This is a genomic window from Arthrobacter cryoconiti, from assembly GCF_020905375.1.
In the GTDB taxonomy this organism is placed as follows: domain Bacteria; phylum Actinomycetota; class Actinomycetes; order Actinomycetales; family Micrococcaceae; genus Specibacter; species Specibacter cryoconiti.
The window spans coordinates 114,161-164,213 of sequence record NZ_JAJJBU010000004.1 but is presented as its reverse complement, the minus strand read 5'-3'; the positions used below and the strand labels follow the sequence as shown (position 1 = coordinate 164,213).

Sequence of the window (50,053 nt, the reverse complement as noted above, 5' to 3'; positions counted from 1 at the left end):
CCAGCCACTGAAACCCACTGGGGCGCCCCCCCCACCTCGGGGGGGCCCGCCACTTTCGTTATCTGCGTTCCTCAGCGGGGCTCAGTGCTCCGCGTCTTCCGCCGCAGCCTTCTTGGCATTCTTTTCGGCGTCCTTCTCGGCACGGAGTGCCTCCGACTCGTGCTGCTCTTCGGCCTTCTCCTGATGGATGACCTCCGCCAAGAGCTTCTCCATTTCCTTGGCGACGCCGGCCGCGGACGCTGGGTTCTGACCGGTTACCAACCGCTCGTCGACCACCACCATTTCTTCAAAGACGTCGGCAAAAACGTGGGTCGCGCCCAGTCCTTCGAGACGGTCCGCCAGGGAGAACGGGATGACCTTGTCTTTTCCGGCGGCAACTTCTTCATCGTTGGTGAAGGCCGCCACCCTCCTGCCGTTGACGAGGTGAATTCCATTCTCCAATTCCACGTTCAACAAGCCAGCTGGACCGTGACAGACAGCGCCAACCACACCACCGGAGTTGTAGATGCTGGCCACCAGCTTCTGCAGCCCTTCGCTATCCGGGAAGTCCCACATGGTGCCGTGGCCTCCCACGAGGAAGACGGCGTCGTACTGCTGCGGATCTATGACGTCAACGCGAGCGGTGTTATAGAGGCCAGCGCGCGTGGCCTCGTCCTGCGTAAAAGCAACCTGGATTGGGTCTTCCGTGTCCACGGGGTCGTGCGGCGGTTGGCCGCCCTGGATGGACGCGAAGTCAACGAAATGCCCAGAGTCCTTGAAGACCTTCCAAGGATGCGCGGCCTCACCTACGTTGTAGCCGGTCGCTTCTTTCGTATCTTCGATCTCGGACACGCTGGTCAGTACCATGAGGATTTTCTTCATGAAATGCTCCTTTCGTCCACTTCCTACCCTAGGCGGTTGGCTGGCAGGCTGACTAGCCCATCCATAAATCTGCCAACCCTATCCACGACGCCGCGGATCAAGAAGCTTTTGCTGGCGCGGAAATTAGCGGCCTCCATTGGCAACAGCCGCGGATACTTTATCCGGCACCAATTTGGACAGGGCCACCATGACGCTATAGCGGCGGGAGGGAATGGATACGGACTTTCCTGCCGCGGAATCAGCCAAAGCTTCGCGAACTACCTGGTCCGGGTTCAGCCACATCCACTTCGGACCCCGCGCCTTGGCGACTCCCATGCGCTCGTGGAATTCTGTGTGCACAAAGCCGGGGCAGACCGCGGTAACGTTGACTCCGCGCGGCCCGTACCGCAGGTTCGCGAAGCGGCTGAAGCTGATACCCCAGGCTTTGGCCGCCCCATAGGACCCTCGCGGGATGAACCCGGCTACGCTCGCCACGTTGATGATGCGCCCGTCCCCGTTTGCCAGCATGGGCTCCAGTGCGGCATGCATCAGCTCCATCGGTGTACGCACAAGAATCTGCAGGAGATCGCTCTCCTCTTGCGCAGAGTTTTCCTCAAAGGGTTTTGCCATTCCATATCCGGCGTTGTTGACCAGCATTGAAACCGGCCGTGCGCGGTCCGAAAGCCTGGCACATACGGAAGCGACGCCGTCGTCCGTCAAGAGGTCTGCTGGCAGCAACTCAACCTTGACACCAAAGTCTTGACGCAGGCGGGCGGCCTTGGCCTCCAACCTGCCAGCGTCACGTGCCACCAAAATGAGATCGTGGTGCGAGCGTGCCAACTGCTGCGCAAACTCAGCTCCCAGCCCAGAGGAAGCCCCCGTAATCAAAACAGGCCCGCTCTTCATCTAGACCACTTCCGTTGGAAAGTCGCAGTACTGCTGGTAAAGCTCCCGGTGCTTGGCCGCAAAGTGCGCCACGTAGGAGCAGTCAGGGATGATCCGCTTTCCGGAAGCCACGACGTCGTCAAGGGCGTAGCGCACCAGCACCGACGCCAGGGCACGCCCCTCGAAGCCGTCCTGCGTCTGTGTGTGGACAAGGTTGATATGCCCCGGCAGCTCACGAAATTCCACGACCGCCGCCAACTCCGTGCCGACATGGAGTTCGTACCGGTGCCGGGCATCGTTGCGTGAAGGCGTAACGTCGGCGTCGAAGGCATCAGTGCTTGCAGCTGTGTTCTCACTCATAAGCCGAGCTTTGCACAAAGCGCCGATGCTGACAACAAGCTGTTAGATTGCCGCTCCGCCTTGCCACAACGCCGTAAATGGCGCTGCCGACACCACACGGTTTTTGATACCTTGGGTGACGAAAGCCTTCGCAGTCCGGGCCGCCTGAAGCGGCGTCGCACCCTTGGCGAGCTCCGCCGTGACGGCAGCCGCCAGCGAGCAACCAGCCCCGGATACGGCTACTTCGCCCACCTTCGGAGCAGAAAGCACTTCAAGGTTCTCCCCATCAAAGAAGACATCGACAGCGTCCGGCCCGGCCAACCTCACCCCTCCCTTAGCGAGCACCACTGCACCGCTAATTTCGTGGATCTTGCGTGCCGCGGCCTTGAGGTCTTCAACGGTGTTGATAGTGATGCCTGAGAGTGATTCCGCCTCGAAATGGTTGGGTGTGACAAAAGTTGCCAGCGGCAGGATTTGGGTTTTCAGCGCCTGATCAGTATCCAGGGCATGGCCTGGCTCCTGGCCTTTGCAGATCAGAACGGGGTCAAGCACCACATTCCTAAACGCTGCCTTTTTCAGTGCTGCCTCCACCGTGGAGATGGTGGCAGGACTTCCGAGCATGCCGATCTTCACGCTCTGGAGTGTCTGAGGCGCTGAAGAATGCGCTCCATAAGCGGCGATCGTAGCTTCAAGCTGATCAGCGATCACCTGCTGATCCACGGGCACGAAGCGGTGATTCCAGTTGTCCTTGGGGTCAAAGGAGACAATGCAGGTCAGGTTCACGATCCCAAAGACCCCCAGTTCCTGAAACGTCTTCAGATCAGCTTGGGCACCGGCACCGCCGGTCGCTTCGGAGCCGGCAATGGTCAGGGCAAGTGCGGGGGAGTTGGAAGTCATGCTTCCATTTTGCCATCCGCAGCGGACCGCGACTACTTCAGCGTTCATTGCCGTACGCTGAGGCGGACACCAGAGCCGGGGCCCGATTCTTCACAAATATTGAGTCATCAAGAGCATCCACCGACGTCTTCCCGACAAAGCCCATGGCACCTTTCAGTTCATCGCGAAAGATCGTGAAGGCACGCTCCACAGCAGGTTCTCCGCCGGAGGCAAGAGCGTAGGCAAATGGACGGCCGGCAAGTGCTGCTCGCGCACCTAGAGCCACAGCCTTCGCGATATCGTGACCGCGTCGGATCCCTCCGTCAAGATAAACTTCGGATCTCCCATCAACTGCTTTAACAATGGACGGCAGGACATCAATTGTTGCTGGCTGTGAATCGAATTGACGGCCTCCGTGGTTGGATACGAATACCCCATCGGCTCCCTCATCGACTGCACGAGCCGCATCCTCGGCATCCATGATTCCCTTGATCACCAGCTTCCCTGTCCACTCCGAGCGAAGCTTCGCGAACTGTTCCCACGTGGCTGACGTGTTCTTATTTTCCGCCATCCAACTATTCATCTCATTCATCCGCAGTGGACGGCCGTCGATGTCGTAGTTTCCGTACGTCATCTTCCTGCCCGTCAACCAACGCCATAGCCATCCCGGGTGTGTTGCCGCATCAAAATAGTCAGCAACGGGGGGACGCGGAGGCATGGATAACCCATGGTGAAGATCCCGTTCTCTTTTGCTCGACGAGCCGACGTCGCCGGCTACAACAAGAGTTTCCACTCCGGCAGACCTCGCCCGATTTACGTATTTTCGCGTTTCTTCCGGGTCTTTCCAGAACGCGATCTGGGCCCACAAGTTATTTGGTGCTGCCTTGGCTACTTCTTCTAGTGAACAGCCAGCCCACGCACTATGGATAAAGATTGATCCCGCCTTAACAGCTGCGCGAGCAACAGCAGGGTCCGATCCTGGATGAAATATGGTGAGCATGCCCATGGGTGAGACCATGAGTGGCAGATCCAAAGAGTGTCCAAGAACGCTCGTTGCTGTGCTGATCGCCGATACGTCCACAAGGGAACGTTGGCGCAGCATCAACGACTTGAGTTGGCGCTCGTTGGCTCGCATAGTGGTTTCGTCCAGGGCACCGCCCTCTAAATAGTCGGAGATCATTTTAGGTAGGTGCTTGCGTGATGCCAACCTGTAATCTTCAAGGCTGACAATCCATTTGTCTCTCATTTTTTCTGCTCCAATACCGAATACGAGGTGCTAAAGGACTTTCGCCAAGAATTGTTTGGTTCGATCATGCGCAGGTGAATTGAGGACGGTACGCGGGTTTCCATGCTCGATCACCAAGCCTTCATCCATGAAGATCAGATGGTCACCAACTTCACGGGCGAATCCCATTTCATGAGTCACGACAACCATTGTCATTCCCGCATCGGCTAGGCCTCGCATGACATCGAGGACTTCACCGACCAATTCCGGGTCCAGCGCTGAGGTCGGTTCGTCAAAGAGCATCAACCTTGGTTCCATCGCCAAAGCACGGGCAATGGCAACGCGCTGCTGCTGTCCACCAGAAAGTGCCGCCGGATAGGTTTGAGCCTTACTGACCAGGCCAACTCGATCTAGCAAGGTGAGCGCCCGTTTCCGTACGATCGCCCGGTTTTCCTTTTTCACCCGGATGGGCGCCTCGCAGATATTCTCCAAGACCGTCATGTGCGGAAACAGGTTGAAGCTCTGAAATACCATGCCGATATTTTCGCGAGAACGAGCAGACTCCACGTTGGATTGCGCTTCCACCCGCCCATTTTTAAGCTTCACTCCCACTGGCTCCCCCGCGACGATTATGTATCCGCCGTCCAGTGATTCCAGCTGATTTATACAGCGTAGGAAAGTTGATTTTCCGGATCCTGACGGGCCGATGATGCAGGTAACCTCGCCCCGTCGGATCGTTAGATCGATTCCTTTCAGAACATGAAGGGTACCGAAGTTCTTAATGACGCCGCGCGCCTCGACAACTACGTCAGTCATGGTTGCTCCCCTGGTGTCAGTGTTTGCGAGCGAGCCTTGGTCATGAAACGGGTAAGAATGCTCTTCTTTTGCTGCTTGCCGGAGCCCCGGTTGTAGTGCCGTTCAATGTAGTACTGGCCCAAGCTAAGGACGCTGGTCACCAGCAGGTACCAGAGGCTCGCTGCAATCAAGAGCGGAATGGTCTTGAAATTCGCACTGTAAACCAGCTGAGCCGAGTACAGCAGTTCCGGGAAAGCGAGCACGCTAACAAGGGACGTCGTTTTGAGCATCGAGATGGTTTGGTTACCGGTTGGCGGAATAATGACCTTCATTGCCTGCGGCAAGACGATCCTCCACAATATGGTCAGGCGCCGCATTCCAAGGGCCTTGGCCGCCTCAGTTTGGCCACGATTTACGCTTAGTAGTCCGGCCCGGACAATCTCCGACATGTAGGCACCCTCGTTCAAGCCCAGACCCAGGATCGCGGCAAGGAACGGAGTGATGAGGACATTGGCATCAACAGAGAAAAATTCCGGCCCAAAAGGTATGCCCAGAGAAATACGTGGGTAGATCGCCGCAATGAAGCCCCAAAAAAGAAGCTGCACGAAGACGGGAACTCCACGGAAAAACCAGACGAAGAATGAAGCGACACCAGCAATGACGAAGTTCGGGGCCAGTCTGGCCAACGCCAAGATGATACCTACGAGGATTCCAACGACCATGGAAATTGCTGTTAGTTCCAGCGTGCGTATCAGTCCGCTAAATAGGCGCTCGGAAGCAAACCAGCCAAAAACCACATCCCATTCGAAGCGTGGATTTGTCACGAGGGAGTACGCCACCATGAAAATGACAAAAAGTACTATGCCCGCTGTAAGCCATTGCAGGCCGTGACGGCGATGGGGCCGGCCCAAAAGAAGCGTACGGTCAATTCCGTCACCGCTAGCAACGTCGGAGCTCGATTCGTTGGTAGTAGCACTCATATCGGTTCTACTGTGCCTTGTTGAATGCGAAGTCCGTGATCGCGCCGCTACCTACGCCCCATTTATCGAGGATCGCCCGATATACACCTGACTTCACGAGGGACTCCATGGCGAGCTCGATGGCGGGCTCAAGGCCTGCGCCCTTCTTGAATCCGATGCTGACAGGGGACACGTCCTTCTCCCCAAGCACCTCAATTTTTCCGCCTTGTTTCACCGCATAGGCGAGTGTGGGTCCGTCGATATATACGGCATCAATTCGACCGGCCGTCAGGGCCAGGTTCGGGGCCTGCATATCCGGGTAGGTCATGGCTTGGATTGCTTCCTTGCCAGCAGCCGTGCAGGCTTCCGAGAGCGCAGGAAGCCGCTTCAGATCCTGGAATGACCCTTTGAGTACGCCGACCCTTTTGCCGCAGAGGTTCGCAATGGCAAGACCCTCTGGATTTCCCGGAGCGACACCGATCCCGCTTCCTGACTGGTAGTAATCAACAAAGTCGAGCACCTTGAGGCGTTCAGTCGATGGCGACATCTGCGAGATTGCAAGATCAAACTTGCCCGCCGCGATACCCGGGATGATCGCGTCAAACGTGCCACTGGATATCTTGGTGGTCAAACCAAGTGCCTGCCCGAGCGCGACGGCGATTTCCGGATCAACGCCAATCGTCGTCGTACCATCAGCGGCCATAAAGTGCAGAGGAGGCGAGCTCTGACTCATCGTGATGACCAGAGTCCCCTTCTCACGCACCGCTTGCGGAAGCGCATCTGCGGCGGCCTTGTCCACCTGTGCGCTCGGAATGGAGTCAGCCGATTTAGTGGCAGCGGGGGCAGCGGAAGTCTCGGGGTTTGAACAACCTGAAAGAGCAATGCTCGCGAGTGAAATAGCGGCAAGGGAAATGAATATACTTCGGAACTTATTCTTTACCATCTGAGCACCTTTGCTGAAAGTAAATAGCTATGCGAGGACGTAATCGAACACCCCTGAAGACCTCGTGGCAACGGCGGTATAGGCCGTAGATGCAGCCGCAGACGCCTGGTTGGGCGCTACTTCATTCGAGAGCAACTGTGATCCAGATCATGTAGGGTGATCTACATCATGCATCGTACATGATGCACGATAGCTGAACAAGGCCCCTCTATCAAGAAGAAATAGGGGCTGATCTGGAAATTACAAACGCACTTAGCGGTTGATATCGCAGCGCGTAAAATGGCAAGAAAATCACTTGGTAAGAAGAAAGTCACATAGGATTTCGAAATGAATGCCACTGCATCTGGACCAGAGGTCCACCCGATGAGGAATCGGAAAATGTTGGCGGATCACGTTTTTGAAGCAATTCTTACATTGCTTCTGGATGACGGAATTCCAACAGGTTCAGCATTGAGCATCGATGGGCTCGCCAAGCGTTTCGATGTGTCTTCAACCCCCGTCAGAGAAGCCCTCGCTCGGCTAGAAGCCACCGGGATGATCAGACGTGAAGCACTCCGTGGCTACAAGGTTGCACCCGCACCCACCTCGTCGGACATCGACGCTCTCCTAGCTACCCGCCAAGTACTCGAGCCGGCCATCACCTTTCTAGCGAGTCAAATAGCGAGCCCAGAACTGGTGGTTGACCTCGAGAAGTTCAATCGGGAGCTGGACACATCCCGACTCGGCGGTGAAACGTTCTCCGGGTATCGCTCCTATTGGAAAGCGGATGAATTATTCCACCGCCGCATCGCGGAGGGTGCCGGTAACGAGTTCTTGCTCCGGGCCTACAATTCCGTCGAAGGGCATATCCAGCGATTTAGGCTTCTGGTACACAACGACATGAGCGGCGCGCATACCGTAAAAGAGCATCAAGCCATCATCAATGCCCTACGCGCCAACGACGCCGCTGGCGCCAGAGACGCCATGAGCGAACATATTGACGGCATAAAGTTACGTTCTGCAAAATTGGCGATCTTCTCCGGTCCGCAGAGAACGGAACCGTAACTGTCTTGAGCTAGCTAACCGTTAGCGAATTAGCGGGTCCAAACCTAAGACCGTGAACACAAAAATCCCCGCCTCCGAGATACGAAGACGGGGATTCTAGATCGGTGGGCCCTGCGGGGCTCGAACCCGCGACCCACGGATTAAAAGTCCATTGCTCTACCAACTGAGCTAAAGGCCCAACCTAGCGACACCCTTTCAATGAAAAGTTGTCGGTTTTTAGACTACCCCACGGCATGCGTTGTGGCGCAATTTACGCCAGGACTTCCCCTACATACAGGGCTCTAGGACTCCCAATGTTCCTCTCGATGCCACCTCAATGCCTCACAGCACGCGCCCAGTGTTCCGGCGTCGAACTTTCAATTCGCTAGTACTCGCCCACCCACTCGACCGCGCCCGGACGCAGGGGTAGGGTCGTCTCATGACCCAAGGACCAGCATCCAGCGTTCCCCGCCCGCACAAGCCGCTCCCTTTCGCGCCAGCGGACTTTGAGCCTTTCACTGGCGGAACTGACCCCGCCCGTGTTTCCGAGGCGGCGCACCTCGCTGCTCGGGCCCTGGTCAGCGGCGGCCGCGAAAGCAACGATCCAGCCATCACTAAACGCTTAGTGAAACTTGCGGATCGGCAGGGCCTTGAGGCCATCGCAGAAATGTGGGCTGCGAGCCCCGCCCGTTCCTTGCCCGGCGCTTTATGGCGGCTGTATGCACTGCGCGCGGCAACCCTCCAGGACCCGGAAGGCATCAGCATTTTCTTCCGCGCCGGTCAGCATCGCGCTCAGGTAGCAAACGCGGTAGCGGGCGTGGCCGAGCCTCCGGGAGCCGAAGAAATCACCACGATGGCGGATGCCATTCTCTCCGGCGCGTTCGACGGCGACTTTGACGTAGCCCTTGAACGTTCCGCTGCATTTTGCCGCGTGGTGGCTTTGGGCCAAGCCTCCGTAGCGCAGGACCGTATGGTTGCTCATCCAGAACACGCCTCAGAATTGAACAACAAGGCACATAAATTGGTCCGTACAGCAGAGGACCTCGAGGGTGCTGCGGTATCTTGGCGCAACGGGGAACTGGACTAAAAGGCGGATATTTACTCGTTCAGTGGGCCGCCCCGGTTGACACCGGGACCGCAACGTAGAACACTGAAAGCGGTGTCGAACCGTGGAACCCCCGGGCTCCATTTTATAGCCGCTTCGAGCGGCCCAGTGCCGAGAGGCGCTCCCGGTTCGGCACCACTTTTTTGCTCAAAAATGCTCCCATAACAAAGGCTTGCCGTGAAGCTGCGATTCTTTCCCCAAGAGAAGGCTGGTCTGGACACGCTTGTCCGCATGGCCGGGCACGTCACAGCCGGGACCCAAACGTTAGCAGAGCTCTTGGGCGCCAGCCGGGCGGACTTTTCCGCTCTCGCCGAAACAATGCGAAGGCACGAAAGCGCCTCCTCGGCCGACTTTGCCACGCTCCTGACCACCATGCGCACCAGCTTCATCAATCCGTTACCCCGCGAAGACCTCTTTGCCCTGGGCCGGCTACTCAACGAGACGGCGGAGACCCTCACGGCAGCTGCTGAGCTGGTGGAACTTTACAGCTTGGAAAGGATTCCAACCCGGGCCGGGGATCAACTAGAGATACTCTCAAGGCAAGCGGAGCTGACAGTAACGGCCATGGGCGCCTTGAACAATCTTGACTCCCTGGAGGACTACTGGCTGGAGATCCTGCGCCTAGCCAAAAGGGCGGATCACACCCACAGGATCCTGGTTTCTGAACTGCTGGAAAATCACAACTCCACCACTTTTACCAAGTACCGGACTCTGGCCGATCAGTTTTCGGCCGCCAGCAACAAGATGCGAGCCGTGGCCACTCAGGTGGGTAGCATCATCGTCAAGGAATCCTAGCTTGGTGACTTTTCTGCTCGGCGCCGTCATTTTGATGGCAGCGGTCTTTGCATTTTTGAACGGCTTCCGCGACGTCTCGGCCGCCGTCGCTCTTTCAGTGAGAAACCATGCATTGACACCAACGATCGCCGTTCTGCTGGCGGGGCTATTCAACTGTGTTGGCGCCCTACTCAGTGCGGTACTTGCCGTGACGTTGTCGGATCGGCTTTTCGCAGCTCCCCCCGGTCCCAACAGTTTGATCATGCTGCTCGCTGCCGTTCTCAGCGCCTGCCTCTGGGGGGTTCATCAGTGGTGGCATGGCATCCCGTCATCGTCCACGCAGGCACTGATCAGTGGGCTGGTAGGTGCTTCGCTGGGCTCGGTCATGCTGGGCAACGAACCGCTGCAGGGCATCAACACGACGATCTTGACCCTGGTACTGCTTCCACTTTTTCTTTCGCCCATTGTGGCGTATATATTCGGCTTCGTGATGGTCTACCCCGTCGCTTGGGCAGCGCGGAACACCGCACCCAATATGGTTAATCGGCGCACCAGAGCGCTGCAGTCGGTGGCCGGAGCTGCCGTCGCGTTTGGGCATGGTCTTCAGGACGGCCAGCGGACGACGGCGGTTGTCTTGTTTGCGCTGCTTGCCGCAGGTGTGGGCGTGGCCGGAGAGATGCCGCTGTGGGTACCAATCTTTACCGCGGTTCTTTTGACGGCCGGCACATTGGCCGGGGGCTGGCGAATTTCCTACACCCTTGGGCACCGTCTGGTGCGGATCGATCCCATGCGCGGCTGTGTGGCCCAGCTAGTCGGTGCCGGGCTCTTGTTTATCGGAGCGATCGGTTTCGCCCTCCCACTGTCCACCACCCACACCGTGACGGGGGCAATTGTTGGGGCCGGACAAAACCAGCGTTTTTCGGTCACGAACGGCCGATTCCTGCTGCGCATTATCGGCATGTGGCTGGCCACACCCCTAGTCTGCGCTTTTCTTGGGGCGTTACTTTTCCTGGCCCTGTCCCCGCTCGCCTAAGGAACAACCTCCGACCATGCGGTGACTAGCTCAGATGCGGTGATTAGCCGAACCGGCCGGAAACGTAGTCCTCGGTAGACTTCTCACCCGGATTATTGAAGATGGTGGCGGTCTCAGCAAACTCTATGAGCTTCCCAGGCTTTCCCGTGCCGGCAATATTGAAGAACGCCGTCTTGTCAGAGACCCGGGCGGCCTGCTGCATATTGTGCGTAACGATGACCACGGTGTATTGGTCTTTGAGCTCGTTTATGAGGTCCTCAATTGCTAGTGTGGAAATCGGGTCCAGAGCTGAGCAGGGCTCGTCCATCAAGATGACGTCCGGTGAAACCGCAATAGCCCGCGCGATGCACAGGCGCTGCTGTTGCCCGCCGGAAAGGCCAGAGCCCGGCTTGTCCAGGCGGTCCTTGACCTCATTCCAAAGATTGGCGCTGCTCAAAGAACTCTCCACCAGAGCATCGGCGTCGGACTTGGAGATGCGTCGGCTATTGAGCTTCACGCCAGCTAGCACGTTGTCACGGATACTCATGGTGGGGAATGGGTTGGGACGCTGAAAGACCATACCGATCTGACTACGCACGGTGACCGGGTCCACGCCGTCTGAGTACAGATTGTCTCCGTCTAGCAGTACTTTCCCTTCCACTCGAGCGCCGGGAATGACCTCATGCATGCGGTTCAGCGTGCGCAAGAAGGTGGACTTACCGCACCCTGAAGGGCCAATGAACGCGGTGACGGACTTGGCGTCAAGAGTGATGTTAACGTCTTCGACGGCCAGAAAGTCACCGTAGTACACGTGCAAATCGCTGACATCAATACGTTTGGACATAGCTGGACTTCCGTTTCTAGGTCTTATTCTGACCGGTAAAAGTTAGCGGCCGGTTTTCGGCGCGAAAATGCGGGCCACAAGGCGCGCGCCAAAGTTGAGGGCCATCACAAGCAGGATCAACAACAACGCCGCGGCCCAGGCTCTTTGAGCGGAGGGATCCGGATTGGACGGAGACGTGGGAGTCATGATCTGCGTGTAGATGAACGTTGGCAGGGACGCCATCCAGCCGGCAAAGACGTTGGTGTTGATGGAGGAGGCAAACCCGGCTGTCACCAGCAGTGGCGCTGTCTCACCGATCACTCGGGCAATGGCCAAGGTGACACCGGACGCAATGCCTGAAATCGCCGTCGGAATGACTATTTTCAAAATAGTCCGCCACTTACGAACTCCCAGCGCATACGAAGCTTCACGTAGCTCGTTGGGCACAATCTTGAGCATCTCTTCGCTGGAACGGACCACCACCGGAATCATGAGCACCGAAAGGGCCACGGCGGCAACGAAGCCAGTCTTTGTTCCAGGTCCCATAATCAGAGCGAAGAGCGCTGTCGCAAAGAGCCCGGCAACAATGGAGGGAATGCCGGTCATAACGTCCACTAGGAACGTGATGACTTTGGAGAATTTATTCCCGGCACTGTATTCCACCAGATAGATGGAAGTCAGCAAGCCCACGGGCACAGAAATCAGTGTGGCCCACAGGGTTATCAAAACGGAGCCAACCAGCGCGTGGTAAACGCCGCCCATAACGGGAGTGTTGTTAGTAACAGAAGCGTTGTCCTGCACACCGGTGACGCCGTTCATGGATGAGCCCAGAAAGCCTGGTGTCAGCAACCCGGGAATGCCGTTGACCAGAACAGTCCAGATAACGGAGACCAGTGGCAGTAACGCTACTAAAAACGAGCCAACCACAAGTGAGGTTGCCAGCTTGTCGATGGCCTTCCGACGGCCTTCAACCACGGCGGAACTTGTCACATTGCCTGCCGCGAACAGAATGGCGGACAGAAGCGCCCAAGCAAATACATTGAACCCGACCAAAGCCATCAGGGCTGCTGCAACAACAATTGCGGCGCCAGCCACCACGTACGGGGTGTACTTTGGCAGGCGGTTCTGTGTCAGTGCTGAACGCTTGCGTTCGGTCATGAGCGTTGCCATCAATTTGCTCCCGAGAATTCTTTGTGCCGGCTAATGATCCAGCGGGCCACCACATTGACTAGCAAGGTGATGAGGAACAGGACCAGCCCGGCGGCGATGAGTTCATGCATGCGCAGCCCAAATGCTTCCGGGAAGTTCAAGGCAATTTCAGCGGCGATAGTCTGATTGCCGGAACGAATCCAGGAGGCGATCAACGGCCCCGAGGAAAGCACCAAGGCTACAGCCAACGTTTCCCCCAGTGCCCGTCCCAAGCCCAGCATGACGGCACTAATAATGCCGCCGCGGGCAAAGGGCAGTACTGCCATGCGGATCATTTCCCAGCGCGTAGCACCTAGCGCCAAAGCCGCTTCCTGGTGCAGCATGGGGGCTTGCAAGAAAATTTCCCGGGTGAGGGAAGCAATGATGGGAAGCACCATAACTGCCAGCACAATTCCGGCAGTCAGGATGGTCTTACCCGTGCCGGAGGCTGGTCCGGCAAAAATCGGGATCCACCCCAAGTTCTCCGCCAACCATTGGTACGGGCCTTTCAGTGAGGAGGCCAAAAAGCTAGCACCCCACGCACCGTAAATCACGGATGGAATGGCGGCTAGCAGGTCCACCACGTAGCCCATGCCCTTGGCCAGACTGCGCGGGGCGTAGTGCGAGATAAATAGCGCCACTGCCACGCCAATGGGCGTGGCGATGATGAGAGCGATCATCGCGGCAATAAGCGTCCCGATGACGATCGGGAAGATGTACGCAAAGAAGCCTTCACCACCGGTGCTCTCTGACCGGGGAGCGGTAAAGGTTGGCAATGCCTGAATCACCAAGAACATTGCCACGGCGAACAGTATGGCCACAATGAGCACACCCGCGCCCAGGGCCGCACCTGAGAACACTTGGTCCCCGGTGCGGCCTGTTCCGGCTCGGCGTGCGAGCTTAGTGTTGGACAATCTTCTTCCTTTGTATCGCGCTTGCCGGAGTTACTTTGCTGCGACGGTGATGGAGTCGATCGACTTCTTCGCCTTAGCGGCAAGAGCTTCCGAGAGCGGAGCGCTCTTTGCTGCCGCTGCAGCCTGCTTTTGACCTTCCGTGCTCAAAGCAAACGTGCCAAACGCCTTGACCAGGTCAACAGTTGCCTGATCCGGGTAGTGAGCGCAGAAAACGGCGTAGGAGACCAGGACGGCCGGGTAGGCCCCAGCTGCTGTGGTGGTGCGATCCAGCTTCAAGGAGATATCCGTCGGAGTGCGCCCGTCCACTGGCTTGGCTGCGTCAACAGCTTTTGCAGCAGCTTCGGCGGAGACGGGAACAAAGGACTCGCCAACCTTGAGCTCAACTTTGCCCAACACGTCAGTCACTGCGGAGTCATCGGCATACGTGACGGCGCCAGCCGTCTCGGTGACGGTCTTCACGACGCCGGAGGTGCCCTTCGCGTTTTCGCCCGGCAGGGCGCTGGGCCAGTCACCGGACTTCGCGTCGGTCCACACAGTTTTGCCGGCCTGAGCCAGGTAGTCAGTGAAGTTTTCCGTGGTGCCGGAGTTATCCGAGCGGTGCACGGGCGTGATCGCCAGGTCCGGGAGCGTAGCGGACGGGTTCGCTGCCTTGATGGCGGCGTCGTTCCAGTTCTTGATGTCGCCGCGGAAGATTTTGGCAACGGTGTCCGCGTCGAGCTTGAGAGTCTTCACTCCGGGAACGTTGAAAGCTACCGCGATCGGGGAGATGTACCAGGGGACGTCGATGGCGCCATCGGGACCGCATTTGGTCTTAGAATCGGCCACTTCGGCATCCTTGAGGTATGCATCCGAGCCGGCAAACTGCACAGCGCCAGCAAGCAGTGCCTTGCGGCCAGCCCCAGATCCCTCGGGGGAATACTGGATCTTGGCACCGGGGTTGGCGGATTCAAAACCAGCCTTCCAGGCGTCCATGGCGGCGGAAATGGACGAGGCGCCCGTGCCGGTGAGAGTTCCGGTCACGGTGGGGCCGCTGGTAGTTGCGCCCGTTCCGTTGCCACTACTTACGACGTTGTCTGTGCCGCACGCGGTCAGTGCAAGTGCGCCTACGGTGAGAACTGCTGCCACGCGGCCAATGTGAAGTGCCTTCACGCGATTTACCTCTTCGAATGGTGTCTGGGGATTCCTTACCTTTAGAACGTACGGGGGCCAAGTAAAGTCAGGACCCACACCAAGTGAACGCAAGGTTAACGCTGATGGGATTTTTGGTTTTCTCACTCAGGCCTAGACTGGTTCCCATGCCACAGTCAGCCAGGGCCGGGAAAAGACGTGGGCGCCTTGCTTCAACGCTCCCCTTTCTGAGGCGGCGCGCTCGATTGGGAGCACGCCGCAGTGCCAACTCGGTTCTACCCGCACTTTTGATCACCGTTTGCGCCGTGGGAGCTTACTACTTCTCCTCGCTGGTCCTTGGCCACCGCGGTCCTTTGTTCGCCGCCACCAGCGCCATTATTGCCTTGGGTTTCACCCGAGCGCCGAGGCTGCGCCGGGTATTGGAGGTAGGGCTTGGCTGCACCATCGGAATTGCCGTGGGAGACTTCCTGCTCCATTGGCTCGGCTCCGGTATTTGGCAAGCAGCCCTGGTGGTGTTTGTCTCGATCTTGCTGGCCCGCTTTCTTGATTCGGGGGCCATCTTTACCACCCAACTCGCCCTACAATCCTTGTTGGTGGTGCTGTTGCCTATACCTGCCGGTGGACCGTTTACCCGCAGCATCGACGCCGTCGTAGGTGGCTGTTTTGCCTTGGCTGCAACATTGCTGGTGCCCCGCGATCCGCGCCGAGCACCCAAAAACGATTTGGCGAAGATGCTTGGCGAGTTGTCTTTGGTCTTGCGAGAATGCGCGTCGGCTCTGTCCCACAACGATTCCACAAAGGCTTGGCACGCCCTCGTCCGGGCTCGCAGCCAGCAGCCCCACATCGACACGATGCGGCAGGGCCTGCGCGGTGCCGTCGAGATTGCCAAACTCTCTCCGCTCTACCGGAGGCATTTGGAGGAAGTCGAAAGCCTGTCCAGGGTCATGGAACGGCTCGATTACGCCATGCGGTCCGCACGAGTTCTCGCCAGACGACTCATCAGTGTGATCAACAATGTGGCCCTGTCCGACGCAGGTTCCAGTCGTCTTGCCGACGTCATGAGCGAGTCCGCATCCGCAGTGGACGAGCTTTCTGCCGCGCTGGCGCATGATCCCTCCGGCGCCGCTAGAACGTCCTTGAGTCACGCCCGCGATTCCCTCAGCGAGATTGCGACTGAACTTCACCCTGCCACACTGGAGATCACGCGATTGGAAGGCGAAGCTGTGGTGTTGCTCTTCCGCACCCTCATGGTGGACCTTCTAGAAACAGCCAAAATGGACCCCGACGAAGCACGGAGCTTGCTGCCCAAGCTCTAGATTTTCCTGCGAACGTCTCCCCAGAGTTTTTGGGCGCTTGACACTATTCATCCTGGACTTATCCACAGAACTCCACCCCGGCCGAGAGTGCCGTAACCTTTGTGTCCGAGCCCAGCGCTAGGCTGGTTCCATGGCAACAAAAACGGCAAAGTCAGCTACCGGGCGCTCCACCACAGGACAAAATTTCCGCTGCTCCGAATGCGGCTGGACTGCTGTGAAGTGGGTGGGCCGGTGCGGTGAGTGCCAAGAATGGGGAACGCTGGAGGAAGTAGGCACCGTGGTGGTCCGCACCACGGCCGCCACCACGGTAGTACGCCCGGCTCAGCTCATCTCCGAAGTGGACGCCTCCAAGGCCGCCCACAATCTCACCGGTGTGCCGGAACTTGACCGTGTCTTGGGTGGCGGCATGGTACCCGGTGCCGTGATTCTCTTAGCCGGTGAGCCCGGCGTCGGAAAGTCCACACTGTTACTGGACGTTGCAGCAAAATTTGCACGCAATGAACACGGTCAAGAACCACAAAAGGTGCTGTATCTGACGGGCGAGGAATCCGCCGCTCAGGTTAAATTGCGTGCCGAACGCATTGGCGCCGTTGCCGCAACCCTCTATCTGGGCGCCGAAACTGATCTGGGCACGGCTTTAGGACAGGTTGAGGCAGTCCAACCGGCCTTGCTAATAGTTGACTCAGTTCAAACTTTCGCCAGCGCTATGGTGGATGGCAGTGCCGGCGGAGTCTCGCAAGTGCGCGAAGTTGCCGCCTCGCTCATCGCCGCTGCCAAGCGCCTAAACATGACCACGCTTCTGGTGGGCCACGTGACGAAGGACGGCTCCATCGCTGGACCGCGCCTGCTTGAGCATCTAGTGGATGTGGTCTGCCAGTTCGACGGCGAACGGCACTCGCGTCTACGCCTGCTGCGTGCCGTGAAGAATAGATACGGTCAAACCGACGAGGTGGGCTGCTTTGATCTCACCGATGATGGAATCCAGGGGCTTGCTGATCCCAGCGGACTGTTCACAACTCGCACTAAACATCCGGTCCCAGGTACCTGCCTCACCGTCACTATGGAGGGCAGGCGGCCGCTCTTGGCGGAGGTCCAGGCCCTTCTGACCACGTCCATGGGCTCTTCGCCGCGTAGGACAGTTAGCGGCCTTGATTCCACCCGCGTAGGGATGCTGCTAGCTGTTCTCCAGCAGCGGGCAGGCGTACGGCTGGATGCCGACGACAGTTATGTGGCAACCGTCGGTGGAGCCCGGCTGACTGAGCCAGCCATTGACTTAGCGGTAGCACTGGCCATTGCCTCCGCCAAGATCAACCGTCCGGTGCACCAAAAAATGGTGGCATTTGGTGAAGTGGGATTAGCGGGAGAGGTCCGTCCCGTACCGGGTATCAACCAGCGCATCCATGAGGCCTACAGGCTTGGTTTCACCCACGCATTGGTTCCTGCGAGCGAATCCGGCCCAGGCGTCATCCCACCAAATTTCACTGTTAAGCAGATTGAGCACGTTGCTGAGGCCACCGAGTTGTTGTTGCAGGTCTAAGGACACCTGCGTTGTGCAGCTTTTCTTCGAACCGGTTTCATTGGTGGAGTGTGTTTCACCGCAGAATAACGTCAATAGTGAGAACAACCGCATAAGAATAGGCCTCGGAGTACTCGTATTGGTCCAACACGGACCACTATTCGGCATGCATTTGCCGTTCCTACTAATATGAGTAATGAGACTTGTGCGGAATCCCGCGCTTGAAAAGAAGGATTCACCAATGCTGCGCAGCCCTGAAGAGGCCTTGAAGGCCACTCTTGCCCGTGTTGCTCCAGGCACCCCACTCCGCGACGGGCTTGAACGAATTCTTCGCGGCCGCACCGGCGCTCTGATTGTTCTTGGTTCAGATAAGACCATTGAGAGCCTGTGCTCAGGTGGCTTTGAGATTGGCATTGATTTTGCCCCCACTCGGTTGCGGGAATTAGCCAAGATGGATGGCGCAATCGTGTGTGACAAGGACGTCACGAAGATTCTCCGCGCCGCCGTGCAACTCGTTCCGGATCCCAGCATTGAGACGCAGGAGTCCGGAACTCGGCACCGCACCGCGGAGCGGGTTGCCATCCAAACCGGTGTTCCCGTGGTCTCCGTCAGCCAGTCGATGCAGATAATCGCCCTGTACGTTGACGGGCTCCGCCACGTATTGGAAGGCTCAGAGAAGGTTCTGGCCCGCGCCAATCAGGCTCTGGCCACACTTGAGCGTTACCGGGCCCGTCTGGATCAGGTCACCAGTTCACTCTCCGCTTTGGAGATCGAGGCCATGGTGACTGTTCGCGACGTTGCCGTGACATTACAACGCCATGAAATGGTGCGCCGTATTTCTGCGGAGATCGCCCAGTACGTGCTGGAGCTCGGCGTTGACGGGCGTCTACTCTCGCTCCAGCTTGACGAACTCTCCGCTACACGCGGGTCCGGGCCCGACGTTGTGATTCGAGATTACACGGACCCGGAAACGACGGATATTGAGGCCGCCGTTGCGGCGCTTCAGGAGATCGACCAAGCCAACCTGATCGACCTGAACCTCATCGCGTCCATCGCTGGGCTACCCACCGCCGACTCCTTGGAGAAGATCATCCAGCCCCGAGGCTACCGCCTGGTCTCTGAGCTAAAAGCAGTACCTCGGGCAGTAGCCGGGCGACTGGTGGATCACTTTGGAAGCCTACAAAACCTCATGGCCGCCACCATTGATGAGCTCATGGTTGTTGATGGGATCGGCGATCTGCGGGCTCGCACAGTCCGTGAAGGGCTCTCCCGGATCGCTGAAGCCAGCCTCCTGGACCGATTCCTCTAGACCACGCTCGGCTCCAAGTACGTGACGGCCATAATGTAGATCGTTCCCGTTCCTTGGACGATGAGTTCTACGACGTCCGACGTGAACTCGTTTCCGGCAGTGGAGGTAACTTCCGGAGAAACCGAGTTGACCCGAATGCCGCGCGGATCGTATTCCGCCGCCCAGTGATGAGTACTTCGGCGCCAGAGGCTGCCAGAACCTGGGCAATCGCCGCACCAATGCCACTGGTTGATCCGGTCACGATCGCTGTTCGCCCGGCGAGTCTGCGGTCAAGGGTGAAGGCGGCGCGGGCTTCGAAATTTGTTTCTATGATAATTGTTACTTTCCGTTGAGAGGTTGAAATTTGTGGATATTTACCAGTGCGAGCGCTGCCAGTAGAGCGAAGCCAAACATATAGGGGTAGGCAGCGGTTCTTTCGATGGCACCGGTGAAGAGCACAGGGAACGCCACCAGCCCGGCCATCGCGGCGGCGCCGATAACGCCCGATGCGACCACAAGGCGTGAGATCCAGCGGGGAAGGCCATAATGTCGGTGACCCGCGAGTCCAATGGCGATCAGAAGCGCATTGCCAAGACCAATGTTCAGAAACGCTCCGATGATGTGGCCCAGCTCAACGCTGTTCTCCGGAAACACACCGACCAGCACTCCGCCAATACCGAAGAGAATCCCAAAGATACTGATGACAGTTCGGTGGGCCCCCCGGGCTAGTGAACGGGTAAGGAGCATGATGCCCGTGGACGCTAGGACGCCAAGTGCAATGAAACTGAAATCTATCAACCAGCCCACGGGCGAGTCGACGTGCCGTCCCTGATAAACGATTGGCCCGTTGACAACACCAAGGTCGCTGATGAAGTTGTAGTAGAAGCTGTATCCCGGTTCACGCCACGCGGCAGCCGTGATCTGCTCGAATAGCAGGAACTGAAGTGGAGCGACCAGGAGCAGCGCGGCGCCCAGGACGCCGGCCTTCCCGCGGGAGGGAAAAGAAGTACCAGCAGGTCTGTTGGTGACGGTGAGTACTTGGGACATTTGGTTTCCTAAGGGGATTGATTAGACGGTGTCTAATTCCAAATACTAGACACCGTCTAAATTGTTTGTCAATAGGTATACTTAGGTCATGAGCGATCCGCTATCTCCACGGGGGAATCTGCGTGAAGTCCTTCTTGAGCACGCCGAACAGATCGTGGCAAAAGAAGGATTCGAGAAACTATCCTTGCGGGAAGTTGCGAGAATTGCGGGGGTCAGCCACGGCGCTCCCCGTTTTCACTTTCCAACTCGAGAAGACCTTCTAGATGCCGTCTCGGCTCGAGGATTCGACCGCTTGGATGAAACTCTCCGGCTGGCAGTCGCCACAGCTGGCGAGAATTTCTGGGATAAGACGATGTCCGTGTCGCGTTCCTACATAGATTTCGTCTTACAGGAGCCGCATCTGATTGAACTCATGTATTCTCGTCTCCGAGCCAATGACAATCAGGAAATCGAGTCGCTACCGGCGTCGAAGTCTCATGCCTACATTCATTTCGAACGGCTGTTAGCCGAAGGACAAGAACTAGGGCTGATCATTGACGGTCCTAGCGAAATTATTGGCCTGTCGTACTTCTCCGCCATCCACGGTGCAGCAACGCTGATTGCAAGCGGCGCGGTTTCCGTCAAACAACTCGACGCCGTCATCTCTAATGTCACCTCGTACGCGCTGCGTGGGATCGAAGTCAATCGCCGCGCGCCCTAGCTAGTCATTGATCCTTCTCAGTTAAGTCGAAACACTACTTTTTCACTAGACCATTTACCCAAGGTGGCCACAAAAACATAGGTTCCGGCACCCGGCTTAGCACTAACTGGCGCGCATCCTGCCGCGCTACGATTGCGCTTCCAAGTAAAATTGGCGGTTTCGGAGGCACCTGATTTGAGATTCTTCACAAGATTTGTTGGATCGACTTCACAGTCCTTGGAATTGAAGATACTGTCATCGCCGCTGGTGATCGCGAATTGCATTTGGCTAGTTCCCACGTTGATGTCGCAGGGCGCCTGACCAGTATTGGTCACTTGCAGGCTCAGCACGGGCTCTTCGCCTGAACCATAGTCGCTCTTGTCCATCGACGCGCTGACCTTAATTCCGGCTTCGTCGCACACGGCCGACGCCGAAGAACCAGCCTGGGCGGGCTTCGCACCTGCTGCGGGGCCAGGGGCTGTGGAACTAGCTGAAGTTGGGCTTACTGGTGGTGCGTCAGCTGCTTTTTTCGCACCAGAGCCACCTAAAGCACTGGTCAATGCAATCCCTGCGGCTACGATCGCGCCCACCACAAGAAGGGCCAGGACTGCTGCCAGTATCCGCCGCCGCCGGAACACCTTCTTAGAGACCTTGGGTTTTCGCGCAGGGCCGACTCCAGCCTTGCCACGCCCATTGTTCGGTGATTTCGCCACGTTCCCAGACTATCGAAGCCCGGCATCGCAGCCCGCCAACCACGCCGGACGCTAGAGTTGAACCGTCTATATAGTTCATGAAGGAGATGCGTGTACCAAGAGGTCCTGAAATGGTTTCGCGAAAATGCCCGGGATCTGCCATGGCGGGGGCAATGTTCTCCGTGGGGCATTCTGGTCAGCGAGATCATGCTGGCGCAAACGCCCGTAGTGCGGGTTCAGCCGGTGTGGGAGCGGTGGATGGCACGCTGGCCCACCCCCTCCGTGTTTGCCCAAGAATCCCCTGCCGAGGTACTCCGGGCGTGGGACCGGCTCGGATATCCACGCCGAGCTTTACGCTTACACGCGACTGCCAACGTCATTGTTCAAAAGCACGGTGGCGACGTGCCGGAAACGTTTGAAGAACTTCTGGCCCTTCCAGGTATCGGCAACTACACAGCGGCCGCCGTTGCGGCGTTTGCCTTCGGGCAACGCGAAACTGTAGTGGATACCAACATCCGCAGAGTCCATGCACGTCTGGTTATAGGTCAGGCTTTACCTGCACCGGCTCTCAACGCTGCGGAGATGGCCCTCGCCAAGGACTTGCTGCCGGTTGATCCATCCGAATCGGTCCAATGGAATGCCGGTGTCATGGAGCTCGGCGCACTCATCTGCACCGCCCGGAATCCAAAGTGTGAAACATGCCCCGTAAGGGATCAATGCGCCTGGATTGCTGCCGGGCAGCCCGCTCCCACATACATCCCGAAGGGCCAACCCTGGGCCGGAACAGATAGGCAGGTGCGCGGGGCTGCCATGGCCGTTCTGCGCGCAGCCAAATCGCCTGTGCACGTGGACCTGTTCTGGGCCAACGTGACCGGAATCGATCCAGAATCCGCGGATACAGCACACACCGCTGAAGTTACGAGCGCACTCCGCAAGTTCCACGGCCTAAATACCAAAGCACCCCAGCTCCAAAGGGCTTTGGCTGGCCTAGTCGCTGATGGGCTAGCTGAGCTCGAGAATAAAAGCTACTCCCTGCCGAGGTAGTACTTCTAGCCCCTTGACCCGCCGGGCATTTTAGATCTCACCGAACCCGGACGTAACCTCACGGCGCACCAGCGCCACTGCACCCACGGCATCCGGACCAGAAGCCCGGACATGCAACTTTGTGCCTTCGCCGGCGCCAAGCGTCATCAACATCATGACTGACTGTCCGTCCACGCCGTTGATTTCAATATCAACGTCCATAGCGCCCAACTCACCGGCCAAAACCGCTGCCGGGCGGGCATGAAGACCCATGGGGTTGATCAGAATCAACTCAGCTGTCTGCTCACCTTCAGGAGTGTGGTCCTTACGTGGTTCAGTTCCAGAATCAAGGCCAGTGGCAGTCCCAGCATCCGTGGCGCGTGCAGCACCACTATTTTGCAACGCCGTTTCGGCCGCATGACGAACGGCCTGCAGTCCAGCGCCGGACGCGGCCGCAACGGCTGCGGCCACCGCCCCTTCCACAAGAGGCGCATCAGCAAGTGCGACCGTCGCCGGACCGCCCATAAATTCCAGAGCCGATTCAGCAGTCATGACGGCGGAACCAAGATCCGTCAGCACCACTACCCCCTCCCCCGTGTCTGCCTGACCCAACGCTGACATGACCTTCTCCAGCGACGTGCCGAGGCCGCCGTCGTCCATGCCACCGGCGGCAACAATACTCACCCCAACCGCCATCTGCGCGGCCAGCTCCACCACACCGGCAGCCAGCGCAGCGCTGTGGGAAACAATAACCAGTCCAACACTCACGCCGACGCCCCGCCCGCCTGCGCTGCAGCGCGTAAGATCATGGCCGACGACGCCGCACCAGGATCGCGATGCCCAATGGCCCGTTCCCCAAGATAGCTAGCCCGGCCCTTGTGCGCGATGAGAGGATCCGTGGCCACTGCACCCGACTCCGCGGCCGCAGCAGCAGCAGCGAGCACGGCGGCTGGGCTGGCGCCTGCATCAGCGGCAGAAATGGCCGCATCTACGGCCGGAGTCCACGCATCGATCATCGTTTTATCGCCAACCTCGGCCTTTCCGCGCGCAACCACCCCGTCTCGCGCGGCAGCCAGCCCGGCTGCCAGCAGCGCAGAGTCAATCTCAACGGCTTCGCCCATTGCGGTCCCCATCCGCAAAAATGCTGTGCCATAGAGCGGCCCTGCAGCCCCGCCAACCTTAGACATGAGAGTCATGGCCGCCAGTTTGAAAGTCGCAGCAGGTGTAAGCGGCGGCTCGCTATCTAGTTTCTCCAAGATAGCGCTGAAGCCACGGTCGAGGTTCTCTCCATGGTCGCCGTCGCCGATGGCCCTATCCAGTTCAATCAAAGCCATCCGATTTTCACTCACGACGGCAGCGCTGCGGCGCAGCCAATCAACAGCCCACGCGGTGTCCAGAGAAGAATCAGTCATTTACATCCCCCATCGAAGTGCCGGTGCCAGAACGGGCGCGTCCCATAGCTCAGTCATTTCCTCATCCAAGCGAAGGACCGAGATGGAACAGCCCTGCATTTCCAGTGCTGTGATGTAGTTCCCCACCAGTGACCGCTCCACCACCAGACCAGCATCTCTTAGAACCTTCGCCGCGTGGCGGTAAACGATGTAGAGCTCGCTAGCTGGAGTACCGCCCATCCCGTTGACGAACAGGAGCACCTTATCCCCGGTAACGGGGGCAAGATCCGCCAGAATAGGCTCTAAGAGCCTGTCCGTGATGCCGTTGGCGTCTTCCATGGGGATCTTGTGCCTGCCGGGTTCACCATGGATACCAATACCGATTTCAATTTCGTTCTCGGCCAGTTCAAAGCTTGGGACGCCGGCGTGCGGGACGGTGCACGCTGACAGGGCTACGCCCATGGTGCGCACGTTGTCGTTGACCCGCTGCCCAATGGCCGCAACAGCGTCCAGATCATCCCCGCGTTCTGCGGCTGCTCCAGCGATCTTCTCTACCAGTACAGTTCCGCCCACACCACGCCGGCCAGCCGTGTAGAGCGAGTCTTCCACCGCGACGTCGTCGTTCACCAGCACGGTGCGGACCTCTATGCCATCGGCCTGCGCCATCTCCGCAGCCGTCTCAAAGTTAAGTACATCGCCGGTGTAGTTCTTCACAATATGGACGACCCCTGCGCCGGAATCGGCAGCGACACTCGCCGCGATGATCGCATCCGGTGTTGGGGAGGTGAAAACGGCGCCGGGGACGGCGGCATCCAGCATCCCGAAGCCGACATAGCCCGCATGTAAAGGCTCATGGCCGCTGCCGCCTCCGGAGAGCAGGCCCACCTTGCCCGCCTTCGCCACTTTGCGGGTGACGAATAATGGGTCCGTGTGGACCACCACCAAATCGGCATGGGCTAAACCGAATCCTTCGACGGATTCGTCAACTACTGCTTTGGGATCATTGATGAGTTTTTTCATGACGGCACCCTCCGAATTGAACAGTGAACAGGCAAATGAGGCAGCCACGGCGCACCGGACACCCTTGCATTGAACACTACCCGGACGTGCTCGCAGTGGGTAGGGGGCATTGTCTTAGAGAGTGCGGATCATACGAGTGTTACCCAGGGTGTTTGGCTTGACCCTGGCCAAGTCCAAGAATTCGGCGATTCCTTCATCCGCAGAGCGCAGCAGTTCCGAATAGACATCAGGGTCCACGGCAGTCTGGTCAGCCATGACCTCAAAGCCGTTACGGATAAAGAAATCCACCTCAAAAGTCAGGCAGAACACACGGCTCACGCCCAGTTCACCGGCTTTTTCCAACAGGCGCTCCACGAGTGCGCGGCCTATACCTTTGCCTCGCCAAGAATCCGCGCTCGCCAGGGTCCGGATCTCCGCGAGATCCTCCCACATCACGTGCAATGCACCGCAGCCGGCTATCTCGCCGTCCACCTGTGCAACCGTAAATTCTTGAATGGACTCGAAGTAGGTGACAGTTTCCTTGGAGATCAGAATGCGCTCTTGTGCCAAGGGCGCCACAAGGTCTTTAATCGCATGCACGTCGGAGGTGCGTGCGGGCCGGAGGGTGATGACGGGGGCGGTAGTTTGAACAGTCACCGTTTCAGTCTATGACGCCCTCAACGGATGCTCGGTTACATCCGGGGCTTAAAAAGACAACGCTCGGTTAGCAAGTAACCGAGCGTTGGCCAAAAAGCCCCCGAAAGTAACCGAGCGTCGAGGGATGCGGGGCGGGCGAAGGGCGCATGACCCTCTCGAGTCATGCGCCCTTCGCCTTATTGCTGAGTGCTATGCGGAGGCCGTGATGGCGTCCGGAACCGTCGGCTTGGACGTGCCCACAAACGTGAACTTCGCCTCGTCACCTTCGCCTTCCACATCTACAGCGATAACATCTCCGGAGTTAATCTCACCAAAGAGGATCTTCTCGGAAAGGTGATCCTCGATCTCGCGCTGGATGGTACGGCGCAGTGGCCGGGCACCCATGGCGGGGTCGTATCCCTTGGTCGCCAGCAAGATCTTAGCCGCGGGCGTGAGCTCGATGCCCATACCCTTATCGGCCAAACGAGTTTCTAGACGCGCAACCATGAGGTCAACGATCTCAATGATCTCGTCCTGGGTCAGCTGCGGGAACACCACAACGTCATCAACACGGTTAAGGAACTCCGGGCGGAAATGCTGCTTTAGTTCCTCTGTAACCCGCGCCCGCATCCGGTTGTAGCCGGTCTGCGTATCGCTGCCTGACTGGAACCCTGTTGCGACGGTCTTGGAGATGTCACGGGTACCCAAGTTAGTGGTCATGATGATGATGGTGTTCTTGAAGTCCACCACTCGACCCTGGCTGTCCGTTAGGCGGCCATCCTCGAGAATCTGCAGCAATGAGTTGAATAGATCCGCATGGGCCTTTTCCACCTCATCAAAGAGCACTACCGAGAACGGACGACGGCGGACCTTCTCGGTCAGCTGCCCGCCTTCTTCATAGCCAACGTAACCCGGAGGGGCACCGAAGAGACGCGAGACGGTGTGCTTCTCCGAGTATTCGGACATGTCCAGGGTGATCAAGGCATCTTCGTCACCAAACAAGAATTCGGCAAGCGCCTTGGCCAGTTCAGTCTTACCGACGCCGGTGGGGCCGGCAAAGATGAACGAGCCACCTGGACGCTTAGGATCTTTCAGGCCCGAACGGGTCCGACGGATGGCCTGCGAGATGGACTTAATGGCCTCATTCTGACCGATCACACGCTTGTGGATCTCGTCTTCCATCTTCAGCAGACGCGTGGACTCAGCCTCGGTCAGCTTGAACACAGGAATACCGGTGGAGTTGGCCAAGACTTCAGCGATGAGTTCTTCATCTACTTCGGAGATGTCATCGAGACCGCCGGACTTCCACAGACGCTCCTTCTCGGCGCGAGCGGTGATGAGTTTTTGCTCGTCGTCGCGCAAGGAGGCCGCACCTTCAAAGTCTTGAGCATCGATGGCGTCTTCTTTGCGCTTCTTGACAGCCGCAATGTCAACGTCCATGGCCTTCAACTCTGGCGGGGCCGTCATGCGGCGGATACGCAAACGCGCACCAGCCTCATCGATAAGGTCGATCGCCTTGTCCGGCAGGAAGCGGTCGGAGATATAGCGATCTGCCAGCGTTGCAGCAGCCGTTAGCGCGCCATCGGTGATTGAGACACGGTGGTGGGCCTCGTAGCGATCGCGTAGACCCTTCAGAATCTCAATGGTCAAAGGAACCGTGGGCTCCTGGACCTGAATGGGCTGGAAGCGACGCTCAAGAGCTGCGTCCTTCTCAATGTGCTTGCGGTACTCGTCAAGCGTAGTGGCACCAATAGTCTGAAGTTCCCCGCGCGCCAGCATGGGCTTCAAGATGGAGGCTGCGTCAATAGCGCCTTCAGCGGCACCAGCACCGACGAGTGTGTGGATCTCATCGATGAAAAGGATGATGTCCCCGCGGGTGCGGATTTCTTTGAGCACCTTCTTCAGGCGCTCCTCAAAGTCACCGCGGTACCTTGAACCCGCTACCAAAGAGCCCAGATCAAGCGTGTACAACTGCTTGTCCTTGATGGTCTCGGGAACATCGCCGCGCACAATTGCCTGAGCCAGACCCTCAACAACAGCTGTCTTGCCGACGCCTGGCTCACCAATGAGGACTGGATTGTTTTTTGTTCGTCGAGACAGGACCTGCATGACGCGTTCCATCTCGTGCTCGCGCCCAATCACAGGATCAAGCTTATTTTCACGCGCAGCTTGGGTCAGGTTGCGACCAAACTGGTCCAAGACCACAGAACCTGCGGGTTGGCCTTCTGGCTGCTGACCACCACTGGCAACCGGCTCTTTGCCCTGATAGCCAGAAAGCAGCTGAATGACCTGCTGGCGCACACGGCCAAGGTCAGCACCGAGCTTCACGAGAACTTGAGCGGCAACACCTTCACCCTCACGGATCAGCCCGAGCAGAATATGCTCCGTGCCAATGTAATTGTGGCCAAGCTGCAAAGCTTCACGCAGGGAGAGCTCCAACACCTTCTTGGCGCGCGGCGTGAACGGGATGTGACCACTGGGGGCTTGTTGTCCTTGCCCAATGATCTCCTGGACCTGTTCCCGGACACCGTCGAGAGAGATGTTCAAGGACTCCAGCGCTTTGGCTGCAACACCTTCACCCTCATGGATGAGACCGAGCAGAATATGCTCCGTGCCAATGTAATTGTGGTTGAGCATGCGGGCCTCTTCTTGGGCCAGCACAACAACACGTCGGGCTCGATCAGTAAATCGCTCAAACATTTCGCCACACTCCTTTTACTGCGTACTTTGATGCTACGCAGTGCCAGCCCGCCATGGGGGCTTGTTCGCCACAGGGGAAATAAATGTGCTGGAAATCTGCCGATGACTGCACCCGTCGATTGCGAGAACACGAGCTTTTAGAACGGGTTCAGAAGAACAGAGCCCGCAAGAACAGAGCCCGCAAGAACAGAGCCCGCAAGAACAGGGCCCGCAACAGCAGGGCCCGCAACAACGGACGGCGGGGTCCCCCTCAGGGAACCCCGCCGTCCGTCAGGGACCTAGGACCCCTGCGTATTTTGCGTCTTAGCCTTGTGCCGCGTAATACGCCTTGCGGATTTCAGCTTGAATGCGGCCACGCTCATGGACTTCAAAGCCGTTGGCTTTGGCCCAGGCACGGATCTCGCCTACGTCACTTTTACCTTTAGCACCGCTTGCTGTTGCCTTACCGCGCACCGCTCGTCCACCCGAGCGGCGTCCGCCGGAAATGAATTTGGCCAATGCCTCGCGTAGCTCTGCGGCGTTAGCAGCTGAAAGGTCTATTTCGTAATTGATTCCATCTAGGCCGAACACGACGTTCTCATCGGCAGGGCTCTGGTCAAGATCGTCGACCAACGTGACATGAATCTTCTGTGCCATGTGAATTTATCGCCTCGCTAATTATTGTGGAATTTGCTTCATCATAAATTATGGCGGTTAATCCACTGTCAGTCAAAGATAATTGATCAATTCTTTATTGACCAGGTAAATCCCGCTTTTGTTCCGCCTCACGCTCAGCGCGCGCCAAGGCGTCACGTTCCGAACGGTCGGCGTTGAATATTGCCTTCATGGCGAAATAAAAGAGGACGCCTACTCCCAACGAAGGGAGGATAACTGCAACATATTCCATAATCTTGCCGCTTCTACTCTGGTTTCATCAACGGGAACAGGATGGCTTCGCGTATTCCCACACCGGTAAATAACATGACCAGACGGTCAATGCCCAAGCCCAGCCCACCCATGGGAGGTGCGCCGTATTCCAACGCGCGAAGGAAGTCTTCATCAAGCGCCATGGCCTCGGGATCGCCCGCCGCTGCAGCCAGCGACTGCTTAGTGAGTCGTTCACGCTGGATAACAGGATCTACTAGCTCAGAGAAGGCAGTACCGGTCTCCTTGCCGTCAATGACCAAGTCCCAAGCTTCAATCAGGTCAGGCTTATCCCGATGCGGACGCGCCAGCGGCTGCGCGGACGGAGGATAATCATAAACAAATGTAGGTTGAATCAGCGTGGGTTCAACTAGCTCGCCAAATAATTCAATGACGAGCTTCTCCGCATCCCAGAGTGGATCAATCTTCACGTCGTGGGCGCCAGCAATGGACCGCAATTCTTCGGCTGTGGTGGCCGGCGTAATTTCCGTGCCCACCTTCTCACTCAGGCCCGGATAGACCGATAGCCAGCGCCACTGACCATCAAGGTTGATTTGGCCGTGCTCGGTTTCAATTATGCGCGATCCCACAGCATCCGCTGCGGCCAAAATGACACGCTGCATAGTCTCAGCCATGGTGAATTGGTCCCCATATGCCTCATAGGCTTCCAACATAGTGAATTCGGGACTGTGGGTGGAATCTACGCCTTCATTACGGAAAATACGTCCGAGTTCAAAAACCTTGTCCAACCCACCTACAACTGCCCGTTTGAGATAAAGCTCAATGGCAATACGCAGCGTCATAGGTTGATCAAAGGCATTCAAATGGGTACGGAAGGGCCGCGCTGCAGCGCCACCATGAACTAACTGAAGAATGGGTGTCTCAAGCTCAATGTATTCTTCGCCATGCAGAGCATCCCGAATTGCTTTAACAATGGCTGAACGTGCGCGTACCTGATCCCGGGCAGCGTCTCGGACTATCAAATCAACGTACCGTTGGCGCACACGCATTTCCTCGGACAAGTCCGCGTGCAGCACCGGCAATGGGCGTAACGCCTTGGATGCCATCGCCCAGGAGTCAGCCATAATGGACAATTCCCCACGGCGGGAGCTAATGACCTCTCCCTTAACAAATACGTGGTCGCCTAGATCCACGAGTGCTTTCCAATCGGAAAGAGCGTCCTCTCCCACATTGGCCAAGGAAAGCATGACCTGCAGGCGCGTTCCAGCACCCGATTGCAGGGTGGCAAAGCACAGTTTGCCAGTGTTACGTACAAAAACTACGCGGGCGCTGACGGCAGCAATTTCGCCAGTAACCGCATCCGCGGGCAGTTCCGAGTACTTGGCCCTGATGGCCTCGAGGGTATGGGTCCGTTCCACCCCCACCGGATAGGGATGACCACCACGCTCAAGCAACTTGGCACGCTTTTCCATACGCACATGCATTTGTTCTGAAACGTCACTGGCCTCGGGGCCCCGAAAATTTTCTGCACTCACAGTAGACAAGTTTAGAGGGTGAATCTGAATGAATCCTCCGCGCACCCCGAAAGCCTGCTTGAAGTAAGGCATGACGTCTAGCTAAAACACATATTTTGGACCGCAAGGTGCGGTCATAGGCGACTTACGCCAGCGATCTAGCAAGGATGGTTGGTGCCTCATCTGACGGTGCGGGAACTGACACAAGGCCCTACCGAAAAACATCAGACACCCTATAAACACCGTTTTCATTTGATATTCACCGTTTGCCCTTGCGTTTTCTTAAGCTAGAGAGAGTGCTGGAGCAGACCCTTCGCGGACGTAAATAGAGCTAAGCGGAGCGTTTGACGTGGTGCTATTTGCGATGCAAACATTGTCCTGACGACGACTGCATTTCTTGCCGGAACCGGTCACCAACGACGTGGAGAAAACGTGAATACGACACCATTGGCCGAACCCGTCTCCACCGCACCAAGGAAGATCATCTTGGACTGCGATCCAGGCCATGACGACGCCGTTGCCATGCTTTTGGCTCATGGCAGCCCCATGATCGAACTGCTAGCCGTCACTACGGTGGTGGGCAATCACACACTGGAGAAAGTCACTCGGAACGCACTTGCCGTCGGCACGATCGCCGGTATCACCGGCGTACCGTTCGCTGCGGGCTGCGATCGTCCTCTGGTGCGCAATATTGAAACAGCTGCGGAAGTTCACGGCGAGTCCGGTATGGACGGGCCAGTCCTGCCGACCTCGCGTATCACCTTGGACCCCCGCCACGCCGTCGACCTCATCATTGAGACCATCATGGCCCATGAGCCCGGCACCGTGACTTTGGTCCCCACAGCCGGCTTGACCAACATCGCCATGGCCGCCCGGAAAGAGCCCCGCATCGTGGAGCGCGTGAAGGAAGTTGTCCTCATGGGTGGCGGATACCATGTGGGCAACTGGAGCCCCGTGGCTGAATTCAACATTAAGATTGACCCGGAAGCCGCACACATTGTCTTCAACGCCGGCTGGGAAGTGGTCATGGTGGGCCTGGATCTGACACATCAGGCACTGGCCACCCCGGACGTCGTCTCAGCCATCGAAGCCATCGGCACTAAACCGGCGAAGTTCGTCATGGAACTAATGGAATTCTTCACCAAAACTTACAAGGACACTCAAGGCTTCGACTACCCGCCAGTCCACGACCCTTGTGCTGTGGCATATGTCATTGACCCCACCGTTATGACCACCCTCCGGGTCCCCGTCGATATTGAACTCACGGGAACGCTAACGCTGGGCATGACGGTGGCCGACTTCCGCTCTCCTGCCCCAGCCGAGTGCCGCACTTCCGTGGCAGTCACGCTTGACCACGGCAAGTTCTGGGGCCTCGTTACCGACGCGCTGGTCCGCATCGGCGAGGGCGGGGGCCAGGTATGAGTGCGCGCATAGTGGTTGTCGGCTCGCTCAATGCGGATCTGACCATCTATTGCGAACGGCTGCCTTTGCCTGGCGAGACGCTGCACGGCAGTGGTTTTGCTATCAATCCAGGCGGCAAGAGCGCGAATCAGGCCGTAGCCGCCGGTAAATTGGGCGGACTCGTCACCTTGATCGGCGCCGTGGGCCAAGACTCCAATGCAGAGATGTTGCTGGCCTCCACATCCGCTGCAGGAGTCGACGTCAGCCACGTGGGCCGCGTCGATGTTCCCACTGGCGTGGCGCTCATCTCGGTGGAAGCCAGCGGGGAAAACAGCATCATCATCTCCGCTGGCGCCAACGAAACCCTCTCTCCCGATGCCATGGAGCCGGCTCTTTTCGCTGATGCCGCAGTGGTGTGCCTGTGCCTGGAGGTTCCTTTGGAGACCGTTCAAGCAGCAGCGCAGGCCGGGCACGACGCCGGAGCCACAGTCTTGCTCAACCTCTCACCGTTCGCTGCGGTCCAGGAGGAATTGGCTCGTCTCAGTGACATCCTGCTCGTCAACACCCACGAAGCATCCGCATTCTTGGGTGGGATGACCATGCCTGAGCCGGGTGCTCCCCTCTCCGAATGGCAGCCAGCGATTGAACAGTTCGCCAGCCGCGGCTTGCACAAGGTTCTGCTCACCCTGGGATCGGCCGGTTCGATGGTTCTAGATGCCACCAACCCCGATGCGCCTGCAATCCGCGTTGCCCCGACCAAGGTTGACGCCGTAGACACCACGGGTGCCGGAGACGCGTTCACCGGCGCTGTCGCCGCACGCTTGGCAAGCGGGGACACCCTGGCAGACGCTGCCCGTTATGCTTCCGTTGCTGCGGCTCTGGCTACGACCAAAAAGGGAACGCAGGCGGCCTACCCCTTGGCCCACGATGTCTCGGTGCGACTTAATCAATAAGGTGATTAAGAGCATCGGAAATAGCGCCGAACTTGAGCGTGAACCATATCGGAGCAACGTAGCTATTCTTACTCAGCGAGCAGAGTAGGCGCGAAAGAACGCACGAACCCCCTCGGTAATTGTTTCGGTGGTGTCCGGCACGCTCGGCTTACCGAAGACTCCACCGTTGTTGATCACGAGTGCAAATGAAAGCGCGACGAAGTGGTCAGCGGCACGGTTTGCATTTGTCACTTCCAGCAGGCCCTCCCGAGCGAAGTAGGCCAGACGTTCAGCAATGGCGTTCTCCGGGGCATCCGCAAGCGAATGGCCGCTCATTTCCGTCAAATGTGAGCCTTCGGTGCTGACCAGTTTAACAAAAGCAGCATAGTCCGAGGACTCAATCGTTGAGCTGGCAACTTGTAAGGCGAACGCGATTAGTGCCGCTTCAAGTTCTCTCGAGCCTGTAAGGCTCGCTTCATCGCCAAGGTGTGCGCGGATGGCGAGATGAATGGAGTCCATGAGGGCCTGGCCCACTTCTTCGACAACACGCACGAGCAACGTGCTTTTACCGCCGTAGTAGTCATAGACGGTGCGCTTGGAAACATTCGCTCGCAACGCCACCGCATCAACACTCGTCCGTTCGAAGCCCTCGGCCACGAACAGTACTCGAGCGGCGTCGAGGATTGCTCGGCGCTTGAGCGGTGAGCCCTCTCGAAGCCCCTTAGTCGGCGCCCGTGTGTGGTGATCCATCCCATAATCTTACTCCAGGGTGTATTTATTACACTACACGGTGTAGTGTCACAATTATGGCAAACATTAGTTCCTCACCCACCCTTACAAACGACCCTGAGCCAGTATCTTCGCGGCGTCTGAATGTAATTTCACTCGTCCTAGTGTTAGGTGTCTTCACAACCCTCTTAGACACCACGATCGTGAATATCGCCCTTGATCACCTCCACACGGCGTTCAACGCCACAGTCACTGACACCCAATGGATTATGACTGCATATCTGCTGGCTTACGTAGCCGTCATACCTATTTCCGGGTGGACCTCAGAACGCTTTGGCACACGCCGGGTATGGATGTTTGCCGTGGCGGTTTTCATGCTTGGTTCATTGTTGTGCGGATTCGCCGATTCCCTCCCAACCCTCATCGCTTTTAGGGCGCTACAAGGGTTGGGCGGAGGAATGGTCTTCCCACTCACCATCACATTGCTGACCCGGGCAGCTGGCAAGGATCGACTCGGACGGGCAATCGCAACGATTGGACTGATCGCGCAGATTGCGCCAATCCTCGGGCCCATCGCCGGTGGATCAATTGTGGAATCGATCGGCTGGCACTGGCTGTTTTTCATCAACATTCCCTTGTGCCTCGCCGCCCTCGTGCTGGCACCCCTTTTCCTTCCTCGAGAGCAGGCCGGCGCGGGACGTCCGCTGGACATCGGTGGGCTCTTGCTACTGACTCCGGGTGTTGTTGCTTTGGCCTTCGGCATCAGTCAAGTCGGTGGTGTGAACGGGTTTGCAGCTGTGGAATCTTGGCTTCCGCTGATCCTAGGTGCCAGTGCGCTGCTCGTTTTCACACTCCGTTCCCTGCGGTCTAAGACTGCCGCGCTGATCGATGTGCGGGTCTTTTCTCGGCGCAGCTTCGGAATCGGCAGCGTCATTACGTTCGTCAGCGGTTTTTCAATTTATGCCTTGATCTTCCTGCTCCCGCTCTTTTACCAGCAGCTACGCGGCAACTCCATCATGGAGACCGGCTTCCTTCTCATTCCGCAAGGTCTTGGCACTATATGTTTCATCCTTTGCTCTCGACATCTCGTGGCGCGCATCGAGAACAGGCTCGTCATCGTCATCGGAGTCCTCGCCACCATGGTGGGCATCCTGCCTTTTGCGCTCGACGGGCTCAACGGAGCCAACGCTTTACTTCTTGCTGGGCAGTTCCTTCAAGGCTTCGGGATGGCGGCCGTCTCCCTTCCCGTTATGACCTTGGCTTTCACCAGCCTCAGCCATGCCGAGACCCCTCGCGGCAGCGCAGCCTTTAGCATCGTTCAGCGCGTTGGAGCGCCCTTCGGTGTCACAGTCATTGCTGTGCTGTTTCAGCATTTTCTTACTGATTCGAGCCCCGCTCAGGCTTTCAGCACTACTTTCTGGTGGATCTTTGCTCTAAGTGCCGTTCCGCTCATTCTTGCTTTCTTCCTACCCTCGACCACTAGAGACCACACAAAATCCAAGTGAGCACTCCGTCGGCAGCAGCAATGAAGCAGGCCAGATTCAGACTTATCCCAGTTTGATGTTGTCAATAAGCCGGACGGGGCCCACCTTGGCAGCGATCAGGGCCAGGGCCTCTCCGGTGAAAGGGGTGTCCTGGCAATTTTCGGCGCGAACCTGCAGAGTTTGCGGGTCCACCACCTCCAGATAGTCCAATTCCACCCCTGGTGTCATATGCACCAGTTCCTCTGCGGAAAGAATATCCAACGGCTCATGAGCATCTGCACGACGCCGCAATAGCCGCAACGCACGCGAGAGGATGAGTGCGCTTTCCCGCTCTTTGGCCGAAAGGAAACGGTTACGGCTAGAAAGCGCCAGCCCGTCGTCGTCCCGAACTGTGGGTACGGGAACAATGTCCACCGGAAAATTGAGGTCAGCCACCATGCGCTTTACGAGCGCCAACTGCTGGGCATCCTTTTCACCAAAATACGCACGGTAGGGCAGTCGCCCATTTTTGTCCGGCTCCGTCAGGCCCGCCTCTGGTCGTCCGGCATGAAGGAGCTTGGCCACCACTGTCAGCGCACCATCGAAGTGGCCGGGGCGCGATGCTCCTTCGTGCAGATCTCCCAGCTTGCCGGCAGTGACTCGCACCGCCGGCTCTCCGGACGGATACATCTCTTCCACTGCGGGCGCAAACATGATGTCCACCCCGGCATCCTCGAGGAGCATCAGATCGGCCTCCGTAGTGCGAGGATACCGATCCAAGTCAACGGCGTCGCCAAATTGCAGCGGGTTCACAAATACACTCGCTACGACGACGGCGTTCTCGGCCACCGCTGCCCGCGCCAGTGCCGCGTGGCCCCGGTGAAGAGCACCCATGGTAGGCACAAACCCCAGAGTGCCGGGGTTGGCTGATTTCTTTGAACCCAGTAACTGTGCGCTAGCAACCTTGAGCTGTGCAAGCGTGGAAACCTTGATGATAGCCATAGAAGTCACTTTCTTCAGATGGTAGAAGCCGGGCCGGTCAAACCGCCGTCGTCCGTGCCCAAAGCTGCCTGAACGGCCAAAAAAGAGTCTGCGGAGAGCAGACCACGCCGGGCCGCCCGCGCCGCCGTGGCAGCGGACATGGCCAGGTAAGCGTCAAGGATGTCTCCGGAGCCGGTGTCCAGTGCGTGCTCACGCAGCGCCTGACTATGGGCTCCAACAGTTCCGGCGTCGCCACGGGCCACAGGTCCCGTCAGTGCCGACTCACCCGAGGCCAGCGCATTTTCCAGCGCGGCACGTAACAAGGGCCCCAACATCTGGTTGGGTGCGTCCACGCCGATGTCACCAAGTATCTGCGTTGCCTGTGCCACCAAAGTGACCAGATGATTTGCGCTGTGAGCCAGCGAGGCGTGGTAAAGGACACGGTCGGCCTCAGCGATCACAACGGGCTCGGCACCCATTTCCACGACCAGCGCTTGGGCGATCGGCAGCATGGCCGGATCCGCTGTGATACCGAAAGTGCAATCTAACAAACGGGTCAAGTCCAGGCTCATACCTGTGAATGTCATGGCCGGGTGCAACGCCAGAGGAATACCACCGGCCAATTTCACGGGCGCGAGCACGGAGGTGCCATACCGCCCAGAGGTGTGAGCAACCAGTTGCCCTACTTGCCAGGCACCCGTTTTAGCCAGCCCGGACACAAGCTCCGGCAAGGCGTCGTCGGGCACCGCCAACAGGACCAACTCGGCACGCTCTAGAATTTGTGGAATCTCCAGCACCGGGACACCCGGCAGCAACAGTTCTGCCCGCTCCCTGGATTCGGCGGAGACCGCTGACACCCCCACCACAGCATGTCCGGCACCGCGCAGGGCAGCACCCAAGACGGCGCCAACCCTACCGGCACCAACGATTCCAACGCCAAGGCGTCCGGGCTTAATCGCCATTTTCTCTCTTCTGCCTTTCGGATGGCCCCTGTTCACGCGATACCAAGCGCCGGGCCGTTGCCGCTCGCACGGCTTGTTCATCAAAGAGACGCCTTCCGGCGTCGAGGTCCATGTGGTGCACGAGCGGACGAATCGGGCCCGGCGTGGAATGAAGTTCAAAGTTGACCAATCCAAGGGCCGCCATGAGCGGACCTTGGTTCAAACTCAAGGACTGGGTGCGCTCGTGCGGAACCACTTGCAAGCGGCGGAAGATGACTCCGTGGCGGCACAGCAGGGCAGTGGACGTGGCCCTGTAGGCGTTGTAACGCCACGCCAACGGATCGATCCAGATCGCGCTGCGCGGACTGTGGACAAATCCGTGCTTGTTGCCTGGACCACGTAGGCCAGCGGTGAACACTGCAATGGGATCATCCACTCCGGGGTCCACGAAGACCAGAGCCAGCACAGCCATGACCTCGTCGATTGTTCCCGCGGGAAGTAGAACAGTGCGGGATCCATTCTCGGATCGATCGTGCCCATACCCCGCCACATTGACGTGCACCCGATACCAGCCAAACGGGCGCCAAAACGGGCCCTGGCTGATACCCACCGCTTGAACACGTCCGGACGGAATCGTTTGTGAACGGGTTTCAAGCATGCCGTAGTGCAAGCGGACGCCATCAGGAGAGATAGCTACACGAAAATTGAAGTCACCCGTGATGGCCTTCCAATAGGAGGCGGCCACGCCAAGAAAAATGGGAAGGAAAGCAACTAAGACGCCAACCTCTCCGCTCCAAACCGTCAGCCATACTGCCCCGGCACTAACGATCAGTGCCACTACAGTGAGATTGCTAAACACTGTGGCTCCAATGATCCGTCCAGGAGAAAGACCCAAAATGTGCTGCTCCGGTGCCTCCGGAACTCGGCTGGGTTCCTGCAGGTCCACCTGGACCCCCGCGGCACGCGCCAAAATGGCTGCCCGCAACCGTTTTGCCTCGTCCAACTTCAAGAAAGACAGCCGGAAAGCCGACTTCCCGCCGTCGGCCACATCAAACTTCAGCTCAGCCAACCCAAAGACGCGCGCCACTAGCGGTTGCACCACATCGATGGCCTGAACCCGATCAATACGGGCCCGCCGCTGTTGGCGGAAGATCACACCAGAATTGATGTGAACGTGCTGATCCGTCACCTGGTAGCGGGTAAACCGCCAGGAGAGGTAAAAGCCGATGCCAAAGACCACTATCGCAGTCCCCACGACCCCAAGGATCACGAGGGTAGGGGCAATGCTGGCGCCAGAAGACTTTCCACCGCCCCTGAAAAAAACTTGCTCTAAGGAGTTACGGCCAAAGATAAACAAGACGGCCACCACTGCCACCCAGCCGCGGACCAGCGGTGAGACGGGGTGTACTCGGTGCCAGAAGTCGGCGCTGTCGGTATGGAAGCCCCCCGCCAGGCCAGGAGTACCCGAAGGAGGAAGATCGCGTTGAGGCTGCCCTTGCGTGCCGCTCACAGTCCGGCCAGCTTCGCCTCACCGAGGGCGGAGAGCTGTTCGCGCAGCCTGTCCGCCTCCGCCGCTGGGAGCCCATTGATCAGGGCGTTGGTACCGGTGGACGCCGTGTGCAGGTGAATTGTGCTCAGCCCCAACATGCGTTCTAACGGACCCATCGTGACGTCGACGTATTGCATGCGCCCATAAGGAACCACCATGAGCTTGTGGAACATGATGCCTCCGCGGATCAGCAGATCCTCATTGCGTTCGGCGTAGCCAATTGCGTGGACCTGCCGCGGCACCAAGACAAGCGTCCATACAGCTATCACCAACACCACGGAAGGCAATCCCCACGCCAGCCACGCCGGGAAACCCATCCACACGCCGGTGGTTGCCAGGATCAGTGGCAGCGAGAGCAACGCTAAAAAGACCAGCGCACCCCCCGTTTTCTCAATGAGGCGGGCCGCGATCAGTTTTTCCGAAACCGGCAAAAAATCTACATCACTCGGATCAATGGCACTGCGACGTTTAAGCAAACTCTTCCTCACCATGACCTTCACGCTTGTCACGTGGTTTTACTGGAGGCTCCATGTCCTCTGGGGGAAGTTTGCAAAAGCGTTCCACCACAAACCCGGTCACCACCATAACCAGCCCACCGGCCATCATGATGCCGATATGCCAGATGACGCCAAGTTCAGCGCGCAAGGAAATGGTGGGCAACTGGTCAAAAAGGATTCCGGCATGCCAGCCAAACAGAACCGCTCCGGCATAGGCACAAGCCTGTGCCAGCACCACTGTTCGGGCTGCCAACAGTGGGTCTAGATGCCGGTCGCGCTTGCCATCGCGCCAGCGACGAACCTTGAAACCAAGAAACAGACAGACCACTACAATCAGGCCCATAGTGATCAACGAGCTCAGCGGCAGCACAGGCAAGGCCATGCTGGCCCGAGCCGTCAATTCTGTTGCGATCCAGCCGGCCACCGCCAGTACCACTGCGGTGGCGCCCAGCCATGCAGGCCGAATGGTCCGCATTGTGCTCCTCATCGTTGCCTCACCATTATGATTGCTTGCCCTGGTCCAACCGTAGCGTTTATTTCCCGCTCCGGCTCGATTAGTTCCTTGAGAAGACGGAGAAACTTGCTACCTAGTTCAGACCAGCGGTGACTCTTCATCTAACTCATCCATGGCCGCATGCCCTATCCCCGACATATCCCCTGCAACGGCAGCGAGTTCTACCACCGGCTGGCCAGCCAGCATGGCGCCAGGGTCCATAAGGGACCACGGATACATGACAAAGGCTCGTCCGGCAGCACGTGGGTGTGGAAGGGTCAATTCGGGGTCATCGCTATGGAGATCCCCATAGCTAATGATGTCGATGTCCAGCGTGCGCGCCCCCCAGCGAACCGTGCGTTCACGGTGGTGTGCCAGCTCCACGCCCTGACAATGAGCCAGAAGTTCATAGGGATCCAGGGTCGTATCCACGGCAATGACCATATTCAAAAAATCGGGTTGGCCTTCCGGGCCGCCCACGGGTTTCGTGGAGACCACCGGGGAGACGTCCACCAGACGCACCTCAGGGCGGTCCACCAGATCGCCGACGGCGGAGGCGAGAGTGCCGCGCCGTTCCCCTAAATTACTGCCCAGTGCCAGAATCACACGCGTCAGAGCTCCGGTGGCGTTCATGTGGCTCCTTGGTCATTCCTGCTACGAAAAACGTTGATGCTGACGTCACCAAAGGGTACCTGGATGGGAGCTTTGGGTTTGTGGACGGTGACCTCAACTGCGTTCACCATGGCGTATCCGGCAAGAATTTTCTCCGCGATGCGCACGGCGAGTGTCTCAATGAGGTCAAAGGAATCGCCGCGGATCATGGCAGCGATGTCTTCTGCCACTTCACCATAATTTGCCGTCTTACTCAGCTCGTCACTGGCAGCTGCCGGGCCAAGGTCCGCGTGCAAGACTGCATCCACCGTAAACGGTTGACCGTCGCGCTTTTCGAACTCGAACACCCCGTGGTAGCCAATTGCCGTGATGCCCGTCAGGGCGATGGTGTCGTCCCGGGTCACAGTGTGTCTGCTTGAACAAGCTTGCGGGCTTCACGGTTCCGCTTGCCCATCAACAATCGCGAGGCGACTTTTGTGGCGTCCAGGCTGGCGTCGACGTCGTGCACCCGTACACCCCACACGCCCTGCGCCGCGGCAAGAGCAGTGGTGGCTGACGTCGCGTCGTCGCGCTCCTTCGGCGCAGCAGCTTTTCCAGCGGAAGTCAGCAGCGAACCCAAAAAGCGTTTCCTCGAGGTGCCAACTAGAACCTTGTTACCCATCTGCGCAACACGATCCAGATTGGCCAGTAGTTCCCAATTTTGTTCGGCGTTCTTAGAAAACCCGATTCCCGGGTCAACAATGATCATTTCCGGCAACACTCCGGCGTCGTAGAGACGCTGGCGTGTCTCGGAGAGTTCACGGATCACGTCGTCCACAACGTCGTCGTACTGGGTCAATGAATCCATGGAGCGGGAATCTCCACGGCTATGCATAAGCACATAAGGGATATGACGTTCAGCAATTAGTGCGATCATCTCCGGGTGGACATGCGCGCCGGAAACATCATTTATCAGCCCAGCACCAGCGTCCAGCGCCAATGCTGCCGTGGTGGCATGACGTGTGTCCACGCTGACGAGCGCACCCGCTTTGGCTAGGGCTTCCACAACGGCCAAAATGCGGCGCTGCTCCTCATCCTCGTCGACCTCCTGCGCCCCGGGACGGGTGGATTCGCCTCCCACGTCGATGATGTCTGCTCCGCCGTAGAACATGCGCAATCCATGGGCAATGGCGGTCTCAGTTGAGTTGTACTCACCGCCGTCACTAAAGGAATCAGGCGTGCAATTAAGTATCCCCATCACAACAGCTCGCTCGGTCGGCAAGGAGGCGAAAGTAGCCCTAGCGGAACGAGCTCGGAGCACGGGTAGCGGAGAAGTTGCCGGACCTGTGCCCGGGGCGGCTGCGAGTGAATCCATCGTGTGTTTAGTTACCTTCCAAGAATCAAGCTCATTGCTTCAGCCCGGGTTGCGGGCTCATGAAGTATGCCGCGCACGGCACTGGTGACGGTTTTTGCCCCTGGCTTGCGAACACCACGCATCGACATGCACATGTGTTCGCACTCAATGACGACTATGGCGCCACGGGGCTTCAAATGCTGGACCAACGAGTCAGCTATCTGGCTGGTCAGACGTTCTTGGACCTGTGGACGCTTGGCATAGATATCCACCAAACGGGCCAATTTGCTCAGCCCGGTCACCCTTCCATCAGAGGAAGGGATGTATCCAACGTGAGCACTCCCGTGGAACGGCACCAGATGGTGCTCACACGTCGAGTAAAACGGAATGTCCTTCACCAGCACCATCTCCTCATGGGAGATATCAAAGGTGGTGCCCAGAACATCCGCCGGATCCTGGTGAAGCCCGGCAAAAACTTCCGCATAGGCCTTAGCCACCCTCTTCGGGGTGTCGGTAAGTCCGCTGCGTTCCGGGTCCTCCCCTACTGCCAGCAGAATCTCACGGACCGCCCGCTCAATGCGGGGGAGGTCCATGTACCCACCCTGACCATCTGTTGGATGCTCGGGTAAAGAGTCGTGTTGCTCGTCATCAAAATCAGTCACAGCAGACAGCTTAGCCGTCCAGCGGGGTATCTGTTCCGGAGTCTGAGCTCGCTGTCCCTGATGGGCGCTGGTGCTCATTTCCTGGAATCCCGCTGTCATAAGGACGCTCAACGGCCGGGCGAGCCTCCGCAGGAGGCAATGTCTGGTCCTGATTTTCCGTCTCCGCTAGTGCAGCAGCAGCCGCGGCGCCAGCGATCTGCGCCAATTCCCGGCTGGACTGTACAGGGGCAATGTGCTGGACCGGTCGAGTTTGCTTGGACAACCAGATGGGGCGCACGACGGGTTTTTGAACGTCAGCTGTGAGCCTGGCAACATCTGCCTGATTCAAGGTCTCTCGCTCCAGCAGTTCCAGTGCGATCCTGTCCAAGATCTCACGGTTGACGGTGAGAACGTGATGAGCCTCGTCGTGGGCCTCGTCGAGGAGACGTCGGACTTCATCATCGACCATGGCAGCGAGCTGGTTAGAAATGATGGATGCAGCCTCCCCGCCTCGTCCGGACATGGGATCCCCGCCACCGCCATGAACCTTGATGGTGCCAACGCGTTCGCTCATGCCAAACTCGGTCACCATTCGCCGAGCCGTGGATGTAGCTTGTTCAATGTCGCTTGAAGCGCCAGTGGTGGGGTCGTGGAAGACAATCTCCTCCGCGGCACGGCCACCCATGGCCCACGCCATACGGTCAAGCAATTCATTGCGGGAGTATCCCTGAGGGTCCTCATCCGGGACCACCATGGTGTAGCCGCCAGCGCGACCACGGGGCAAGATGGTGACCTTCGTCACTGGCGGAGCATTGTGGAGCGCAGCAGCCACCAAAGCGTGACCGCCTTCATGGTAGGCGGTGAGTTTACGGTCGCGTTCCTTTTGGACACGGGTGCGCTTTTGCGGTCCACCCATGACCCGGTCAATCGACTCGTCCAGTGCCCGGTCATCGATGAGCTGGGCGTTGGAGCGGGCGGTCAGCAGCGCTGCTTCGTTAAGAACATTGGCCAGGTCGGCGCCGGTGTAACCAGGCGTCTTCTTAGCCACTGCGTTCAGGTCCACACCGGGAGCCAACGGCTTGCCCTTTGCATGCACGGCCAGGATTTGCTCACGGCCCAGACGGTCCGGAGCCTCGACAGGGATTTGTCGATCAAAACGACCCGGGCGTAGCAGCGCGGGGTCCAGTACGTCTGGCCGGTTGGTCGCGGCGATCAGGATGACGTTTGTCTTGACGTCGAAGCCGTCCATTTCCACCAGGAGTTGGTTCAGTGTCTGCTCGCGTTCGTCATTTCCCCCACCAATACCGGCCCCGCGGTGGCGGCCCACGGCGTCGATCTCGTCAACAAAAATGATGGCCGGAGAGTTGTTCTTGGCCTGCTCGAAGAGGTCGCGGACACGCGAAGCTCCCACACCAACAAACATTTCAACAAAGTCTGAGCCGGAAATCGAGTAAAACGGCACACCCGCTTCACCCGCCACTGCACGCGCCAGGAGAGTTTTACCGGTTCCGGGAGGGCCATAGAGCAGAACACCCTTGGGAATCTTGGCTCCCACGGCGGTGAACTTGGCAGGATCCTGCAAGAAATCCTTGATTTCATGCAGTTCTTCGACGGCCTCGTCGGCTCCAGCGACGTCGTCGAATGTCACCTGCGGGTTGTCCTTAGTGATCAACTTCGCCTTGGACTTGCCAAACTGCATGACCTTGGATCCGCCGCCTTGCATGCGGGAGAACAGGAACCAGAAGATCAGTCCGATCAGTACGAACGGAATGAGCAAAGAAAGTATGCTCGACCAAAAGTTATTGGACGCAGGCTGGTCATCGAAGGTGGTGAGCTTCGCATTATCAATGGCTTCCACCATGGTCGTAGCCCGGTAGCCACCAAAGAAGAACTGCACGTTCTTTCCGACGTTGCTGCCGTTGGCGGGAGTGAAATCGTCTTTGAGGACCATGTCCACTCGGCCTTCAGAACCAAAGACCTTAGCGGAAACCACTTTGTCGCTCTTGAGCAAAGTCAAAGCGTCTGAAGTGTTGATCTTGCTCGGGCCGCCGCCGGTCAATGTGGCCATAGCGGCCGCGATGAGGACAACCACCACAATGATCCAGATAAATGGACCCTTGAAGAGTTTCTTGACTTTCATGTGTTCGGGGCCTGGCCCCGTCCCTCCCGCTCAACCAAATGTGAAAAAACGAACTGCGGCAGACAAACTAAGCCGCACGCGCGCGCTACAAGTTTTACACCGTTCAGAGTGCAACACGTACGGGAACGGCCAATAGTTCCCTCTGGGCATAACGCATTTCTAGAAACGCTAAGAAAAAATGCACCCGTTTCTGCTGTGCGCGCCTGTTCAAATGTTCAAACATGCGCGCACAGCAGAGACGGGCGCAGGCAAAAAATTTATGCGCTCTCTACCAAGAACTACTCGTAAATATGCGGCGCGAGCGTACCAATGAAGTCCAGGTTGCGGTACTTCTCGGCAAAGTCCAGGCCGTAGCCGACAACGAATTCACTGGGGATCTCATAGCCAACGTACTTGACGTCGATCTCAACCTTGGCGGCGTCGGGCTTGCGCAGAAGTGCGCAGATCTCCACCGAGGCTGGCCCGCGCGAAATGAGGTTCGCTTTGAGCCAGGACAAGGTCAGACCTGAATCGATGATGTCCTCAACGATCAGCACGTGCTTGCCCATGAGGTCCGTCTCCAGATCCTTCAAGATACGAACCACTCCGGATGACTGGGTACCGGAACCGTAGGAAGATACGGCCATCCAGTCCATGGTTACGTGACTGTGCAGTGCGCGGGAGAGATCGGCCATGACCATCACCGCACCCTTGAGCACGCCTACGAGCAGAACGTCACGACCGGCGTAGTCCGCATCGATTTGTGCTGCCAGTTCCGCTACCCGGCCCTGGATCTGCTCTTTGGTGTAGAGAACGTGCTTGAGATCGGCTTGGACGTCTTGTGAATCCACCAATGGCTCCTGAATGTGAAGGTTTATGACTGACTTACTTACGATTACTATTTCCAGCAGCGTCTAAGGACTGCGTCTAAAGACTAGCTTCCCATAGCCTGACGCATCTTGGAGAACGCCCTTAGCGCGTGAAATTCGCCAAACACTGACTTTTCCCGCCATTTGCACAGGACCTGCCGAGCCCTTGCGTTCCAGTAGCGATGCGGCACCAACCAGCCTCTCATAGCTGGGCTGCAGCCCACCCAGTTCGACCACGGCCAGTGCCAAGACCCTCATTCGCAGGGCCGGGGCCAGCGCCCGCAACGCCTCTTCGTTCAATCGCACTTGCGCGTCATCGGCCTGCGAAGCGGGCACATGTTCGCTAATGCGTGCGTATTGCTCACTTGCAAGCTCATCGAGGAAGTCTGCATCGTGGCCAAGGATTGAGGCGGTGCGGGCCAGCGACTCGGTGACAGCCGGACCAAGCTCAGCCCGCAGAAACGGCAAAACAGTATGGCGCACACGTACGCGCAAATAATTCTCATCGCTGTTTGCAGGATCGTGCCACGGATCTAGATCCAGCGCCTCACATATGGCCAATGTCTCATCACGGCGCAGTCCTAGGAAAGGCCGGGCATATAGACCACGACGTTCTCGCATACCAGCCAGCGATCGGGGGCCTGAACCCCGCGCCAGGCCGAGCAACACTGATTCGGCCTGATCGTTTTGGGTGTGAGCCAGCAGCACCGTCTCGGCGCCAAGATCCCTGGCAGCCTCTTCCAACGCGGTAAAGCGTGCCGCTCGTGCTGCGGCTTCTGGTCCGTCTCCGCGGTTTTCCACTTCCACCTGGCTCACCCGGACCGGGTCCAGGCCAAGGCTGCGCAACTGGCCAGCCGTGCGCTGGGCAACTTCCGCGCTGCCGGCCTGCATTTGATGATCGACGACGACGGCGCCCACTTGGATCTCGCCACGGCTAGCGAAGAACGCGGTGACAGCAGCCAGCGCAAGGGAATCCGGACCACCGCTGCATCCCACCAGAACTAGCGGCGGGTGCTGTGTTGGAGTGTACTTTCCGGTTGTGGACAGTCCCAATAGTTCAGCCACCATTTTGCGGGCCTTGCCCACCGTTGGATCCAGCCGACGGCGAGGAAGACTCGGCGCCGTGCCGTTCTCAGATCCCACGATCTATAGCCCCATCCGGTCCACCCACAGGCGGGCACTGTGGATTTCAGCTTCTGTAGGGAGGTTTCCCTCCTGTCGCCAGACGGTATTAAAACCATCCATGCCAACCAGCGCCACCACCTCGCGGACAAATTTCGCGCCATCACTGTATTGACGCATTTTTGCATCGAGGCCCATGAGGTTTCTAATGAACTTCTCGATGACGCCCCGGTCCTTGCCTCGGCTGTTAAAACGCTGCCGGATGGTGCGCACCGACGGTACTATCTGCTGGTCCACGCCGTCCATGACCACGTTGGCATGGCCTTCGAGCAGGCTCATGACTGCGGTAACTTGGGAAAGCGCCGCCATTTGTGCGGGGTCCGAAAGTAAGTCCAAGACGCCGCCACGGCTCGGCACATTTTCGCCTTGCTGGTCCGGCTCGCCGGATCCTTTGTGATCACCCTTGCCGATTTGTCCGCCCAGCGACTTGGCTGCCTGGCGAATCCGCTCGCCTAGATTATCCGAATCTCCGACCAGCAACCCGCCGAGCTTTTCGATTTCGCCGAGCATGTAGTGGCGTAGCCACGGTGCGGCGGCGAACTGCACTCTGTGCGTTTGTTCATGGAGGCACACCCACAAGCGAAAGTCGCTCGTATCAACTTTTAGTTCGCGCTCCACGGTGATGATGTTTGGCGCCACCAGCAGCAACCGTCCGCCGGGCGCTGTTGGGGCAACACCGCTGGCAGCGCTGTTGCCCCCATGTTGCCCTAGCGCGGAAAAGGGATCGTACTGGCCCAAGACCTTGCTGGAAAGAAATGCGAGCGCGGCACCCAGTTGAGCACCAGTGATCGTAGAACCCACAGCGGCGGGTCCGGTGCCTTTCTGTGTCGTGGCCGCCTTGGCCGCCAGAGCACCCATGATGGGGTCCATCATGACGGCGAAGCTTTGTGTATTGGCCTTGGCCCACGAGGCACGGTCCACCACCAGCACTTCGGAGTCGCGCAGATCGTGTGCAGCATCCAACTTACTGATCTGATGAACGTGCTGGACGGATTTTTCGGCCATGAGATGCAGATTCTCCACCGCTTTGGCAATTTCTACGCCCGTCATTACCGGACCTGCTGGGGAAAGTTTCGCCGCGGTAGCGGCGGCTAGCTCCCAATTGACCATTCCAGCAGTGGCAGAGGGGGATGTCGGTGCACTCGATTGCGGGCTCATGTTTCCCATCAGATCACATTTCTCGCACGCTAACCCAAGTGCGCCGCAAACGGCTAAGTCCTGGAGCTAGCTCTTGGCTAGAACAGTTGCGGCAGCGTCGATGGTGGGGATGGCGGATGCCGGCCCAGCAGTCAGGTTGTTGCCCATGATGGAGAACACCAGCAACCGCCCCTGGGCGTTGAGCACATACCCGCTCAAGGCGGAGACCGTGCGCAACGTCCCCGTTTTCGCCCGGACTACTCCGGCGGCCGATAATGAAGGAGCCGAAGCGAATCGCCCGTTCAAGGTCCCATTCAATCCTGCGATCGGCAAGCCGGCCACGGCCTGGCCCACGTCAGTTCCCTCACTCGCGAGCAGGAGAGAAACAGTTTTGACAAGATCGTGGGCGCTGATCAAATTCCCTAGCGCCAACCCGCAATTGTCCACCATGGTCACCGCGTCTAAAGACAGTCCTAACCCCGTGAGGACGCTGCGGACGGCTTTGGTGGCTCCAACAGCGCTTCCCGGTTGCTTTTCTTTCACAGCCACCAGCCGGCCCATCACTTCAGCTAGGTAATTATCTGATTCGACGAGTAGATACTGCACTTGTGCGGCGACTGTCGCCGATTCCACCTTGGCCAATACGTTGTCCGTGGCGGTCGAGGTGCGTGTGATGGTACCCGTGGTGGCGACCCCCGCCTTTTCCAACGCTGCGGCGAAAGCTGTAGCCACGGCAATACCGGAGTCCACCGGACGCGGTGCCGGCTGGTTTGGTGCCGTCCTTCCCGCGTAAAGAGCCATGGGGTAAATCGGGGCGATCTCCCCGGCATTGACGTCTTCGATATCCCAGCCCGGATTCAGCGCCGGACCGCTAAAGAGGGAATCGTCAATGGACAAGGTGACAGGTCCCGCAGTTCCTGTTTTTGCTAGTGCGACGGCGGTTTCCCGGGCCAGCGTTTCGAGGCCGGCATGGCCCATCACGGCGGAGGGTTTGCTCTCGCCCTCAGCCAGCATCGCGTCCCCGCCAGCTCGCAGCACCAGGCTCCCCGGCGTCGTCCCCGCCAAGACCGTGGTGCTCATGCGTGTGGTGGCGCCAAGCGATTTCAGCGCCGCAGCCGAGGTGAGCAGTTTCAAGTTCGACGCCGGTATGCCCGGCTCCTCGCCGTCCTTGCTGTAGAGAGTCTGGCCTGTGATGGCGTCACTGACCTGCGCGCTAAACGTACCGCCGTCGAACGCCAGCGCAGTATTGAGGTCCTTCGCCAACTGTGCGGGATCGGGAAGAGGAGCCTGCGGCGAGACCGAGGAAATCCCCTGAATGGCGCTCAGGGAAGTGGGTGCTAACTGAGCTGCGGGGAGGACGCTCACGACCGCCGGCTCATTCGCCAGCAGCACCGGGACCAGGTTGATACCCACCGGGACCGTGATCGCAGCTAGAGCAAGCACCAACAGTGCACTCGTCACGGTTCTTGACGTGCGTCCCATACAGCGGCTGTTTCCTGTTCATGGCGGGGCCCGGCAGTCACGGCGCACAGGCAGATTTACTCCCGGCCAAATGACTCGGGTGGAAAGTGGCAGAGTTTCGGCCCAGCAATGTCGGCCTATATCCTGATATGGAGATTAGTTTACGCGATGGGACGCTTGCGGCCGCGCCACCGTCGCCGCACCAGCAGCACAGCACGACCAGCACGACCAGCACGACCAGCACAGCCTAGACAGGGCCGCCAACATGATCAGGAGCACTAGATGAAGCACGACGTCACCATTGAGATCCCGCGTGGATCACGCGTCAAGTACGAAGTCGACCACGAGACCGGCCGCGTGCGCCTGGATCGTGTGCTCTTCACCTCCATGCAATACCCCGCGCATTACGGCTTTTTTGATAATACCCTCGGCGAGGATGGCGACCCTCTGGACGCGTTAGTCTGGTACCCCGACGTCGACCTGTTCCCCGGAATTGTCATGGAAGCCCGTCCCATCGCAATTTTCAACATGGACGACGAAGCTGGCGGAGACGCAAAGCTCTTGTGTGTGCCTGCCGACAAACGCTTCGATCACATCCAAGAAGCCAGCGACTTGGACCCTTTCCTACTCAAGGAAATCGAGCACTTCTTTACTTCCTACAAGGATCTGGAGCCCGGTAAGTGGGTCAAGGCAGACGGCTGGTCTGACCGTGCGGGCGCAGAGGCCGAGCTGGAAGCATCCATCAAGCGCTTTGGGACGCAAGAGCACTAAACCCTTATTGCGAACAGTATTGTGAACGAGGAAGGACGGTGCCTCCACTGGGGTGCCGTCCTTCTTCGTGCCGCATCCTAGGGAATCAAGCTGATCCCCACATTGCGGGAGCGTTGGCCAAAACACCCCCAAAGGTGAGGGAGCGTTGGCAGAAAGTGGCCCTAAAGTAACCGAGCGTTGGCAGGGTGGGGGTTGAGGATGCTGTGCAGGACTGTTGCGGCACCGTCGTCGTAGACGGATGCCGTAACTTCGTTAGCAGCAGCCTGAATATGGGCTTCCGCCTGGCCCATGGCCACGCCTCGGTTGGCCCAGCGCAGCATTTCTATGTCATTTGACCCGTCGCCTACCGCCACTGTCCGGGAGGTGTGAATGCCTAAATGGGCCCGCAGCTTTTCCAGCGCTGTGGCCTTCGTGATGCCGGCGGCGGCAATATCCAGCCAGGCGCTCC

51 protein-coding genes and 1 tRNA gene (1 of these 52 only partly in view) are annotated in these 50,053 nt (G+C 58.3%); 13 read left to right on the top strand and 39 right to left on the bottom strand.

The window, feature by feature from the left end:
* Positions 1–81 precede the first annotated feature (81 nt).
* From LOH53_RS03790 to LOH53_RS03755, 8 genes are all read right to left on the bottom strand, one after another.
* Positions 82–861: a type 1 glutamine amidotransferase domain-containing protein gene (locus tag LOH53_RS03790; protein WP_230066391.1), complete on the bottom strand. Its 780-nt coding sequence runs from the start codon at positions 859–861 to the stop codon at positions 82–84.
* 123 nt (positions 862–984) lie between these two features.
* Positions 985–1,746, bottom strand: a complete 762-nt coding sequence (locus LOH53_RS03785) for an SDR family NAD(P)-dependent oxidoreductase (protein ID WP_230066390.1) — start codon at positions 1,744–1,746, stop codon at positions 985–987.
* A complete protein-coding gene (locus tag LOH53_RS03780) occupies positions 1,747–2,085 on the bottom strand; it encodes a GNAT family N-acetyltransferase (protein WP_230066389.1) in 339 nt (112 codons plus the stop codon). It lies immediately after the preceding gene.
* Positions 2,086–2,127: 42 nt separating this feature from the next.
* Positions 2,128–2,961 (bottom strand): hydroxymethylpyrimidine/phosphomethylpyrimidine kinase, encoded by an 834-nt coding sequence (locus tag LOH53_RS03775; RefSeq protein ID WP_230066388.1) that lies wholly within the window; start codon positions 2,959–2,961, stop codon positions 2,128–2,130.
* Positions 2,962–2,998: 37 nt separating this feature from the next.
* Positions 2,999–4,186 carry an alpha-hydroxy acid oxidase gene (locus tag LOH53_RS03770; protein WP_230066387.1) on the bottom strand — a complete coding sequence of 396 codons (1,188 nt, stop codon included), beginning with the start codon at positions 4,184–4,186 and terminating at the stop codon, positions 2,999–3,001.
* A 30-nt stretch (positions 4,187–4,216) separates the two neighbouring features.
* The gene (locus tag LOH53_RS03765; protein WP_230066386.1) at positions 4,217–4,981 is read right to left on the bottom strand and encodes an amino acid ABC transporter ATP-binding protein; all 765 of its coding nucleotides are present in this window, start codon (positions 4,979–4,981) and stop codon (positions 4,217–4,219) included.
* Positions 4,978–5,940, bottom strand: coding sequence for an amino acid ABC transporter permease (locus tag LOH53_RS03760; protein WP_230066385.1), 963 nt, complete (start codon positions 5,938–5,940; stop codon positions 4,978–4,980). Before LOH53_RS03760 ends, LOH53_RS03765 begins: the two co-directional genes overlap by 4 nt.
* 7 nt (positions 5,941–5,947) lie before the next feature.
* Positions 5,948–6,862 (bottom strand): ABC transporter substrate-binding protein, encoded by a 915-nt coding sequence (locus LOH53_RS03755; RefSeq protein WP_230066384.1) that lies wholly within the window; start codon positions 6,860–6,862, stop codon positions 5,948–5,950.
* A 327-nt stretch (positions 6,863–7,189) separates the two neighbouring features.
* On the opposite strand from LOH53_RS03755, the gene LOH53_RS03750 reads away from it, so the two are divergent.
* Complete coding sequence (locus LOH53_RS03750) at positions 7,190–7,906, top strand: GntR family transcriptional regulator (protein ID WP_230066383.1); 717 nt, start codon at positions 7,190–7,192, stop codon at positions 7,904–7,906.
* Between the two features lie 105 nt (positions 7,907–8,011).
* Here the strand turns inward: LOH53_RS03750 and LOH53_RS03745 are convergent.
* Positions 8,012–8,084: transfer RNA gene (locus LOH53_RS03745), tRNA-Lys, on the bottom strand.
* A 240-nt stretch (positions 8,085–8,324) separates the two neighbouring features.
* Between LOH53_RS03745 and LOH53_RS03740 the strand changes: the two genes are divergently transcribed.
* The 3 genes from LOH53_RS03740 to LOH53_RS03730 all read left to right on the top strand — a co-directional run bounded on the left by LOH53_RS03740 (position 8,325) and on the right by LOH53_RS03730 (position 10,797).
* Positions 8,325–8,972, top strand: a complete 648-nt coding sequence (locus LOH53_RS03740; protein WP_230066382.1) for a hypothetical protein — start codon at positions 8,325–8,327, stop codon at positions 8,970–8,972.
* A gap of 195 nt (positions 8,973–9,167) precedes the next feature.
* Positions 9,168–9,785 carry a DUF47 domain-containing protein gene (locus LOH53_RS03735; RefSeq protein ID WP_230066381.1) on the top strand — a complete coding sequence of 206 codons (618 nt, stop codon included), beginning with the start codon at positions 9,168–9,170 and terminating at the stop codon, positions 9,783–9,785.
* 4 nt (positions 9,786–9,789) lie between these two features.
* The gene (locus tag LOH53_RS03730) at positions 9,790–10,797 is read left to right on the top strand and encodes an inorganic phosphate transporter (RefSeq protein ID WP_326832734.1); all 1,008 of its coding nucleotides are present in this window, start codon (positions 9,790–9,792) and stop codon (positions 10,795–10,797) included.
* 43 nt (positions 10,798–10,840) lie between these two features.
* Here LOH53_RS03730 and pstB read toward each other — a convergent pair whose 3' ends face one another.
* Genes pstB through pstS form a run of 4 tightly spaced genes read right to left on the bottom strand, consistent with a single transcriptional unit; the run spans position 10,841 to position 14,850 of the window.
* Positions 10,841–11,620, bottom strand: coding sequence for a phosphate ABC transporter ATP-binding protein PstB (gene pstB, locus LOH53_RS03725; protein WP_230066379.1), 780 nt, complete (start codon positions 11,618–11,620; stop codon positions 10,841–10,843).
* A gap of 42 nt (positions 11,621–11,662) precedes the next feature.
* A complete protein-coding gene (gene pstA / locus LOH53_RS03720; RefSeq protein WP_376991411.1) occupies positions 11,663–12,757 on the bottom strand; it encodes a phosphate ABC transporter permease PstA in 1,095 nt (364 codons plus the stop codon).
* A gap of 11 nt (positions 12,758–12,768) precedes the next feature.
* Positions 12,769–13,701 (bottom strand): phosphate ABC transporter permease subunit PstC, encoded by a 933-nt coding sequence (gene pstC / locus LOH53_RS03715; protein ID WP_230066377.1) that lies wholly within the window; start codon positions 13,699–13,701, stop codon positions 12,769–12,771.
* Between the two features lie 30 nt (positions 13,702–13,731).
* A complete protein-coding gene (gene pstS / locus LOH53_RS03710; protein ID WP_230066376.1) occupies positions 13,732–14,850 on the bottom strand; it encodes a phosphate ABC transporter substrate-binding protein PstS in 1,119 nt (372 codons plus the stop codon).
* 146 nt (positions 14,851–14,996) lie between these two features.
* On the opposite strand from pstS, the gene LOH53_RS03705 reads away from it, so the two are divergent.
* The 3 genes from LOH53_RS03705 to disA all read left to right on the top strand — a co-directional run bounded on the left by LOH53_RS03705 (position 14,997) and on the right by disA (position 18,970).
* Positions 14,997–16,145, top strand: a complete 1,149-nt coding sequence (locus LOH53_RS03705) for an FUSC family protein (protein ID WP_230066375.1) — start codon at positions 14,997–14,999, stop codon at positions 16,143–16,145.
* Positions 16,146–16,275: 130 nt separating this feature from the next.
* Positions 16,276–17,682: a DNA repair protein RadA gene (gene radA, locus LOH53_RS03700; RefSeq protein ID WP_230066374.1), complete on the top strand. Its 1,407-nt coding sequence runs from the start codon at positions 16,276–16,278 to the stop codon at positions 17,680–17,682.
* 220 nt (positions 17,683–17,902) lie between these two features.
* Positions 17,903–18,970, top strand: coding sequence for a DNA integrity scanning diadenylate cyclase DisA (gene disA, locus LOH53_RS03695; protein WP_230066373.1), 1,068 nt, complete (start codon positions 17,903–17,905; stop codon positions 18,968–18,970).
* A 67-nt stretch (positions 18,971–19,037) separates the two neighbouring features.
* Here disA and LOH53_RS16985 read toward each other — a convergent pair whose 3' ends face one another.
* Together LOH53_RS16985 and LOH53_RS03685 are read right to left on the bottom strand one after the other, a co-directional pair.
* Positions 19,038–19,211 carry a hypothetical protein gene (locus LOH53_RS16985; protein WP_376991409.1) on the bottom strand — a complete coding sequence of 58 codons (174 nt, stop codon included), beginning with the start codon at positions 19,209–19,211 and terminating at the stop codon, positions 19,038–19,040.
* Between the two features lie 77 nt (positions 19,212–19,288).
* On the bottom strand, positions 19,289–19,996 hold the full coding sequence (locus LOH53_RS03685) for a DUF998 domain-containing protein (protein WP_230066372.1): 708 nt from the start codon (positions 19,994–19,996) through the stop codon (positions 19,289–19,291).
* An 88-nt stretch (positions 19,997–20,084) separates the two neighbouring features.
* On the opposite strand from LOH53_RS03685, the gene LOH53_RS03680 reads away from it, so the two are divergent.
* Positions 20,085–20,696 carry a TetR/AcrR family transcriptional regulator gene (locus LOH53_RS03680; protein WP_230066371.1) on the top strand — a complete coding sequence of 204 codons (612 nt, stop codon included), beginning with the start codon at positions 20,085–20,087 and terminating at the stop codon, positions 20,694–20,696.
* A 17-nt stretch (positions 20,697–20,713) separates the two neighbouring features.
* On the opposite strand, the gene LOH53_RS03675 is transcribed toward LOH53_RS03680, so the two are convergent.
* Positions 20,714–21,388: a hypothetical protein gene (locus tag LOH53_RS03675; RefSeq protein WP_230066370.1), complete on the bottom strand. Its 675-nt coding sequence runs from the start codon at positions 21,386–21,388 to the stop codon at positions 20,714–20,716.
* A gap of 90 nt (positions 21,389–21,478) precedes the next feature.
* On the opposite strand from LOH53_RS03675, the gene LOH53_RS03670 reads away from it, so the two are divergent.
* A complete protein-coding gene (locus LOH53_RS03670; RefSeq protein WP_230066369.1) occupies positions 21,479–22,411 on the top strand; it encodes an HhH-GPD family protein in 933 nt (310 codons plus the stop codon).
* A gap of 30 nt (positions 22,412–22,441) precedes the next feature.
* Here LOH53_RS03670 and dhaM read toward each other — a convergent pair whose 3' ends face one another.
* From dhaM to lysS, 7 genes are all read right to left on the bottom strand, one after another.
* Positions 22,442–23,158: a dihydroxyacetone kinase phosphoryl donor subunit DhaM gene (gene dhaM / locus LOH53_RS03665; RefSeq protein WP_230066368.1), complete on the bottom strand. Its 717-nt coding sequence runs from the start codon at positions 23,156–23,158 to the stop codon at positions 22,442–22,444.
* On the bottom strand, positions 23,155–23,802 hold the full coding sequence (gene dhaL, locus LOH53_RS03660; RefSeq protein WP_230066367.1) for a dihydroxyacetone kinase subunit DhaL: 648 nt from the start codon (positions 23,800–23,802) through the stop codon (positions 23,155–23,157). The genes dhaM and dhaL overlap by 4 nt, the downstream gene beginning before the upstream one ends.
* On the bottom strand, positions 23,803–24,801 hold the full coding sequence (gene dhaK, locus LOH53_RS03655; protein WP_230066402.1) for a dihydroxyacetone kinase subunit DhaK: 999 nt from the start codon (positions 24,799–24,801) through the stop codon (positions 23,803–23,805).
* A gap of 114 nt (positions 24,802–24,915) precedes the next feature.
* Positions 24,916–25,437: an amino-acid N-acetyltransferase gene (locus LOH53_RS03650; RefSeq protein ID WP_230066366.1), complete on the bottom strand. Its 522-nt coding sequence runs from the start codon at positions 25,435–25,437 to the stop codon at positions 24,916–24,918.
* A 189-nt stretch (positions 25,438–25,626) separates the two neighbouring features.
* Positions 25,627–28,116: an ATP-dependent Clp protease ATP-binding subunit gene (locus LOH53_RS03645; RefSeq protein WP_230066365.1), complete on the bottom strand. Its 2,490-nt coding sequence runs from the start codon at positions 28,114–28,116 to the stop codon at positions 25,627–25,629.
* Positions 28,117–28,419: 303 nt separating this feature from the next.
* Positions 28,420–28,752, bottom strand: a complete 333-nt coding sequence (locus tag LOH53_RS03640) for a histone-like nucleoid-structuring protein Lsr2 (protein WP_230066364.1) — start codon at positions 28,750–28,752, stop codon at positions 28,420–28,422.
* A 263-nt stretch (positions 28,753–29,015) separates the two neighbouring features.
* Positions 29,016–30,464, bottom strand: coding sequence for a lysine--tRNA ligase (lysS, locus tag LOH53_RS03635; protein WP_230066401.1), 1,449 nt, complete (start codon positions 30,462–30,464; stop codon positions 29,016–29,018).
* A 462-nt stretch (positions 30,465–30,926) separates the two neighbouring features.
* Here lysS and uriH point away from each other — a divergent pair, with 462 nt between their 5' ends.
* Together uriH and LOH53_RS03625 are read left to right on the top strand one after the other, a co-directional pair.
* Positions 30,927–31,916, top strand: coding sequence for a uridine-preferring nucleoside hydrolase UriH (uriH, locus tag LOH53_RS03630; RefSeq protein ID WP_230066363.1), 990 nt, complete (start codon positions 30,927–30,929; stop codon positions 31,914–31,916).
* Positions 31,913–32,848, top strand: a complete 936-nt coding sequence (locus LOH53_RS03625) for a ribokinase (protein ID WP_230066362.1) — start codon at positions 31,913–31,915, stop codon at positions 32,846–32,848. The genes uriH and LOH53_RS03625 overlap by 4 nt, the downstream gene beginning before the upstream one ends.
* A 72-nt stretch (positions 32,849–32,920) precedes the next feature.
* Here the strand turns inward: LOH53_RS03625 and LOH53_RS03620 are convergent, their stop codons facing one another.
* A complete protein-coding gene (locus LOH53_RS03620; protein WP_230066361.1) occupies positions 32,921–33,577 on the bottom strand; it encodes a TetR/AcrR family transcriptional regulator in 657 nt (218 codons plus the stop codon).
* Between the two features lie 56 nt (positions 33,578–33,633).
* On the opposite strand from LOH53_RS03620, the gene LOH53_RS03615 reads away from it, so the two are divergent.
* Positions 33,634–35,061 carry an MDR family MFS transporter gene (locus LOH53_RS03615; RefSeq protein WP_230066360.1) on the top strand — a complete coding sequence of 476 codons (1,428 nt, stop codon included), beginning with the start codon at positions 33,634–33,636 and terminating at the stop codon, positions 35,059–35,061.
* A 42-nt stretch (positions 35,062–35,103) separates the two neighbouring features.
* Here LOH53_RS03615 and panC read toward each other — a convergent pair whose 3' ends face one another.
* The 14 genes from panC to dacB all read right to left on the bottom strand — a co-directional run bounded on the left by panC (position 35,104) and on the right by dacB (position 48,855).
* Positions 35,104–36,021, bottom strand: coding sequence for a pantoate--beta-alanine ligase (gene panC, locus LOH53_RS03610; protein ID WP_230066359.1), 918 nt, complete (start codon positions 36,019–36,021; stop codon positions 35,104–35,106).
* Between the two features lie 14 nt (positions 36,022–36,035).
* Complete coding sequence (locus tag LOH53_RS03605; RefSeq protein ID WP_230066358.1) at positions 36,036–36,962, bottom strand: Rossmann-like and DUF2520 domain-containing protein; 927 nt, start codon at positions 36,960–36,962, stop codon at positions 36,036–36,038.
* On the bottom strand, positions 36,952–38,451 hold the full coding sequence (locus LOH53_RS03600; protein ID WP_230066357.1) for a PH domain-containing protein: 1,500 nt from the start codon (positions 38,449–38,451) through the stop codon (positions 36,952–36,954). Before LOH53_RS03600 ends, LOH53_RS03605 begins: the two co-directional genes overlap by 11 nt.
* Positions 38,448–38,981 (bottom strand): PH domain-containing protein, encoded by a 534-nt coding sequence (locus tag LOH53_RS03595; protein ID WP_230066400.1) that lies wholly within the window; start codon positions 38,979–38,981, stop codon positions 38,448–38,450. Before LOH53_RS03595 ends, LOH53_RS03600 begins: the two co-directional genes overlap by 4 nt.
* Positions 38,959–39,462: a DUF3180 domain-containing protein gene (locus LOH53_RS03590; protein WP_230066356.1), complete on the bottom strand. Its 504-nt coding sequence runs from the start codon at positions 39,460–39,462 to the stop codon at positions 38,959–38,961. The genes LOH53_RS03595 and LOH53_RS03590 overlap by 23 nt, the downstream gene beginning before the upstream one ends.
* Positions 39,463–39,579: 117 nt before the next feature.
* Entirely contained in the window at positions 39,580–40,113 is a 534-nt protein-coding gene (gene folK / locus LOH53_RS03585; protein ID WP_230066355.1) for a 2-amino-4-hydroxy-6-hydroxymethyldihydropteridine diphosphokinase, read from the bottom strand.
* On the bottom strand, positions 40,110–40,496 hold the full coding sequence (folB, locus tag LOH53_RS03580; protein WP_230066354.1) for a dihydroneopterin aldolase: 387 nt from the start codon (positions 40,494–40,496) through the stop codon (positions 40,110–40,112). The genes folK and folB overlap by 4 nt, the downstream gene beginning before the upstream one ends.
* Positions 40,493–41,446, bottom strand: a complete 954-nt coding sequence (gene folP / locus LOH53_RS03575) for a dihydropteroate synthase (RefSeq protein ID WP_230066353.1) — start codon at positions 41,444–41,446, stop codon at positions 40,493–40,495. The genes folB and folP overlap by 4 nt, the downstream gene beginning before the upstream one ends.
* Positions 41,447–41,457: 11 nt before the next feature.
* Entirely contained in the window at positions 41,458–42,018 is a 561-nt protein-coding gene (gene folE, locus LOH53_RS03570) for a GTP cyclohydrolase I FolE (RefSeq protein WP_230066399.1), read from the bottom strand.
* A 79-nt stretch (positions 42,019–42,097) separates the two neighbouring features.
* On the bottom strand, positions 42,098–44,206 hold the full coding sequence (ftsH, locus tag LOH53_RS03565) for an ATP-dependent zinc metalloprotease FtsH (protein ID WP_230066352.1): 2,109 nt from the start codon (positions 44,204–44,206) through the stop codon (positions 42,098–42,100).
* A gap of 278 nt (positions 44,207–44,484) precedes the next feature.
* Complete coding sequence (gene hpt, locus LOH53_RS03560) at positions 44,485–45,036, bottom strand: hypoxanthine phosphoribosyltransferase (RefSeq protein ID WP_230066351.1); 552 nt, start codon at positions 45,034–45,036, stop codon at positions 44,485–44,487.
* Between the two features lie 63 nt (positions 45,037–45,099).
* The gene (tilS, locus tag LOH53_RS03555) at positions 45,100–46,197 is read right to left on the bottom strand and encodes a tRNA lysidine(34) synthetase TilS (RefSeq protein ID WP_326832733.1); all 1,098 of its coding nucleotides are present in this window, start codon (positions 46,195–46,197) and stop codon (positions 45,100–45,102) included.
* 3 nt (positions 46,198–46,200) lie between these two features.
* On the bottom strand, positions 46,201–47,403 hold the full coding sequence (locus LOH53_RS03550; RefSeq protein ID WP_230066350.1) for a zinc-dependent metalloprotease: 1,203 nt from the start codon (positions 47,401–47,403) through the stop codon (positions 46,201–46,203).
* A 57-nt stretch (positions 47,404–47,460) separates the two neighbouring features.
* On the bottom strand, positions 47,461–48,855 hold the full coding sequence (dacB, locus tag LOH53_RS03545; RefSeq protein ID WP_230066349.1) for a D-alanyl-D-alanine carboxypeptidase/D-alanyl-D-alanine endopeptidase: 1,395 nt from the start codon (positions 48,853–48,855) through the stop codon (positions 47,461–47,463).
* Between the two features lie 261 nt (positions 48,856–49,116).
* Between dacB and LOH53_RS03540 the strand changes: the two genes are divergently transcribed.
* Positions 49,117–49,605, top strand: coding sequence for an inorganic diphosphatase (locus tag LOH53_RS03540; RefSeq protein ID WP_230066348.1), 489 nt, complete (start codon positions 49,117–49,119; stop codon positions 49,603–49,605).
* 161 nt (positions 49,606–49,766) lie between these two features.
* Here LOH53_RS03540 and LOH53_RS03535 read toward each other — a convergent pair whose 3' ends face one another.
* A protein-coding gene (locus tag LOH53_RS03535) for an HAD family hydrolase (protein WP_230066347.1) crosses the window boundary here: on the bottom strand, positions 49,767–50,053 show its 3' portion. 607 nt of this gene lie beyond the right edge of the window; 287 of the gene's 894 nt are visible here — the last part of the coding sequence; its start codon lies beyond the right edge, outside the window; it ends in the stop codon at positions 49,767–49,769.

Bases quoted from the DNA above. Each gene is read 5' to 3' on its own strand.
- LOH53_RS03790 (WP_230066391.1), bottom strand. From the start codon at position 861: ATGAAGAAAATCCTCATGGTACTGACCAGCGTGTCCGAGATCGAAGAT.
- LOH53_RS03785 (WP_230066390.1), bottom strand. From the start codon at position 1,746: ATGAAGAGCGGGCCTGTTTTGATTACGGGGGCTTCCTCTGGGCTGGGA.
- LOH53_RS03780 (WP_230066389.1), bottom strand. From the start codon at position 2,085: ATGAGTGAGAACACAGCTGCAAGCACTGATGCCTTCGACGCCGACGTT.
- LOH53_RS03775 (WP_230066388.1), bottom strand. From the start codon at position 2,961: ATGACTTCCAACTCCCCCGCACTTGCCCTGACCATTGCCGGCTCCGAA.
- LOH53_RS03770 (WP_230066387.1), bottom strand. From the start codon at position 4,186: ATGAGAGACAAATGGATTGTCAGCCTTGAAGATTACAGGTTGGCATCA.
- LOH53_RS03765 (WP_230066386.1), bottom strand. From the start codon at position 4,981: ATGACTGACGTAGTTGTCGAGGCGCGCGGCGTCATTAAGAACTTCGGT.
- LOH53_RS03760 (WP_230066385.1), bottom strand. From the start codon at position 5,940: ATGAGTGCTACTACCAACGAATCGAGCTCCGACGTTGCTAGCGGTGAC.
- LOH53_RS03755 (WP_230066384.1), bottom strand. From the start codon at position 6,862: ATGGTAAAGAATAAGTTCCGAAGTATATTCATTTCCCTTGCCGCTATT.
- LOH53_RS03750 (WP_230066383.1), top strand. From the start codon at position 7,190: ATGAATGCCACTGCATCTGGACCAGAGGTCCACCCGATGAGGAATCGG.
- LOH53_RS03740 (WP_230066382.1), top strand. From the start codon at position 8,325: ATGACCCAAGGACCAGCATCCAGCGTTCCCCGCCCGCACAAGCCGCTC.
- pstB (WP_230066379.1), bottom strand. From the start codon at position 11,620: ATGTCCAAACGTATTGATGTCAGCGATTTGCACGTGTACTACGGTGAC.
- pstA (WP_376991411.1), bottom strand. From the start codon at position 12,757: ATGACCGAACGCAAGCGTTCAGCACTGACACAGAACCGCCTGCCAAAG.
- LOH53_RS03705 (WP_230066375.1), top strand. From the start codon at position 14,997: ATGCCACAGTCAGCCAGGGCCGGGAAAAGACGTGGGCGCCTTGCTTCA.
- radA (WP_230066374.1), top strand. From the start codon at position 16,276: ATGGCAACAAAAACGGCAAAGTCAGCTACCGGGCGCTCCACCACAGGA.
- disA (WP_230066373.1), top strand. From the start codon at position 17,903: ATGCTGCGCAGCCCTGAAGAGGCCTTGAAGGCCACTCTTGCCCGTGTT.
- LOH53_RS03685 (WP_230066372.1), bottom strand. From the start codon at position 19,996: ATGTCCCAAGTACTCACCGTCACCAACAGACCTGCTGGTACTTCTTTT.
- LOH53_RS03680 (WP_230066371.1), top strand. From the start codon at position 20,085: ATGAGCGATCCGCTATCTCCACGGGGGAATCTGCGTGAAGTCCTTCTT.
- dhaL (WP_230066367.1), bottom strand. From the start codon at position 23,802: ATGACTGATTCTTCTCTGGACACCGCGTGGGCTGTTGATTGGCTGCGC.
- dhaK (WP_230066402.1), bottom strand. From the start codon at position 24,801: ATGAAAAAACTCATCAATGATCCCAAAGCAGTAGTTGACGAATCCGTC.
- LOH53_RS03645 (WP_230066365.1), bottom strand. From the start codon at position 28,116: ATGTTTGAGCGATTTACTGATCGAGCCCGACGTGTTGTTGTGCTGGCC.
- LOH53_RS03640 (WP_230066364.1), bottom strand. From the start codon at position 28,752: ATGGCACAGAAGATTCATGTCACGTTGGTCGACGATCTTGACCAGAGC.
- lysS (WP_230066401.1), bottom strand. From the start codon at position 30,464: ATGCATGTGCGTATGGAAAAGCGTGCCAAGTTGCTTGAGCGTGGTGGT.
- LOH53_RS03625 (WP_230066362.1), top strand. From the start codon at position 31,913: ATGAGTGCGCGCATAGTGGTTGTCGGCTCGCTCAATGCGGATCTGACC.
- LOH53_RS03620 (WP_230066361.1), bottom strand. From the start codon at position 33,577: ATGGATCACCACACACGGGCGCCGACTAAGGGGCTTCGAGAGGGCTCA.
- LOH53_RS03615 (WP_230066360.1), top strand. From the start codon at position 33,634: ATGGCAAACATTAGTTCCTCACCCACCCTTACAAACGACCCTGAGCCA.
- panC (WP_230066359.1), bottom strand. From the start codon at position 36,021: ATGGCTATCATCAAGGTTTCCACGCTTGCACAGCTCAAGGTTGCTAGC.
- LOH53_RS03605 (WP_230066358.1), bottom strand. From the start codon at position 36,962: ATGGCGATTAAGCCCGGACGCCTTGGCGTTGGAATCGTTGGTGCCGGT.
- LOH53_RS03595 (WP_230066400.1), bottom strand. From the start codon at position 38,981: ATGGTGAGGAAGAGTTTGCTTAAACGTCGCAGTGCCATTGATCCGAGT.
- LOH53_RS03590 (WP_230066356.1), bottom strand. From the start codon at position 39,462: ATGCGGACCATTCGGCCTGCATGGCTGGGCGCCACCGCAGTGGTACTG.
- folK (WP_230066355.1), bottom strand. From the start codon at position 40,113: ATGAACGCCACCGGAGCTCTGACGCGTGTGATTCTGGCACTGGGCAGT.
- folP (WP_230066353.1), bottom strand. From the start codon at position 41,446: ATGGATTCACTCGCAGCCGCCCCGGGCACAGGTCCGGCAACTTCTCCG.
- folE (WP_230066399.1), bottom strand. From the start codon at position 42,018: ATGGACCTCCCCCGCATTGAGCGGGCGGTCCGTGAGATTCTGCTGGCA.
- ftsH (WP_230066352.1), bottom strand. From the start codon at position 44,206: ATGAAAGTCAAGAAACTCTTCAAGGGTCCATTTATCTGGATCATTGTG.
- LOH53_RS03550 (WP_230066350.1), bottom strand. From the start codon at position 47,403: ATGGGAAACATGAGCCCGCAATCGAGTGCACCGACATCCCCCTCTGCC.
- dacB (WP_230066349.1), bottom strand. From the start codon at position 48,855: ATGGGACGCACGTCAAGAACCGTGACGAGTGCACTGTTGGTGCTTGCT.
- LOH53_RS03540 (WP_230066348.1), top strand. From the start codon at position 49,117: ATGAAGCACGACGTCACCATTGAGATCCCGCGTGGATCACGCGTCAAG.